Source organism: uncultured Pontibacter sp., assembly GCF_947499215.1.
Lineage (GTDB): Bacteria > Bacteroidota > Bacteroidia > Cytophagales > Hymenobacteraceae > Pontibacter.
In genome coordinates, this window is record NZ_CANMNI010000002.1 from 1,206,979 (window position 1) to 1,264,649 (window position 57,671).

A 57,671-nucleotide genomic window follows, 5' to 3' on the forward strand; every position below is an offset into this window, starting at 1 on the left:
AGACGTTCTTTACCTTCACGTCCTTTACTTATCCGCCAACCATTTACCACTACGATGTGCCGAACAACAAAGTAACGCTGTTCCGCAAGACCGAAGTGGATGTAAACACGGATGCCTACGAAACCAAGCAGGTATTCTATACCTCAAAAGACGGTACCAAAGTGCCGATGTTCATTGTGCACAAGAAAGGCCTTGAACTGAACGGTGACAACCCGACCTACCTGTACGCTTATGGTGGCTTCAACATCTCCCTGACGCCAAGCTTTAGTATTGCGAACATGCTTTGGCTCGAGAATGGTGGCGTATACGCGATGCCGAACTTGCGCGGTGGCGGTGAGTACGGCGAAGACTGGCACAAAGCAGGTATGACGCCGAACAAGCAAAACGTATTCGACGACTTCATCGCAGCAGCCGAGTACCTGATCGATAACAAATATACTTCTAGTGAGAAACTGGCCGTGGGTGGTGGCTCAAACGGAGGTTTGCTGGTAGGCGCCTTTATGACACAACGTCCTGAGCTTGCCAAAGTAGCTATGCCTGCCGTGGGCGTAATGGACATGCTGCGTTTCCACAAGTTCACTATCGGTTGGGCTTGGGTACCAGAATATGGTTCTTCTGACGATGCAGCACAGTTCAAAAACCTGTATGCGTTCTCTCCATTGCATAATATTAAAGAGGGTGTAAAATACCCGGCTACATTGGTGAAAACCGCCGACCACGACGACCGTGTAGTGCCAGCACACTCGTTCAAGTTCATCTCTGAGCTGCAAGACAAAGGCGCACCGGGCAACCCATACCTGATTCGCATCGACGTGCGTGCAGGCCACGGCGCAGGCAAGCCAACTTCATTGGTTATTCAGGAGTGGGCCGATACGTGGGCGTTCTTCTACAAGAACATGGGCGTGAACCCCTATGCGAAACAGCAGCCGTAACAGGTATAGCTGAGAATTGAAATTAGAAAAGCCAGTGCTGCAGGAATGTGGTGCTGGCTTTTTTTATACTTATACCTGAAGTCCCCAAACCTGATTCTTCCGTACCTTGCAACACGAACCATCCGACAAACTATGAAATCAGTAACCGGGCAAAGTACATTTACTATCCGCTCCACCGAAACAGACCAAAATGGCCAAGCGACTTTGCCGGCACTGGTCAGTTACATGCAGGAAGCTGCTTGGGACAATACCGCCACCATGGGCATTTCCATGTATGAGTTGTTGGAGCGAGGTCTTACATGGGTGCTGCAGCGCATGCGCGTAGAGATGTTCCGCTATCCGAAACACCGCGAAAAGATTATGGTCGAGACGTGGGCCTCAGGTCGTGAGCGGGTGTTCCTGCACCGCGACTTTAGGGTGTACAGCGTCGACCGTGAACTCTTGGGACAAGCTACTAGCGTGTGGCTGGTAATGGATGTGGTGAAGCGCCAAATGGTATCGGTGCCTGATTTTATCACGGCTGTAGAGGTGGTGCCGGGCCAGGAGCCGCTGCCTTTTGCAAAGGGGAAACTGCCACAACTGGAGCAGGTCAGTTATGAGCAGCACATGCCTGTACGCTGGCACGACATAGACTTGAACCGCCACGTCACCAACACGCGCTATCTGCAATGGGTGCTCGAAACGCTTCCGACGGATATTCTTGAAAAGCAGCAGCTAACAGAAATAGACATTATCTTTAAGGCCGAAAGTACCCTCGGCGACACGGTAGTAGCCACCGCAGGACCAGCTGAAGCAGCTGACATATTCCTGCACAAGCTCACAAGCGCTGAAACGGGAAAAGAACTGGTGCAGGCCAGAACGAAGTTTGAGTGTTAGAAGGTTCGAAGGTATAAAGTCAGAAAGTAAAGGTCTCCTAAAATTTTAAGCTAAATTGCAGTAGGGCATTGCGCAAATTGCCTTATGGGGCTGGAAGACACTGTGAGGTCAACACGTTCTCTCAGACATTATTAACCCTGAAAATTTTTAAAAATCCTACAAATCCTGATTCAGACAATACACACATGCTAAACATCAGAAAAGGAACTATAGACGATCTACCGCAGGTACATGACTTAATCAAAGAGTTGGCAATATACGAAAAGGCACCCGACGAGGTGACCAATACTTTGGAAGATATGAAGTGGGATGGCTTCGGCGAAAATCCGATCTTTAAGTTCTTCGTGGCCGAGACTGAGCAGGGTATAGTAGGTATAGCGCTGTATTATATTGCCTATTCCACGTGGAAAGGTAAGATGCTTTTCTTAGAGGATCTGATCGTGACCGAGCGCCTGCGCCGCAGCGGCATCGGCAAAATGCTGTTCAATGCCGTAGCCCGCGAAGCCAAAGAGATTGGCGCCAAGCGCATGAAGTGGCAGGTGCTGGACTGGAACGAGCCGGCCATCGCTTTCTACAAAAAAATAGGTGCCGACCTGAGCGGGGAGTGGTTCAACTGCAACCTAACTGAAGAGCAGATCAAGGCTTATACCGCTGATTAAGGTGTAGTTCTTGCTTCGGTCTCACTATGACTTGGCAAAGCGCTTAGTGCGGCAACAAGGGTAATAAAAGAGGCCCGTGCTAAGATATAGCACGGGCCTCTTTTAATTTTGATTGAACTAGCTTACAGTTCACGCTCTGCATCCCTGCTTACAATTTCAAGCAAAGAACGGAAAGCTACAAACTTCTCCGGATAGCGCTCCAGCACTTTGGCCTGCAGGGCGGGCGCATGGTCGCGTTGGTATTCTTCCAAATCCTCTAAGTTGCGGCAGGTGTACTGCACGGCATAGGTCGTGCCGCCATTGTCCTCTTCGTGCAGCAGGCGGGCGATCTGGTTGTTTAGGAAATAGCCAGTGGCCATTACCTCTGGTATGTGCGTGCTCTTCATCCAGTCCAGCCACTCCTCGGCCACACTGTTGTCGATGTTAATGGTTACGTTGTATATAATCATACTCAAAATTACGATTTTAGCAGCTTTTTGTCAGGTATAGGTTTTAATATTTGTAAAAAAGCAGACCGCTATACCTGAAAAGCATCTGCCTGCCAGCCGTTACAATGGCTCCATGTAGTTCAGGTCCTTGCCGTATGTTTCGTCCAGCGTCAGGATGGAGTAGATAGCGATGGCCAGACAAAGCACGGCGAGCAGTATAGCACCCGGTACCAGCCCGACGCCGTCTTTTAGGTAGGTGAAGGCGATGGTGAGCGGTACCACCGCGCCCCGCACGAAGTTAGGAACGGTGGTAGTGACAGTAGCCCGGATGTTGGTGCCAAACTGTTCAGCCGCTATGGTTACAAACACAGCCCAGTAGCCCCCTGCAAAACCCAGTGCTACACACAGGGTATAGAAAGCGGTCAGACTGAACTCCCGGCCCATTAGGTATATGCCAATAAAAATACCGGTGAGCAGCAAAAAGGCCAGCACAATGTGGCGGCGGCTCTGGAAGCGTTGGCTCAGGAAACCACTGGCAAAATCACCGAACACCAAACCGAGGTAGCAGAAGGAAACAGCTCGTGCCGCCGACACCGTGTCTTTTACACCCAGTGCCACCCCAAACTCAGGCGAGAAAGTGATCAGAATTCCCACCACGTACCAGATCGGTACACCAATCAGGATGCATTTCAGGTATTTCCAGAAACGTTTGGCATTGGTGAAGAGCGACAAAAAATTACCCCTAGTCACATTGGTCTGCTTCAAGTTGTTGAACATGCCCGACTCGTATACCCCCACCCGCAGCAAGAGCAGCAGCATACCCAGCCCACCACCTATAAAGTAAGCCGTCCGCCAGCCAAAGTACTCGCCCACTATACCTGCCAGTATGGCCCCGGATATACCTATTGTAGCCACTACCATGGTGCCATAGCCACGCTTCTCTTTAGGCAGCACCTCTGATACCAGCGTTATACCTGCACCCAACTCACCTGCCAACCCCACACCCGCTACAAAGCGCAGTACCGCATACATGGGGATGGTCGTTACAAAACCGTTGAGTATGTTGGCAATGGAATAGAGAAAGATAGAGCCGAACAAAACAGAAAGCCTGCCTTTCTTGTCGCCAAGCACACCCCACGCGATACCGCCCACGAGCATACCTGCCATCTGCATGTTCAGGAGCATTACCCCGTCTTCCAGCAGTGCATTCGGGTCGGTTACGCCCAGCGACTGCAGGCTGGGTATACGCACAATACTGAACAGCACGAGATCGTAGATATCCACAAAATAGCCGAGAGCCGCTACGATGACGGCTGTGTTGAAGAGGTAATGCTTTTGAGGGGATGATTGCAGGGTGGGCATAAGGTTCAGGGTATGACAGCTTTAAATATAGCGTTTTGCCGATAACTATGAAAGACTATGCCTTAGAGGTGCTATCTTTTGATGATTTCTCTTAGATTAGAGTTCAGAATTCAATTAGATAAAACCATGCAGGATATTGGTAAGAAACTTCAATTCAAATCAGGGTGGCAGGTGCTGGTGCTTAACGCACCGACAGGTATAGCCGAGGCTTTGCAAGTCCAAGGTATGGAAGTGCATACGACCCCTGCCATAGGTACAACTTATGATGCCGTGCAGGTATTCGCTACCAACAGTCGAGAATTGAACTACTATGTGCCGATGGCCGTGCCCTCACTTAAGCGCAATGGTTTGTTCTGGGTGGCTTATCCCAAGAAGACCTCTGGTATAAAGTCGGACCTGAACCGCGATCATGGCTGGGAAGCGGTATCGGACTTAGGTTATGCTCCGGTTAGGCAAGTGGCGGTGGATGATATATGGTCATCGCTGCGTTTCAAGCACGAGTCAGAAAGAAGCACGCCGTCCAAATTTGGGGTGGATGCACCGGGTATAGACCGAAAGACCCGCACTGTGGAAATTCCGCAAGACCTGCGTGAGGCACTGGAATCGGTAGGTTTACTGGAAACATTCGAAAAGCTGGCTTTCACCCACCGCAAAGAGCATGTGCTGGCCATACAGGCAGCCAAGCATCCCGACACGCGGTCTAAACGGATTGGCAAGACCATTGAAATGCTGATGGGGCAGCAGGTGCGCCGCTAAACAGGTATAGAGCTCGCTGCAGATGTAGGCTATAAGAGGCGTAGGTATAAAAGCGAAAGACCGCAGCAGGTATAGCCCGCTGCGGTCTTTTTAATTTACTGTAGATATACCTTAGTTATTGAATGATCACATCAAAGTCAACTTCCACATCGGTTTCACCGGCAATAGAAGCGCCTGTTTTGAGGCCTCCCGGCTGGTGCTTCAGCACTACTTGCAGTTTGCCTGTTCCAGCGTTTGCACCAGTTGTGACCGTCGCTTCCAATCCAACAGGACGGTTGTTAGCATCCATGTCAGTGATTTGCACATTCATGTCTGTATCATTAGTCAATGAGTTGTAGTTGTAGATGAACAAATGCTCATTGCCATTCTGTCTAATCTCAGGCGTTCTATCTACAGCAGGTGTTTTGCTCTCATCCGAAAGGGTAATAGTGGCGTTATAGGTTGTATTAGCCTTTAGCGTAAGCGGGGCATCTTGCACATTGTTACCAGTGGTGTTGCGGATAGTCGCTTCTGCATCTTGACCTTTGCCATCATCAACGAGCGATAGTGTAACGGTCGTAATTACTTCGCCCTCATCAATCGGATCCGGATCATCGTCGTCGCAGGAAGTGGTAAATAGCAGGGTTCCCATCAGCAAAAACGCGAGATACGGTCTCAATAGCTTGTTCATACAAATTAATATTTCGTGATAATAATTATAAATTAAAATATAAGTATAGACAATTTTACACAAATGTACGACAGGTCATCCGGATTTGCCCTATGGCTATACGGCTAATATCCGAATTTATACCATTTATCCATACGTAATTGTCCATCTGATCTACTTGAAAAGCACCTATTTACATGATGGTAAGCTTAAGTTGTAAAAAAACGGACACCATGGCTGATGTCCGTTTCTATTGCTATACCTGTTTATTGGAGCGTGATTGAATAGGTTACATCCACATCTGTTTCACCGGTATTGACTGTACTGTTATCTGTTTTCAGGCCACCCGGCTGGTGCTTGAGCACCACGTGAAGCGTGCCTGCTTGCGCAGTTTGCGAGGTTTCGATAGTACTTTCCAGACCGATTGGACGGTTGTTGCTGTCACGGTCGGTTTTCGTTACCGTAACTAGCCCTGCGGGTGAAGGCTCAAAGAAAAGCTCATGCTCGGCGCCTTCCGCTCTGATCTCGGCTGTGAGATCCTCCGCGTCATGTGAGTCGTCCATCAGTGTGATGTTGGTGTTATACACAGTGCCTGCCTGTAGCACTACATTGGCAGGCGTCATCACAGGATCATCGCCACCCCTGCCGTCAACGTCGCGGTAAGTGGCCGTGATAGGCGTGCCGCCATCTTGTGGAGTCATAGTAAGTGTTACTGTCGTAATCAGTTCCCCTTCTTCGTGGCTATGTGGCTCATCTCCATGGTCGTCGCATGAAGTGAATGCCAGAAGAGAGCCAGCGAGTGCAAGTGTCAAGTATGGTCTGAATATTTTGTTCATGATGATTCGTATTTAGATGATTTTTTAAAAACTTAAAATGATTTGATAAAGAAGAGACAGGCTTAGCGGCCACTGAAATTCAGCGGAAGTTTCACGCGGAACAGTAGCATGCTGCCCATGTCGTCAGTAAAGTACCGGAGTCGGTTCAGGTAGTCGCGATAGGCGGTGTTGAGCAGGTTAGTGCCCGTAATGCCCAGCTCCACCGGCTGTTTGCCGATGCGTACCGTCGTGCCGGCCTCCAAGCTAAGCAGGAAGTAGTCTGCCGGCGGGTCCATCGGGTCGAAGTCGCCCTTGGTAGGCACTCTGGTCTGCTCGGCCACATAAGTGCCGCCCAGCGCAAAGTAGGTGTCGGTCAGGTTGCCTATACCTGCCAGCTTGCCTGGCTCGTAGCGGAGCACGTTCCTATACCTGTCGGCGGGCACCCAGATCAGGTGGTCATCCAAATTGCGGTTGATTCCCCGCACAATGGAAGTTCGCGACTCAAGCAACAGCTTGGGTGAAAACCTGTATTCCAAGTCCAGATCCGCCCCGCGCATAATCGCATCGGTCTGCCGGTACTCAAATGTCAGGAAAGCCCCGCTGATGGTGAGGGTCGGTCTGTCGGGCAGCGGCACCAAGTAAATGTAGTTGTTGATGTAATTGTTGTACAGGGTAAGCTTGCCGTTCAGGCGCGGGTTGCCATAGTAAGTCACCGAGCCCTCCAAGTTGTAGGCCTGCTCCGCATTCAGGTTGCGGTCGCCGATCTCGTAGCTGGCCGTGCCATGGTGAATGCCATCGCTGAACAGTTCGTTAGCTCCCGGTGCCCGCCACGCCGAGGTCGCGCTCAGCCCGAAAGTCAGGTGGTAACCCACATCGTACAAAGCCCCCAACGTACCGGACATGTTGTGGAACTGGTACTCCGGACGGATAACGTCATTGTTTCGCTCCCGCTTCGTAATGTTGAGCTTTTTGTAATCGTAGCGAACCCCGCCCTCCAGCTGCAGTTTGTCCTTGCGCCACGTCTCGGTCACAAAGGCGCCAGATGTGAAATTGCGGAAGTACGGAATGAAGTAGCGGCCCCCGTAGGTGTTGTTCTGGTAAATAGTCGTGATACCTGCAGAACCTGTAAAGTTACCCACTGGTGCATGCTCCCATATCGCCTCAGCTATCTGGGTGGTAATGGCCAGCGAAAGCTGCGGGTTATTGCCCGTGAAGCGGTGCGTGTCATACTCCTCCCGCAGGTTACGCTGCAAACCGTACACCAACTCCAGCCTGCCCGCATTGCCCGTGTTCATAAAAGCCTTGGCTTTGAGCAGGTGGTGCGTCACGTCTTGGTAAGGCCGCTCAATGGTGTAGCTGAAGTCCTCGCGGATCTGCAAAGGTCGCTCGCGCTCTATGGCGGCATAAAGGTCCGTAATATTGCCGACGTGGGCGGCTCTCAATATACCCAGCTTCGTGTTAAACTGGCTATAGAATACCTCCGTTCCGTAGTTTTCTTTCTTATACCCAAGTGCTGCCGAGAAATTCATTTCTTGGAAGCCAGTGTTGTGCATGTAGTAATCTGCCGTTCGGGCATTGCCAGCACGCTTGGCCGTACCTTGCAGGCGCCAGCTGAAAGGCGATTGGCTTGTCGGCTTGCCTTCCAACGTCGCCGAAACGCCTCCTTGGTAGTTGTTGGTCGAGCCCAGCAGGTTCAGTTCGCCGGTTACGCCAGCCGAGTCAGGCAGGGCCCTCGGCTCTACGATCACTACACCGCCGATGGCATCAGCGCCGTAGCGCACGCCGGCCGCTCCTTTCACTACTTTCATCTCAGACGCTACAAAAGGATCGATCTCGGGAGCATGTTCCGTACCCCATTGCTGCCCCTCGTGACGCACACCGTTGTTGAGCAGCAGGATGCGGTTACCGTGCAAACCGTGAATCACCGGCTTGGAGATGGTAGGGCCAGTCTGAATAGTAGAAACACCCGACAGGTTTCTGAGCGACTCCGCCAGCGAAAGGCCGCGGGTAGCCTCCAGTTCCCTGCCCGAAAGCGAAGCGCTGGACTGCGCCTCTTCCGTCAAGCGGTTGCCCGTGATTTCTACCACGCTCAGCTGCCGCGCATCGATGTGCAGCGTCAGGTTACGCACTGTGGAAGTCGTCATCCTCACAGAAGGCTGCTCCGGCGTGTACCCGATGTAGGTGATCTTCAGCGTATAGCTTCCACGGCACAAATGGTGGAAGTGGTAGTTTCCGTACTCATCCGATAAGGTGGCACGCTGCAGCTCTTCTATGTAAATAGTCGCGCCGATGAGTGGCTCACGGGTATCGTGATCCAGCACCTTGCCCGAAAGCGTCAGGCCGCAGTCCTGCTCCGGATCGTCGCCGTCCGTGAACATTTGCCCCTGCGCTAAGGCCGGGCCGACCGCTAACAGCAGCAGCCACGCCAGCAGCGTGTTAAAAAAAATGGTTTTGAACACTGTATAGGTATAAGGTATAGTAAGCACCACACACCATGATTGCAAAAAAAGGCAACCGCAGGTATAGGACTCACGCAGGTCAATAAAAAACAATGGTAAACCAGACAGCAGTGCACGAAAGCCAACAAGGGCAATGGGTATGCTAAGCTGATTTAAAGGGATAGGAAATTAAGCCACGGCAGGCGGGCCGCGCAGCGTTAGGCGTGCATTTGAAGAAAATGCCAGATTATCGGTATACCGTGCGGTATGCTCCGGCAAAAAGGAAGGCTCTTGGAAGGTATAGACTTCGGTTGCGCTTTGGTAAGGCGCTCCAAACAGGTCTTCGACCGGACAGTGATTGTGTTTCTTCTCGACATGCGCCTTGTTATGGTCGCCTACTAAGTGGCTATGCTCGGTATGGGCATGGCTATGCAGACTGAGCAGTAACTGGTCCGGCACCATGGCACGCGTGAACAGCAACAGCAGAAAGAGGGCGATATATGTCGTGAAACGGTACACCTATAGTCGGTCAATCAAAACAAAGATAATCGTTTTTTAAACATTGTTGCATTTACAAACAAACAATTCGCCTGTTCTGGTTCGCGCATGTGGCGAACAGATAGGAAGAATCATGCCAAAACAACAAGTTTTATACCTGTGTGATGCTTAACGTGCAAGGTATAGCAGATGTTTTCTGACAACCTGTCACAAATGCGTTGCTTCTGCACCTGTGGAACAGGATTTGAAAGCGCTTGAGCAGGAAAACCACTGTCCTATTCAAGGCACTGATTTCGAAGACATCACTTATTAAAATATAGATTTTAAAAGTATAGCACATGGAAGAAAGAGGTAATATTTCGATTCACACCGAAAACATTTTCCCGATTATCAAGAAGTTCCTTTACTCCGACCACGAGATTTTTCTGCGTGAGCTCGTGAGTAATGCCGTGGACGCCACCCAGAAAATGAAGCGCCTGTCCGCCATCGGTGAGTACAAAGGCGATTTGGGTGAGCTGAAAGTGGTAGTGAAGGTAGACAAAGATGCCCGCACGATCACGATTTCTGACAATGGTATCGGTATGACGGCCGAGGAAATCAAGAAATACATTAACCAGATTGCCTTTTCGGGCGCATCTGAGTTCTTGGAGCATTACAAAGACGCCGGTGAGCAGAACCAAATCATCGGTCAGTTCGGTCTGGGCTTCTACTCGGCCTTCATGGTGGCCGACCGTGTGGAGATCGTTACCAAATCTTACAAAGACGAAACTGAGTCAGCGCACTGGACCTGCGACGGCAGCACAGAGTTTGCAATCGCCCCGGCGCATAAAGAAGACCGTGGCACGAACGTGATTTTGAACGTGGCTTCCGATTCAGAGGAATTCTTGGAGACAGCCCGCATCCGTACCATTCTTGACAAATACTGCAAGTTCCTGCCGGTGCCGGTGGAGTTCGAGGGCGAGGTCATCAACAACCCGAACCCGATCTGGACCAAGCAGCCGTCTGAATTGACCGACGAGGATTACAAGAACTTCTACAAAGAGCTGTACCCATTCTCAGAGGCCCCATTGTTCTGGATTCACCTGAACGTGGACTATCCGTTCAACCTGACAGGTATACTCTACTTCCCGAAACTGAAAAACGACTTCGAGATACAGCGTAACAAGATCCAGCTATATTCCCGTCAGGTGTTCATTACCGACGAAGTGAAGGACGTGGTGCCGGAGTTCCTGATGTTGCTGCACGGCGTGATCGACTCGCCGGACATTCCACTGAATGTGAGCCGCTCTTTCCTACAGGCTGACTCCAGCGTTAAGAAAATCAACACCTACATCACGAAGAAGGTGGCTGACAAGCTGAACGATATCTTCAAGAAAGACCGCACAGCTTTTGAGACCAACTGGGAGGACATCAACGTGTTCGTGAAGTACGGCATGCTGAGCGACGACAAGTTCTATGAGAAAGCCAAAGACTTTGTGCTCTTGCAGAACACCGAAGGCAAGTACTATACCTTGGAGGAGTACAAGGCATTGACCCAAGCCAACCAGACCGACAAGAACGGTCAGCTGGTATTGCTCTATACCACCGATGCCGACAAGCAGCACGCTTTTGTGGAGTCAGCCCATAACCGCACCTACGACGTGCTAAAGCTAGACTCTGTCATTGACAGCCACTTTATCGGTATGCTGGAGCAGAAACTTGAGAAAACGACCTTGAAGCGTGTGGACTCTGAAACGATCGGCAAACTGATCGAAAAAGACGAGGCCAAAGACAGTGTGCTGAACGACACCGAAAAAGAAGACTTGAAGAAGATCTACGAGGCTGCTATCAACAACCAGAACATGATGGTTGAAGTGGCCCCGATGGCTCCGGACGATGCCCCGGTGATCATCACGCTGCCGGAATTCATGCGCCGCATGAAGGACATGAGTAAAGCCGGCGGTGGCGGTATGATGTTCATGGGTAACATGCCAGATACCTACAACGTGACCATCAATGCGAACCACAGCATCAACCAGCGCATACTCAAGGCGAAGGATGACAACAAGGAGCGCATTGCCCGTCAGGCCTTTGATTTGGCATTGTTGTCGCAGAATATGTTGTCCGGCTCAGCCCTGACTGCCTTCGTGAAGCGCAGCGTGGACCTGATCGATAAAGAATAGCATTGCTTTTCATAATTATACTTAAAGCATAAAAGCGGCACCCGGCTGGGTGTCGCTTTTTGCTTTAGGGTAGCCTTACTTGTGAACTAAGCCGCCCGACGAAAAGTTATATTGGCTAAACTCATTGGCGGGTTGGCCGGTATATGAATTTTAAGCATATTTACGTTGCTTAGAAAAGGTTCTGTCCATTCACCATTCAAAGCGCATTGATTCAAACTTATACCATGAAGCACTTTCTTCATCTTGTCTGGCTTGGTTTATTGCTGGTTGTGGGGCTTGCAGGCTGCAAACCGAACGCTTACAACAGCGACTATAACCTGACCCGCGCCGCCCTGAAGCAGAGTGCCAAAGCTGAGGCCATCGCTTTGGCGGATACGGCCAAGCCATCGATGGAGACCGGTGAGGCTGAAGAGGTAGAAGAGAAACATCAGAAAAAACGCAAGAGAAAAGCTGACAAGCGCTATTTCATGGGCGATAGAGTGTCGCGTGGCTTTGTGAAGTCCGGTGGCCGCGGTGACCGTGAAGTGGTAGAAACCTTTAGCTACTTGGTAGAGCACAAAGAACCGGATCCTTACGCTCCTGAGAAGTTCTATTACGACATCAAAAAGCGTAAGCTCTACAAAACCCGAAATGAGGTAGACCCCGATCAACATAAGGTGCTACATGGCGCTTATAAAAAGGAATTGGGAGGCGAAGTAGTAGAAGAAGGCTATTTCTTTGTCGGCACGAAGCACCTGCGCTGGGAACGCTACAACCGCAACGGCATTCTGTTATCCAAAGAGCATTTCGAAAAAGGCTTCCTGCGCGATGCCGTGGTGACCTACTATGAAGGCACCAAGAAAATAAAAGAAGTTATACCTTACGCCTATGGTGAGGTACAGGGCACGTACTACCGCTTCTACGAGAACGGGCAACTGGAATGGACCGGTCAGTATCAGAAAGGCCGCAAAGTAGGCGTCTGGGTCAAGCATTTCGATTTCAGAGCCCGTCGCCAGTACGAGTACCAGTATCCTAAAACGCCTTACGAGCCCGCCATGGAGCCATACCTTGTGAAGCAGTACGACCGACACGGCACCCTGATTTTCGAAAAGGACAAGCTGGACAAACGGGCCTCGGCACGTTAATGAAAAGCGTCTTCGATGTGAAACAGCTCCGGCGGGTTCGTCATGGTGATCGCGATAATATCAAACCGGATGTCCTCCTGCCAGCCTGCTTTTTGAATGTAAGAATCAGCCGCGTTAAGGATCATGCGCTGTTTTCGACGGTTGACAAACTCCTCCGGGTAGCCAAAATGGTCATTGGTTCGGGTTTTCACTTCCACAAACACCAGTAAATCGTCTTTGCGGGCAATGATATCGATCTCAGCCTTTCCCATGCGGAGGTTACGCTGCAGAATGCGATAGCCTTTTTCGCGCAGGTGGTCGGTGGCGAGGTCCTCGCCGTTGAATCCGGTAGAAAGATGTGGGGCTTGTGGTGTCGTCATAAACTGGCTTTCCTTGCCTTAAACTAAAAAGCATCTATCGGGGTTTTCTCTTGAAGGTATAGCCAATAGGTATAGCGCCCTGTTTGCGTATGCCCCCTAACAGCAGTATCTTTGAGGAAATTTGGTGAAAGCGAGTTGTTTAACTCCGCTATACCTTGATGATGAACCAGCTTAGCATTGGTTAAACACATGTTTCAGGACAGCTGCAGGTATAAAGTCTTACGCCTGACGGCTTGATGCTTGTGTCAATTTCAAAAGAAACAACGTGGTACAGAACAAAACGATAAAGTTTGAGCACTTGGGTCTGATCGACTACAAAGAGGCGTGGGACTATCAGGATAAGCTTTTTACGGGTATTCTGGATATGAAGGCCAGCAACCGCAATGCAGAACCTGAAGCACAGCAGACGACCCCGAACTACCTGTTATTTTGCTCACACCCGCACGTGTATACCTTGGGCAAGAGCGGACATGAGTCCAATTTACTCATCAACGAAGCAGGGCTGAAGGCAAAAGGTGCCACGTTCTACAAGATCAACCGCGGTGGCGATATCACTTATCACGGCCCCGGTCAGATTGTGGGTTACCCTATTCTGGACTTGGACCACTTTTTCACGGACATACACAAGTACTTGCGCTTTCTGGAGGAGGCCATTATTCTGACCCTGAAAGACTACGGCCTAGAGGCCGGGCGCATAGCGGGCTTGACCGGTGTCTGGCTGGACCACGTGGAACAGAAGAACCCGCGCAAGATCTGTGCGATGGGCGTGAAGTGCAGCCGCTGGGTGACCATGCACGGCTTCGCCTTCAACATCAACACCGACTTAGACTATTTTAACAACATCGTGCCATGCGGCATCACCGATAAACAGGTGACCTCATTGGCCAAAGAACTGGGCCGCGAATTGCCGATAGCGGAGGTGGAAGAAAAACTGCTGCGCCACCTATCGGAGCTTTTCGAGGCGACTATCACAAAAGAGTAAATGAAAAAAGATATTGATTTCACCCCGGTAGAAGGTGTGGCCGTTGCGATTGCCGCCACAGGCGATATTCCGGAAGAGCGTACTTGGAACGTATACCTCATCAACTACAATAGCGTGGCGCTCGACAATGTGTTTGTTACATCCAAAGGCTATGGTATCATCAAAGATGAAGAGGTAAAGACATCGGTGCTGCGTCACATGTTTGAGCGTGTGGAGCCCAAGAGCTTTGTACAGGTAGAGGTGATCGATCCGTCGGTATTCAAGCTGAACAACGAATATTGGGTAAGCTATTACATTGACGGCAAGATCTATGACAAGCGCTTTGTCTTCGTGCCTGATTCCATCACCGAGGATCACCTCATCGACATTAGCATGCTCCAAATGCAGGGTGTGCTGCATTCTTAAGGTATACATCCTGCTTACGATCCTCTGAACGTGTTTTATATAAATCGCACAAGGTATAGCTTAGGACTGCTCCTGCTGTTTTTAGTGTTGGCGTGGCCCCTACGGGCGCAGGTGCTGCCACTCGAGCAGAAAAACACCCTAACCGGTGACTGGCAGGTATACGATGCCGGCTCAGGGGATCTTGTGCCCTATGCCGCCAATCTGCATACGGGGTATGCCGCCGTGCACCAGTGGGTCGCCATTGCCCCTACCAAGCCTTTTGTGATCGAGTTCACGGCAAAGAAAGACCTGTGTATCTTTCTCAACAATCAGTTGGTGTTTACCGCCGACTCCACCTCGTCCTACACCTTTGACCTTTCCTTATGGGGCAAAGAAGTGAAACCGGTTAACGGGCGGCACTTGCTCTCTGTGTGGCATCCGTCGCAGCAGCCGAATGTGGGCACCTTTCGGAACCGCGTGCAAACTGAGCTTAATAGTAACCCAGAAATGCAGGGGAGCTTCTCCGTTCGTTTGCGGGAGTACGTCAATCAGAACGCCTTTATCATCTTTATGCTTTTGATCGGCCTGCTCTACGGTGGGCTTAAAACGACATTCCCCTCCGATTTCCATGCTGTTTTTGGGCTGCAGTCTTTCTGGCGCACGAAGACGCTGGAAGAGGGGATTTTGACCAAGCCCCTTAGTACTTGGTCGAGTATGCTGTTCATTCTGGTCTTCTCGCTTTCGTTGGCCCTGCTCATTGCCGCCATCCACACCAATGTGCAGCACATCCGCATTTTCAACCGCCTGTTCCCCGTTTCGGAGTCAGCAATCACGACTAAGATTCTGTTCTATACTTTCGTGATTTTCTCGGTTATCCTGATAAAATACCTTTTCTTGAAAGTAATGGGTTACATTTTCGGGTTGGAGCAGATCGTTCAGCTTCAATTCGGTGAGTTTCTGCGTTCTCTGCTGTTTCTGGGCTTGTTTCTGCCAGTTATCATGTTGCTTTATCTGGCCCTAAACCAAGCGGCCCCTGACACATTGCTCACCATTTCGAGCATGGCGGTGCTTTTAGTGCTGGTAATCACCATTGTTCGGGTGTTCGTGACAGTAAATAAGAAGACTTCTGTGATAAATTTGCATTTATTTTCTTACCTTTGCGCCACAGAAGTGATTCCGCTTGCCGTAATGCTAAAATTCATCGTGTTTAACTTTTAAAAACACAAATTTGCGTGACGAGCGGATGTGGCAGGTTACAATATTATAACAGACTACCGTACTCTATGGCTGAAAGTAAAGAAAAGGCTTGGGCAAACCCTGAAAGACACAGTGTTCCGATTAAGAGCATACTTGTAACACAACCGCAGCCTACTACCGATAACTCACCCTACCTCTCTATAGCCGAGAAGTACGGCATCAAGGTAGACTTCAGAGCGTTTATTGAGGTGGAGCCTGTTTCTTATAAAGAGTTCCGCAAAGACAAAGTGGATATACTTGCCCACACGGCTGTTATCTTCACCAGTCGCAACGCAGTAGATCACTTTTTCAGAATTTGCCAAGAGAGTAAGATCGAAATGCCTGCTGATATGAAGTACTTCTGTATTTCTGACCAGACGGCTTACTACCTGCAGAAATACATCACGCTGCGCAAGCGCAAATTGTTTGTAGGCGAAAAAACGGCAAAGGATCTTTTTGAGGTGATCAAGAAGCACAAGAACGAGAAGTTTCTGTATCCTTGCTCTAACATCCGCAAAGATGATATTCCAGGGTTTCTGCAAGCCAACAAGATAAAGCACACCGAGGCTGTTATCTATAAAACGGTGGCTGCCGACCTATCAGATTTGGACGATGTGACCTATGACTGTATCGCTTTCTTCAGTCCGTCAGGAATTACTTCGTTGTTTATCAACTTCCCTGACTTTAAGCAGAACAACACACGCATTGCGGCATTCGGCCCAACCACGGCCAAAGCAGTGCGCGATGCCGGTCTGGAGTTGGATATAGAGGCACCTATGCCGAATGCGCCGTCTATGACGGGTGCTATTGAGGTGTACATCCAGAACCAGAAAAAATAATATCGCCTTAAAAAGGCAGAGTAGGAAACACAAAAACGCAAAGGCAAGTAGAATCAACCAACTACTTGCTTTTGCGTTTTACTGTTTAATATATATATTTGGTTCAATTCTGGCTTTAAACCGTCCAGTGCTTTCTTGCTTTTTGCAGTAGCCTATGAAAAAGATTATACCTGCCGTATTGTTGCTGTTTGTCTGTCACCTCACCACGTGGGCGCAGCAACAGCCTCAGTTTACCCACTATGGTTTCAATGGCATGTATATCAGTCCGGCCTACGCCGGCATAACCAACCGGCCGGAGGTGCAGTCGATCTACCGCTACCAGTGGCTTAACTACGATGCCACATTCGACGATGGCGGCTCGCCACGCACGCTACTCTTAACAGCCCACACTCCGGTAAGGCTCCTGAAAGGTGGCTTAGGTATAACCCTCGTGCAGGACCAGATCGCTAACACGCGCATTCAGCAGGCGGCCCTTTCATACTCGTTTCATCTTAACATCGGCGAGGGCAAGCTAGGCGTGGGCGTTCAAGGCAATATTAACAATATCAGAAAGGGAAGTTACCGCGCCATAGACGAGGGTGACCCGAGCGTGCCGTTCAATAGTGCCGATACGAAATACGACATGGGTGCCGGGCTCTGGTATGAGTCGGAGCAGTTTTATGCGGGAGCCGGAGTGACCAACCTGCTGCGCTCCAGCTATGAGTTTATAGACGCCGGTAACACAGGAAACGGACGTGTGGTGGGCGAAAACCACATCTATGTAACGGGCGGCTACCACTTGCCGCTTACCAACCAACTGGTGGTCACCCCGACCGCCCTCTTGAAGCACGACAAAGAAACTTTTTCGTTTGATGCGGGCGCCCGTGTCACTTTTGACGAAAAATATTGGGGCGGATTGAATTATCGTCACCAAGAAGCTGTTAGTGCGCTTGTGGGTATAGCGATGTTGCAGGACAACGCGCTGCGGGTAGGATATGCATTAGACCTCACTACATTTAACAGAGAAGCGAAAGCCCCAACATCACATGAAGTGATGGTTTCCTATAGATTACCTGAACCAGTTGTTAGGTTTAGGCCGCCAGTGCGAACCCCTCGCTACAACTTCACTAAATAAATTTTTTTAGTATTGTATTTATCGCTGAAAAGCTGTATTCTTGAAAAAATACACTTAAAATAATGTCGATATGGTATAATAATCTTGATATTGTACCGTTCAAAAATTATTAATAAGGCACTTATTTAATTGTTTTTGTTTTATTTCTAAATCTCAATATATTTGCTACACCAGAAATAGTGGGCATAAATCATTGCTAAAAAATTTACTTTTTCCAAAGTCATCATGAACAAACTATTAAAGCTGTCTTCCTTCGCTTTGGCGGTGGTACTGCTTGCGAGTTGTGGGTTGAGAAGAGGTCCTCAGGGCGACCTCGTAGGCGCACAGGATCGACCAGACTACAATCCACAAGCTGTACCTTACGGCATGGTAGCCTGCCCGGGCGGTACTTTCCACATGGGTCAGGCTGATCAGGACATTGCGGCAACTATGGCCAACCTGAACAAGCAGGTAACAATAGGCGGCTTCTACATGGATGAAACCGAGATCACAAACAACGAATACCGTCAGTTCATCGAAGTGATGGTTAATGACTCGATCGATGTGCTTGGAGAGGACTTTGTAATGACAAGTCTATACCCTGACACCACGGTGTGGGTGCGCGACTTTACCTACCACATGGGTGACCCACTCATGGAGTACTACTTCTCTCACCCGGCGTTTGACGAGTATCCGGTTGTGGGAGTTAACTGGTTTGCAGCCAAGTACTTCTCTGACTGGAGAACCAAGCATAAAAACCAAGCAAATGCCGATAACGGTATGGCGCCAATGCCAAAATTCCGTCTGCCATCTGAGGCGGAGTGGGAATATGCGGCAAGAGGCGGTCGCGATGTGTCTACCTACCCTTGGGGCGGCCCTTACCTGCGTAACGCAAAAGGCTGTCTGCTGGCTAACTTTAAGCCGGGCCGTGGCGACTACTACAGCGACGGATTTACTTACACTGCTCCTGTAGCCCAGTTCTTCCCGAACGACTATGGCCTGTACGATATGGCCGGTAACGTGGCTGAGTGGTGCGAAGATGCTTACGCTGACGCTACTGTTCCAATTACTTGGGACTTGAACCCTGTATACTATGATGATAATGAGCCTCGCAAAGTTGTAAGAGGCGGCTCTTGGAAAGATATTGCATATTTCCTTGAGACTGGTACCCGTAACTTCGAATATCAGGACTCAGCCCGATCTTATGTCGGCTTCCGTAATGCCATGATCTATCTTGGCCGTTCTTCAGGAAGAGAATTCAGATAATTAGAAGCATCCCCATTTAAAAAATCTATAAATAATACCCAATCGTTCACAATTAATTTTTGAAAACAAAATGAGCAAAGCTAGAGGTCGCAGTTTCTTGTACGACGTGTTGATGCCCAAAGTGTATGGTCTTGGTGCCGCAGTCGTAATTATTGGTGCATTGTTTAAAATTCAGCACTGGCCAGGTGCCGATATAATGCTGATCGTTGGTCTCGGTACAGAAGCCGTGATCTTTGCGCTAAGTGCATTCCAGCCACAACCGCATGATCCAGATTGGGCAAAAGTATATCCTCAGCTTGCTGATGACTATGCCGGAGACGCTCTTATTCCTGCAACAGCTTCAAATAACACGTCAGTTACTAAAGAGCTTGACAAAATGATGCGTGATGCTGATATCACGCCTGATACCATCAACACACTTGGTCTTGGTCTGAACAGACTGAGCGAGACTGCTGCGCAGATGGCTGATTTGAGCCAAGCTACTGCTGCAACAAATGAGTACGGCCTGCGCGTGCAAGCTGCCGGTGACCAGCTTGGTCGCATCACGGAAGCCTATGCTACAACAGCAGATGCACTTTCTAAAATGGCAGGTGCTACAACAGATGCACAGGAGTACCACAACCAAGTGCAGAGCATGACAAGAAACTTAGGTGCTTTGAACGCTGTTTATGAAATGGAGCTTCAGGATGCCAACAACCACCTGAAAGCAATGAACAAGTTCTACGGCAACTTGAGCATGGCCATGGAAAACCTGACTGATGCCAGCAAAGACACAGAGCAGTTCAAGCAGGAAGTTTCTAAGTTGACGCATAACCTACACTCACTGAACACAGTGTATGGTAACATGCTGACAGCCATGAAAGGTTAATTCCGACGCATTCCTAAATCAACAAGAAAACAACAGTAATTTAAGTATAAAATGGCTGGAGGAAAAGAGACACCACGGCAGAAGATGATCGGTATGATGTACTTAGTACTGACCGCACTTCTCGCCCTGCAAGTGAACTCTGCTATCCTGTTAAAGTTCCAGTTTATCGATGAAAGTCTTAAGGACGTAAACGATAAGACAATAACAGATAACAGCGGAGTTGTAACTAATATTAAATCAAAGGTCAGCGAAGGCGGTAACCGAGACAAAGACAAAGTTGTACTCGAGAGCGCTAATGCTGTAAGACAACAGACCTCTGAACTGGTCAACTTTATTCGTAGTACCCGTGACATGCTCGTACAAAAAGCTGGCGGTATGAATGAAGATGGAACAGGATACGCAAATCCAAGTGCAGAGGATTTAGTTGCCATCAACATGATTGGACCTGCAAGCGCTAAAAATGGCGCTGCTTATGACTTAGAGCAACGGTTGAACAACTATGCGAAGTTCATGAAGCAGTACAACCCGAACATGCCGGAAGTACTGGCTCGTGATGGAAAGACTGACCCAATGGCATCTAAGGACCGTAGCCAGCGCAACAAAGACTTTGCGCAGCTGAACTTCGAAGCGACTCCACTGGTAGCTGCACTGGCTACGCTTTCTCAGAAAGAAGCGGAAGTTTTGAAGTACGAAGCTGATGCCCTGCAGAACCTTGCGCAGAGAGTTGGTGCTGACATCATCAAGTTTGAGAAAATCTTCGCGATGGCACGTGCTGAGTCTAAGACGGTAGCTGCCGGTACAAAGTATAGAGCAGAAATGTTCATTGCAGCTTCTTCAGATGCCATAACACCAACTATGACTTATAATGGTAAGCCTCTAAATGTAGTAGATGGTAAAGGTATAGTAGAATTTACAGCTGCTGCCTCTAACTATGATGCAGACGGTAACTCAAAGCAGACTTGGAAAGGTCAGGTTATCATCGATAAAAATGGTGAAAAAGAGGTTCTGCCTGTTGAAGAAACCTACATTGTCGCGAAGCCAGTTATTCAGGTACAGTCAGCTTCCGTTCAAGCACTTTATTTCCAGTGCGCTAACGAACTGAACGTACAAGTACCAGCTCTTGGTGCGGTTTACGACCCTAGTTTCTCTGCAGCAGGTGGTTCTGCCATCAAAGGTGCTAAGAAAGGACAGGTTACAATTATCCCGAACTCTACCGAGGTGAAACTCAACGTGAGCAGCGGTGGCAATGCAATTGGTACTGAGACTTTCAAAGTACGTCCGATTCCTCGTCCATCTCTTGCTACACTGGTAAATGGCAAGCCTGTTGATCAGAAGCGTGGTATCCCAGCTCAGTCTATCAGAGCGGTAGAGATACAAGCGATTCCTGAAGAAGGTTTCAAACAATTTTTGCCTAACGAAGCGCGTTACAGAGTAACAAAGTGGAGAGCATTCTTGGTAAGAGGTTCGCAGCCAGTAGATCAGGCAGAATTCTCAAGCCCTAAAGGTGACTTAAGCAGATTCGCGGCCAAAGCTGGAAAAGGTGACAGAGTAACAATCGAGGTAATGGAAGTAAAGCGTCTTAATTACCAAGGAAACCCAGTGTCGGCAAATGCTGCAGGCGACGGTATCTTCACAATACCACTTAACTAACAAGATTAGAAGCTTACAAGGAGTATGAAACTAATAAAAGCAATAGGTGTAGCAGCGGGTATATTGTTCTCTTTCGGGGCAGTGGCTCAGCAAGTGTCTACCACGCAGTCAAGCAATCCATCAGCCAGACCTATTCCAGAGTCAGACGTTCTGTTCAAGAAAACAGTATGGCGTAAAATTGATTTGCGCGAAAAGCAAAACAGACCACTGTTTTCTGAAAACAGAGAAATCACCAAAATTTTGATCGAAGCTGTCAAAAGCGGCGAGTTGGTGGCTTACAAAACAGACTCAGTAAATGTGCCATTAAGCAGAGAAGAATTCCTTGAAAACATGACCGCCAAAGATATGGGCGGTGGGTTGACAGAAGAGGAAATCGCGGCTGGTTTTGGTCAGGAAGAGGAAGAAGAGGATGCTTGGGGTGCTGCCCTAGGTGCAGAAGCTACCCAAGATGCTGCTCCTGTAAGCAACGAATACTTTGCAAAGCAGCTATACCTGCTAGAGTTGAAAGAGAACGTAGTTTTCGATAAGAAGCGCTCTCGTATGTACCATGACATCCAGACAATCAGCATTAAAGTACCATCAACGCTTAATCCACTGGGTTTTGAGCAGACGGTAGGAAGCTTTAAAATGAGTGATTTGGTGAAGGTTTTCAGAAACAATCCTGAAACTGCCATCTGGTACAACGCTCAGAACGATGCACAGCACAAAAACTTGGCTGATGCGTTCGATCTGTGGCTGTTCAGCTCTTACATCACAAAGATCTCTAACCCGGGCGACAGAGCATTGGGCGATATTTACGGTGGTGGCAAGAAAGGCCTTTTGGCTGCGCAAGATGCACTGGAAGCACTCATCGAATATGAGTATAGCTTGTGGAGCTACTAATTGTAAGACAATCATAGAAAAGGGAGATCTGAAAAGATCTCCCTTTTTTTATTCCAATAGGTTATGAATACCAACGAAGAATCAGTTTAGTTAAAGTTAGAAGAATGGCAAAATCAGCATAGAGCAATCCTTGGATGAAACTAACGCAAAAAGTAATGTAGCAGGAAAGTGGCTAAGCTTAAGGGAGAAATTTTTAGAGCAACAAAAAGTAACAAATAGATAGCCGAACTAAGCAAGACCTTCTGAACCATGAAAATGGTCGTAAAGTATCTGCGCTTTACGCTGGCCTACTTCAGCGGTAAGTTCCACCAAAGTCAGTTCTTTTAACTTCTTTACTGATCTGAATTTCTGCAGCAGCGCATCAGCTGTAGTAGGGCCTATACCTTTTACTTCTGTCAGTTCAGTTTTCAAAGTGCCCGCATCGCGGCGGGAACGGTGGAAAGTGATGGCAAAACGGTGCGCTTCGTTGCGCAGACGCTGTATCAACATTAGCGACTCTGACTTCTTGTCGATATATAGCGGTAGTTTGTCTCCCGGATAAAAAATCTCTTCCAGACGCTTGGCTATACCTACGATCGCAATCTTTCCCCAAAGGTCAAGATCTTTGAGCGCCTTGACTGCAAAACTCAATTGCCCCTTACCCCCATCAATAATGATCAATTGCGGCAACGGCTGATTCTCTTCTATAAGCCTTTTATAGCGACGTGTTACCACCTCATACATGGACTCAAAGTCATTGGGGCCAACAACGGACTTGATATGAAAATGTCGGTAATCCTTTTTGCTAGGTTTGCCATTTTTGAAACAAACCATCGAGGCAACCGGATTATCACCCTGAAAGTTGGAATTGTCAAAGCATTCGATCTGACGAGGCAACTCGGTAAGGCGCAGATCCTTCTTCATGGTTTCCAATACTCGGATCTCTCGCTGCTCACTAAGACCCTTGTTCTGCTCTTGCCTGCCCTCGCGCTCTTTGCGCAGGTATAGGGCATTCTTGAGCGAAAGATTCAACAGCTTGCGCTTATCCCCTATCTGTGGCTGGGTCACGGTAATGTTATCAAGCGGAAGCGAGAGTTCGATGTTGGTGATGATCTCACGGGAAGTACTTTCAAACTCATGGCGCAGTTGTACGATCACAGAAGCCAGCAAGTCCTCATCCGACTCATCCAGCTTTTTGTGCAGTTCCAGAGACTGCGTCTGGATGATAGAGCCATTCATTACTTTTAAGTAGTTCACAAATGCACACTTCTCATTGGATGAAATGGTAAAGACATCAATGTTTGATAGCGTGTTGCTGACAACAGTGGACTTGGCCTGATAGTCTTCGAGCATATCCAGCTTCTGTTTATACTGATGTGCTACTTCAAACTGATACTCGGCAGCAGCCGTGGCCATTCGTTCTTTAAAATAAGTCTTAGCTATGGATAAGTTTCCCGAAAGGATACTCTTGATCTGGGCAATGTATTGGTTGTAAGTAGTCTCATCTACTAAATCCTCACAAGGACCTTTGCAATTACCAATGTGATATTCCAGACATACCTTAAACTTACCAGCGGCTATATTCTCAGGGGATAAGTTATAGGTACAGGTGCGCAGGGGGTATAGCGTCCGGATCAGGTCCAACACGATGTGCATGGTAGTACCGCTCGGGTAAGGGCCGAAGTAGCGGGAGCCGTCGTTTATCTTGTTGCGCGTGCTGATCACCCTTGGGAAGCGCTCATTCACGATACAAATGTAAGGATAGGTCTTCCCATCCTTCAGCAGGATGTTATACTTAGGCTGGTATTGTTTGATCAGGTTGTTTTCCAGCAGAAAGGCATCGGCTTCGGTATCCACAATAGTGAACTCGATGTCCTTGATCTTGGAGATCAGTTTAAGCGTCTTTTTGTTATGCTGGGCAGAGCGATTGAAATAGGAGCTAACACGCTTCCTTATGTCAATCGCCTTGCCTACATAGATGATGCCTTCATCATCAAAAAACTTATAAATGCCCGGTTTATGTGGTAAATGGGAAATCTTCTCCCGCAACTTCTCGTTTGCAGCCATGCTTAATTTTCATTAGAAAGCATCTAAGTCGATCGGGGCAGGTACTTGGTAGAACTCATCCTGCTGCAGGGAGTCTACCGACATGCCGTTGTTGTACTTAGAACAATCTAATTCTACCGATAAAGGCGTAGAAGGTTTAGGGAATGGGTCCTTGGATACTTCCAGCGTCTTGTCAGCATAAACTTTCTGCATGAAGTTTCCATAGATCGGCATGGCCAGTTTGTTACCCTGCCCCAGAGCAATGGTACGGAAGTGGATAGAACGGTCGTCACCGCCAACCCAAGCACCGGCTACCAAATCAGGGGTTATACCCATGAACCAAGCATCAGAGTAGTTCTGGGTTGTACCTGTCTTGCCGCCTATTTCATTCTTGAGGCCATTGCGGTGGCGCAGACCGTAGTAGGCGGTTCCTCCCGGCTCAGCGGCGGCTTTCAGCATGTGCACCATCATATAGGCAGTCTCTTCGCTCAAGGCATCAACTGTCTTCGGCACAAACTCTTGCAACACGTTGCCATGCTTGTCTTCAATGCGCGTAATGAAATTCGGCTCGGTCCAAGTACCGTTGTTTACAAAAGTACCATAGGCGCCTACCATGTCGTAAAGCGTTACGTCATTCACACCCAAGGCAAGCGAAGGGTTCGCCTCAAGCGGTGTGGTTATACCCATACGCTTGGCCGTTCTCACCAGCGTTTCAGCTCCTAGTTTGTTCACCAAGAAGGCAGAGATCGAGTTAACAGACTCCGCCAAGGCTTTGCGCAGCGTGAATTTCTCGCCAGAGAACTTGTTGTCAGCATTGTTAGGGCACCACATGGTGCCATCGCCCAAAGGTATACAGGTCTGCGTGTCGATTACTTCGTAGCAAGGGTAGTAGCCATTTTCGATAGCGGCCGTGTACAGGAATGGCTTAAACGTAGAGCCCGGCTGACGAGCGCCCTGTTTCACATGGTCATACTTGAAGTGCTTGTAATTGATGCCACCTACCCAAGCCTTGATGTGGCCTGTTTGAGGCTCCATCGCCAAGAAGCCTGTTTGCAGGTAGTGTTTATAATGCTTCAATGAGTCGAGTGGGCTCATCTCTACTTCCTTCTCACCATCATAAGTAAAGATGGTCATCGGGATCTTTTTGTTCAGGTAATAGTTAATGGAGTCCTGATTGCCTTGAAATTGCCTGTTAAGATTGCGATAGCGGTCAGTGCGCCTAATGGCAGTTTGCAGGTAGTTCGGGATTTCCTTGCCCTGACGGTCGATCCACGGGTTACGGCCTTTCCAGTGCGAGAAGAACTCTTTCTGGCGGTCTTTCATATGCTCTTCCACGGCCTCCTCCGCATAGCGCTGCATGCGTGAGTCGATGGTAGTATAGATCTTCAGACCATCGGCATACAGGTCATAGCCATTCTCGCGGCACCACTTCAGCAAATACTTGCTGGCTTCGGTGCGGAAGTATGGGGCAAGTCCGATGTTCTGGTTCTCGACGCGGTAATTCAACTTAATGTCAGTTTCTTTCAGGCCATCGTACTCAGCCTGCGTCATGAAGCCGTATTTCACCATCTGCGAAAGCACCACGTTGCGACGGCGCTTCGAATTCTCCGGGTTGAAGCGTGGGCTGTAGAAGTTCGGGTTCTTGAACAGACCCACCAGTACAGCTGATTCCTGTACTTCCAGATCGTTGGCATCCTTGCCAAAGAAAGTCTTGGCAGCAGACTGCAGACCGAAGGCATTGCTGCCAAACTCAAACACATTGAGGTACATGGTCATGATTTCCTGCTTGGTATAGGACTGCTCCAGCTTCACGGCCATGATCCACTCTTTGGTCTTGTGTATCAGCGTGCGGAAACCCGGCTTATCATTGAGATAACCACCATTTAACTCTTCGCCACGGGTACGGAACAGGTTTTTAGCCAGCTGCTGTGTAATAGTACTACCCCCACCTTTGGAGCTACCGATCATAAGAGAGCCAGCCACACGTGCCATGGCCTCAGGGTCTATACCAGAGTGCTCCTCAAAGCGGATATCCTCTGTTGCCATGAGGGCATGCACAAAGTTTTCTGGCAGATCCGTGAAGTCTATTGGCGTGCGGTTTTCGCGGAAATACTTGCCCAGTTCCTTGTTGTCGGCTGAGTAGAGCACAGAGGATAGGGCGCTCTTTGGATTTTCGAGTGAGCGCATGTTCGGCAGCTCCCCGAACAGGTTCAGGAAGTTAACGCTAACGGCGTATATGTATAGGATGAACACAGCTAGGCCGCTCAGGAAGAGGAGCCAGAGTGTGGAAATGATCTTCGGGAATACCGTTTTTGGTTTTGGGCGCGTGGTTGTTGCCATGTTAATTATTCGTTCTGAAGTAATTCAGATATTCTTCTACATCCTTCTTCTGAAGCAACTTCTGCCAGTTGTCGGATGATATTGCAAAGGTAAGGAATTCTACGCCTCGGATTCTGCCAATTGGAGATTGTGGCGCTTTTTGTTTTATGTTATAAGCCTGTGCCTCTTTCATATTCGGGAATGCCCGCAGCAGCAGAATTCCCCTGTTGCCATCGAATGGCTGCTCTTCTAAAGTAAGTGACTGGTTGCGGAAGTAGGTGTTGTTATACTTCTCGAATTTTGCAACGATGTCCTTAAAAGCAGCATTCTCATTCGGGTAGATCATAACAAAGTAATAAGCCGAGTCGGGTGCATTGGTATAGGCCATTGGATCGGTGGCTGGGCTCGGTAACTCAGGGTCTACAGCTGGGGCTGCCTGCGCTGTGGTATCCGGAGCCAAGGTCGTGCCAGAACTGATAGCCGATGTGGTGTCTGGGGTAGTGCCAACTGTTGGCTCAGGCACGGTATTGGCCGCAGGGCGTTGTGGGTTTCGCCCATTTAGAGCGGCATTGCGTTCTCTTGCTCTTGCCAGCGCAATGTTACTATTCACGCGCTGTTCTGGTGAGCGCTCGTCCACCAGCTGGGCGGTAGGGGGCGCCGGAACATCCTCGCGGAGCTGTTGCTTGCTTTCGAGCTCCTTATAACTGGCCAACAGCTGGTCGGCACGAGGTGTAAGTGGGCTCGAGGGGTACTGTTGCTTGAATTGCAGTAACTGTTCGCGGAGTAGCTGCGGTTTTTCGGAGCGAGCCGTGATCATCACACGCAAAAAGGCCACTTTATCAGGTATGTCGTTGAGCGGGTACATCCTGTTCAGGTCTGTTAATAGAGCGGTTGCCTGCTGGTATTCCCCTTGACCATATTGTGCAAAAGCCGAGTCATACAGCGCGTGCGCTTTGATGTTGTCGAGGGCGTTCTGGCTCATGTAGTTCGGGTCATCCACCAATTTGGCGTAGATGGTATTCGGGTACTGCTGCTTTATCTTATTATAGTAGGCGGTTTTCTGCTCACTGCCCGCACGGCTGTAGATCAGGTATAGGCTATAATGCGCCTCGGCCGCATACTCAGAGTGCGGGAAGCGCTGCAGGAACTGCTCGTAGGTGGCGGTGGCTTCTTCCTGAGAGTTTAGTTTCTGTGCATAGATGTTGCCCAAGCGGAACATCGCATCTTCCACCATCTTCTCGGATTGCTGTATGGCCAGTGTAGTGGTAGGAATGTTCTGCAAGTAAGTATCCACCTGTGTTTGTAGGCGAGCGCTGCGGCTTTCTTCAGTTTCACCAGCTTCTTCGGTTGGCTGTTCTGCAACTACGGTTTCTTCCTGTCCCCCGCCTGTTTCGCCTCGGCTCAGGAGGCGCCAGTTGTCCTGCAGCGGACGGTCACCCCAGCGGCGCTGGAACTCAGAGCGGGCTGTCGCCATTGCGGCGGGGTTGTCAAAATAGAAAACACCCGTGTTGCCTCCGTTTCCGCCTATAGTAGTGGTGTTGTTTCGTCCGCCCACGCTAACGGCTGCCTGTTGTTCTTGTGAGCGTCGGGCGCTGCGCTGTTTTTCCTGCTCTAGTTGACGAGCCTGCTCCTGCTGACGCATCTCCTCTTCCACTTGCACAAGGTTCTGCACAAAGGCCAAACGCTCTCCCTCGCTCATACGCGCCAGTTGCTGCAGGCTGTCCTGTGTCTGTATCGTATTGAACTGTTTGGCGAAGTCAGTGAGAATGTTGCGGCGCTCGAGCACCTGCTCATACTCCATGGCCTGCTGCGGGTATACCTGCACGGCACTGTCGTAATAGGCCTGCGCCAGATCGTACTTGTTCAGGTTCTCGAAATAGACCTCACCGGCCAACAGGTAGGTATAGGCTTTCTGGTTTGGAAGTGAGCCCGGCGTTTTGAGGGAAGCTTCAATGTTCTGCAGCGCTTTGTCGAAATGCTGCTGGCGGCGCTCGAACACGGCCATCTCGTAATAGATCTTGTCGCGGTACTCCGTGTTCTTCTCGTCGCGGAGCATTTTCTGATAATAGCCCGCTATGCGGTTCAGGTCCTGTGCGTCATCCAGTTCTGATACCTGACCAAGGTATAGCCTGCTGAAAAAACCAAGATCGTAAGGTGGATTGCGTTTCAGGATGCGGCTATACTGTTGATAGGCTTCTTTGCTTTGTCCGCGGTCCTGATACAGGCGTGCCAGCGAGAAACGCACACGCGATTGATTGTCTTTCTCAGTAAAGTTGGGCAGCGACAGTTCCAAGTTCTCCATAACGGCAGCGGTATCGCCCTGCATCAGGTGGTACTGGGCGCGGGCAAGGTATAGCTCGCGGGCATTGTCGCGGTTCAGGCGCTCCTTGCGCAGAAACTCTGACACCTGCCAAGCATTGTCCGTCTCGCCGAGTTTCATAAAAGAGCGCATCAGCCACACCAGCGCCTCATGTTTCACGTGGCGGTCTTTGCCGGTGGAGTTCACATAGCGGAAGGTCTGTGCCGCCTCCGGGAAGTTAAGCTCATAGAAGCGCACCTTGCCGATGAGCAAATAACTATCATCAATCCACTTGCTGTTGGCGTGGTACTGTATCGGGAAGGAGGCCTTTTTGATCACATCCTCCAGATCTGCGGCGTGTGCCTTATAGGTAGTGGAGTCGATGGGCGGAAATATGGGCAGCGGCCGGTTGAAGTCATACACGGTCTGGTCCTGTACGCTCTTCTCGATGGCGTCGAGTTTCTCTTTGGCTAGGAAATAGCCGTTATAGCGGGCCGTCGTGTTATGATAAGCCTTGCTGAGCGGATTGTTACGTTCAGCGGAACAGCCTGCCAATACGAGACAGACCAACACGAGGAGTATATAAAGCGAGTTTTTGCTCAAAATATCGATAATGTGCAGCGTGAGTTCGGCAACCCTATCACTTATTTATAACGCCGCGCCTATACCTGAAAGTATTCGGGCTATACAAGGATGAGAGGTTCTAAGCCATTTACAAAAATACAATAATATGCCAATTATGTAAGGGCCTGTGAAGAAAGCCTGAAGCTCGCTATTGAACTATAGAAAACCGGAAATGGTTTCAGGCGGAAAATGCCATTAGTGAGGCCATAAAATTTGGCTAAATGAGAGGGTGTTGCAGGTAAGCCCATGAAAAAAGCGTAATTTTGCAAATCCTTGAAAAACAAAACGGAGCATGTCACAGCCAGATGAACAAAAGCAAAAGCGCGAGGATTCTTTTAAGGGCTATCTGAAGTACTCAGGTCTGGCCTTCCAGATGATCGGGGCGATGGTGCTGGCCGCTTGGGCCGGGTCGAAGCTGGACGAGAGCATGGGTAATAGGAATCCGTGGATGACGATCGTGCTGCTGGTAGTGGCCGTGGTGGCGTCGATGGTGTTGGTAATCGTATCTTTAAATAAAAAGCAGTAATAAGTGAAGTTTTTCAGAAACCTCCTCATTTTTACGGGTATTGTGAGCATCGGCATCGGCTTGCTCTCCCATTTTACCGGCACAGCGCTGGTGCATTCCCTTGTCTGGTATATCCTGATTTTTTTTGTACTGGTCACAGCGCTTGCGTATTACGTGTCGCGGCTGGGTGTAAGCTATGACCCGGATAACTTCCAGTTGTACTACTTCGGCTCAATGGGCTTCCGGATGATTCTGAGCATAGCCGTAATCTTTATTTACGTGTTCATGTACTCTGAGAACGAGCTACAGTTCGTTTTCAACTTCTTTGCATTATATTTTCTATTTACCGGGTTTGAAATCTACAGCTTAATAACTAACTTCGCACCGCAATTGAAAAAGCAAAACTAGAAATAGCTTTTGCAGATTTTAACTTTGCTTCTAAATCTCTCTTAATGAAGAAGTTATTTATTTTACTGTTTTCCTTCCTGACGATCACTGCTTATGCAGAGGCTCCGGTTGAAGGCGGCGAGTTCAAGCCAGGCGATATGATTACCCATCACATCGCGGATGATTACAACTGGCATTTTGCCGATGGTGTAACGCTTTACCTTCCTGTTATCCTGATTGATAACGGTCAGCCACAGGTGTTTTCATCGAGTAACTTCTATGACGAGAACCACGAACTGGTGCCTTACAATGGCTACATGGTGAGCCATGGTCATATCTACCGCGCTGATGCCAATGGCCAGCCGGCGGCAGACCAGTCTTCTCTGATTGATATCTCTATTACTAAAAACGTGGCTTCTCTTTTCCTTAGTGTTGCCTTGTTGTTTGCAGTGTTCTTCACGATCGCCGGAAGCTACAAGACAAACCAAGGCAAGGCCCCAAGAGGCATCCAGTCTTTCTTTGAGCCAATCATCATCTTCATTCGTGATGAAATCGCTAAAGCGAACATCGGTCCGAAGTACGAGCGCTACATGCCATACCTGCTGACGGTGTTCTTCTTTATCTGGTTCAACAACCTGCTCGGTTTGATGCCGGGTGGTGCTAACTTGACAGGTAATATCGCGGTAACGCTGGTGCTGGCTACCCTGACGCTCTTGATTACCGTGTTTAGCGGCAACAAGGGCTACTGGAAGCACATCTTCGCTACACCAGGCGTGCCGGTATGGCTGGCTCCGATCATGATCCCGGTTGAATTGATCGGTATCATCACCAAGCCATTCTCCCTGATGGTTCGTCTTTTCGCCAACATCACGGCGGGTCACATTATCATCTTGTCTTTGTTTAGCTTGATCTTTATTTTCCAGAGCATTGCAGTAGGTCCTTTGAGCGTGGCGTTCGCTACTTTCATGAACTTCCTCGAATTGTTCGTGGCATTACTTCAAGCTTATATCTTCACGCTACTGTCAGCGATGTACTTCGGTGGCGCGGTGGAAGAGCACGATCACGTGGGCGATCATGGTCACGGAGACGGTACGCATCATTAATCTGTTTTCTTTTTTTTAACTATATATAACTATAATTATGTTAGCAATTTTGCTTCAAGCAGTAGCCGCTACAACTGACTTCGGTTTGGCTATCATGGGTGCCGGTATCGGCGCTGGTCTGGTTGCCCTTGGCGCTGGTTTGGGTATCGGTAGAATCGGTGGCTCTGCCATGGAATCTATCGCGCGTCAGCCAGAAGCTGGTGGTAAGATCCAGACTGCTATGATTATCGCGGCTGCCCTTATCGAAGGTGTTGCACTTTTCGGTGTGGTAGTTTGCTTGCTAATCTCTTTCAAAGGCTAATAACCTTTGTATTGGTCTCTCGTCCGGACGCATGGTCCGGACGGAGAGATCAAACCTTAGTTAAATAGTTAAGAGCAATGCCGGAGAAAAACCGGTGAACTGATTAGAACCTAATTATTCAAATTCATACACAATGGAATTAGTAACCCCAGGTATAGGTTTAATTTTCTGGCAGACGGTGACCTTCGTCATCGTGCTGTTCCTGCTTTCTAAGTTCGCTTGGAAGCCTATCATGACTGCACTGCATGAGCGTGAGGCTTCTATTGAGAATGCATTGAGCGCTGCTGAGAAAGCAAAGCTTGAGATGCAGGGCCTGAAGGCTGAGAACGAAAAACTACTGGCTGAAGCCCGTATGGAGCGTGACAAGATTTTGAAGGAAGCTTCAGACGCTGGAAACGCCCTGATCGAGACTGCTAAGCAAAAGGCAAACGAAGAAGGCGGCCGCATGATCGCACAGGCGCGTGAGTCTATCGAGAATGAGAAGCGTGCCGCTATCACGGAAGTGAAGAATATGGCTGCTGCTCTTTCTGTGGATATCGCTGAGCGTATCCTGCGCAAAGAACTTAGCAATCCGCAGGCACAGCAGGAGCTAGCCAAGGACTATATCAACGAAGTAACGCTTAACTAATCGTATCACATAGTCGGACCATTTAGTGGTGCGACCATAATAAAGCAATATGTCAGAAATAAGAGTTGCTTCCAGATACGCAAAGTCACTGATTGAACTGGCACAGGAGAGAGGTGTTTTGGAGCAGGTGAAGGCGGACATGGATTTGTTTGCAAAAACGCTGGACCAGAACAGGGACCTAAGACTCCTGTTTCGCAATCCAGTTGTGAAGTCAGACAAGAAACTGGCCGTAATCAACGCACTGTTCAAAGGCAAGGTAAACGACCTTACCTTGGCTTTCTTTGGCATTGTGGCCCGTAAAGGCCGTGAGTCGGTACTGGAGTTTATCGCACCGGAGTTCGTGAAACAGTACAACGTGTACGAAGGCATTACAACTGCCAGCGTAACCACGGCAGTGCCATTGACAGAAGAACTACGCAATGAGCTTGGTCAGCGACTGGTAACCCAGACTGGTCAGCGTGTGGAGTTAGAAGAGAAAATTGACCCGTCACTTATCGGAGGTTTCGTACTCCGCGTTGGCGATCAGCAAATAGACAGCTCTGTGAAGTATAACCTGAACAAGCTGAGAAATAAATTTAAAGACAACCCCTATATCAATAAATTATAATCATGGCAGAAGTAAGACCTGACGAAGTATCAGCCATACTAAGAGAGCAGCTATCTGGCTTCCGTTCTGAGGCAGAACTGGAAGAAGTTGGTACAGTACTGCAAGTGGGTGACGGTGTCGCTCGTATCTATGGCCTTTCCAAAGCACAGTCTGGTGAGCTATTAGAGTTTGAGAACGGACTTCAGGCGCTTGTTCTGAACTTGGAAGAAGACAATGTAGGTGCCGTAATGCTTGGCGACTACAGCGAAATCAAAGAGGGTGCTACTGTAAGAAGAACCAACCGTATCGCCTCTGTGAAAGTTGGTGACGGCATCATTGGCCGTGTGGTAAACACACTGGGCCAACCGATCGACGGTAAAGGTCCTGTAGCTGGCGACCTGTACGAAATGCCATTGGAGCGTAAAGCACCAGGTGTGGTATTCCGTCAGCCGGTAAACGAGCCAATGCAGACTGGTATCAAGGCGATTGACTCCATGATTCCAATCGGCCGTGGCCAGCGTGAGTTGATCATCGGTGACCGTCAGACAGGTAAGTCTGCCGTTGCGATTGACACAATCCTGAACCAGCGTGAGTTCTTTGAAAAAGGACAGCCTGTGTTCTGTATATATGTAGCCGTAGGTCAGAAAGCTTCAACTGTAGCACAGGTTGTGAAGTCCTTGACTGAAGGTGGTGCGATGGATTACACAGTAGTAGTTGCGGCTTCTGCTTCTGATCCAGCTCCAATGCAGTTCTTTGCTCCATTTACTGGTGCGGCTATTGGTGAGTTCTTCCGTGATACCGGCCGTCCTGCACTGGTTGTTTATGACGACCTTTCCAAGCAGGCCGTAGCTTACCGCGAAGTTTCTCTACTTCTTCGTCGTCCTCCAGGGCGTGAAGCTTATCCTGGTGACGTATTCTACCTGCACTCCCGTCTATTGGAGCGTGCCGCTAAGGTAAACGCATCTGATGAGATCGCTCGCAACATGAACGACTTACCAGAGTCAATCCGTCACTTGGTAAAAGGTGGTGGTTCTTTGACAGCTCTTCCGATCATCGAGACGCAGGCTGGTGACGTTTCCGCTTATATCCCAACGAACGTGATTTCGATCACGGATGGTCAGATCTTCTTGGAGACCAACCTATTCAACTCAGGTATCCGTCCTGCGATTAACGTAGGTATCTCTGTATCGCGTGTGGGTGGTAACGCTCAGATCAAGGCGATGAAGAAAGTATCCGGTACGCTGAAGCTTGACCAAGCGCAGTTCCGTGAACTGGAAGCGTTTGCGAAATTCGGTTCTGACCTTGATGCTGCGACTAAGCTGACAATTGAGCGTGGCCGTCGTAACCTTGAGATCCTGAAGCAGCCACAGTTCTCCCCAGTGTCAGTTTCTGAGCAGGTAGCCATTATCTACTGTGCTACAAACGGTCTGTTGGACAACGTGCCTGTATCTGAAGTTAGAACTTTCGAGAAAGACTTCCTGCGCACCATGCGTGCTCAGCACCAAGACACATTGAACGCGCTGTTGGCCGGTAAACTGGACGACGAGACGACAGGTGTTATCAAGCAGGTAGCCAGAGAGCTTTCTGCCCGTTACAAAAAGTAATATTTAGTTATGAGTTAGAGACTGCCGGCAAGAGGCGGTCTCTAACTTTATGCTCATAACATATAAAATATGGCAAGTTTAAAAGAGGTTAGAAGCCGCATCACATCCGTATCGTCGACTCAGCAGATCACCAAAGCCATGAAAATGGTGGCGGCTGCCAAGCTAAGACGCGCTCAGGACAACATTCTGAGAATGCGTCCTTATGCACAGCGACTGGGTGGCATCCTGACTAACCTGTCTTCCCTGTCCGAGGGTTCGGTGTCTAATATCTACTCTGAGAAGCGCGATGCAAACAGAGTGTTGGTAATCGTGGTGACATCTGACCGTGGTCTGGCTGGTGCTTTTAACTCTAACATTATTAAAGCAGCCAACTACTTGGCGCAGAATAAGTACCGCAGCCAACTGGAAGCTGGTAACCTGACTTTCCTGACGATTGGCCGCAAAGGCTTTGAAGCACTGAGCAAGCGTGGTTATAAAGTGATAGGTGACTACACCGGAACTTTCTCCAGTTTGTCATTCGACACTGTGCGCGTAGCCGCTGAGCGTGCTATGAACGGTTTTGTGGCAGGTGAATTTGACCAAGTAGACCTCATTTATAATGAGTTCAAAAACGTGGCCACTCAGATTGTGCGTACGGAGCAGTTCCTGCCAATCGAAGAGAAGCCAGTGGAAGAAACAGCCAACGCCACCATTCCGGACTATGCCTTTGAACCATCGAAAGAGCAGATCATAGAGGAACTTATACCGAAATCGTTGAAGATTCAGGTATACAAAGCCGTGCTGGAGTCTAACGCTTCGGAGCACGGTGCCCGAATGACCGCTATGGACAAAGCGACAGAAAACGCTGGCGAACTTCTGAAAGAGCTAAAGCTGACATACAACAGGACGCGTCAGGCGGCCATCACCAAAGAGATTCTAGAGATCGTGGGTGGTGCAGAGGCGCTTGCTTCAGAATAAGAAGAAAGTCAACCAATATAAAAGCAACGCCCATCAACTCCGGTGGGCGTTCTTTTTTTGGGGATATAATACACTTGTGTTATATTTTTGTTAAAACATCGATAGGAGTTTGCTACAGAGTGAAAAGACTGTAGTTCAACGCTATCTTTGAGGAAACCAACTACATACACATGAAGAAAGTACGATCCGGGTTAAAGGCACTTGTGGCAGTGGTGCTAGTAGTAAGTATGCAAGCCTGCGCTTCTACAACAAGCAACGCATCTGCTGACAAGACAGTAACTTCGGTACACGGTGTGGAGTCTCGCCCGAAACTGGTGGTGGGCATTGTGGTGGATCAAATGCGCTACGACTTTCTGTACCGCTACTGGGACAAGTATAGTGAAGGTGGTTTCAAGCGCTTGGTTCGCCAAGGCTATAATTTCAAAAATACACAGTATAGCTATGTGCCAACCTACACTGGTCCGGGCCATGCTTCTATCTATACCGGAAGCGTTCCGGCTCTAAATGGCATTATAGGAAACTCTTGGTATGACCGTAATACCGGTGCATCGATTTACTGTGTAGAGGACAAGTCTGTCAAGACTGTGGGGAGTACTTCAGACGCAGGATTAATGTCTCCCAAAAATCTGCTGACCACTACTATTACGGATGAGCTTCGCCTGTCGAACAACATGCAGTCGAAGGTGGTGGGGATTGCGCTGAAAGATAGAGGCGCCGTATTACCAGCTGGCCACACGGCTAACGGAGCCTATTGGTTCGACTCACCATCCGGCAATTGGATCACCAGCACGTTCTATGCCAACGAACTGCCTGCATGGGTGCAGGAGTTTAACAACCAAAAACATCCGGACAAGCTTTTAAGTGAAGTGTGGAACACTTTGCTGCCTATAGAACAGTACACTGAAAGCACAGCGGATGACGTGGAATGGGAACGCCCCCTGTCGGGTGAGGATCGCCCTGTATTCCCGCATAACATACCAGCCATACGCAAAAAAGATTATGAGCTGATCCGCTCTATACCTGCAGGAAACACGTTGACCACAGATTTTGCATTGGCGGCGTTGCAGGGGGAGAACATGGGCAAAGGAAACCACACCGATTTTCTGGCGCTTAGCTACTCCACCCCAGACTACACAGGCCATTCATTCGGCCCTAATTCCATCGAAGTGCAGGACATATACCTGCGTCTTGACCGGGAAATTGAAGAGCTGATTAATGTGCTGGAAAAAGAGATTGGGAAGGACAACCTGCTAATCTTCCTAACAGCTGACCATGGCGCGGCTCATGTGCCGGCCTACATGGAATCCCACAACATTCCGGCAGGTATAGCCACATCAAGCATCATGCGTGACTCCTTGGAGCAGCACCTGAACAAAATGTTTGGCAAGGGCCGCTGGGTAGAGCGCTATACCAACCAACAGGTATACCTAGACCGTAAGACGATAGAGGGTAAGAAGCTTAACAGAATTGAAGTACAGGAAGCCGCAGCCAACTACGTCATGCGATTTGATGGCATTGCAAGAGCGATTTCTGCCGATGCTATACAGCGTGCAGGATGGGCGAGTGGCCTGATGTCGCGTTTGGAGAGCGGCTATAACGCGCAGCGCTCCGGCGACGTGATCGTGGTACTGCAGCCGGGCTGGTTTGAAGGCTACGGCAGTGGTCCGCAAAAAGGCACGACACACGGATCCTACAGCAACTACGACACGCATGTGCCGCTGGTGTGGTATGGCTGGAAGGTGAAACCCGGTGAAAGCTCCATAGAAGCGGCCGTGGCTGACATAGCGCCTACCATCGCTTCGTGGCTTTACATACAGGAACCTAACGGAAGCGTCGGGAAGCCTTTGCAAGAATTTATGAAATAACATTATATGCTGGAGCAATGGGCTCGGCAACGTTTTTAGAATAAGATTATAATGATGGAGAATTTAGAAAGAAATAACCCATGGCATAGCGTAAGCTATGGTGAAGAGGCCCCGGCAGTCGTTACTGCCATTATTGAGATTCCGAAGGGTTCGAAAGCCAAGTACGAACTGGACAAAGAAAGCGGTATGCTGAAATTGGACCGCGTGCTTTTCTCGTCGGTGAACTACCCTGCCAACTACGGATTTATACCTAAGACATACTGCGACGACAAAGACCCGCTTGATATTCTGGTGATCTGCTCGCTTGATGTGGTTCCTATGTGTTTGATCGACGCGAAGGTGATCGGTGTGATGCGCATGATCGACAACAACGAGGAAGACGACAAGATCATCGCCGTGGCTAACAACGACATGTCGGTACGCCACATCAACGATATCTCTGAGTTGCCGCCGCACACGCTATTGGAAATGCGCCGTTTCTTTGAAGACTACAAAAAACTGGAGCACAAAGAGGTAATCGTAGAGCAGTTCCTCGGTCGTGAGCCAGCTTACGAGATTATCGAAGAGAGCATTAGACTTTACAATGCCACTTTCGGCGAAACCGAACCAAAGACAATCTAAGCCTTTACCTTTCCTGATAAGCCTGACGTAGCGTTACACCTGCATCAGGCTTTTTTCATTTAAGGATACGCTATACCTTTGAACGCTGCGCCCTATTTGCGTAATGCATAAGAGTGAGAGATAGAAACCATACCGTGACGGAAAACAACAGCAGTGCTGCGCTGGCTTGGATCAAAGCCGGGGTGGAGGCGTTGCTGTACAGCAGCGTGTTCATTTCGCTCTGCGCTTTTGGCCTCACAGTGGAAACCTATCTGCTCACCGGACTGGAGGTGTCTTTGCCGATGGCGGGCTTTGTGTTTCTGGCCACGCTCTTTACCTACAACATAAGCAGCCTACAGCGAACATGGCATGGCTGGAGCGCTGCACGGCATCACCAATCTTGGGTCATACGACACCAACAGCAACTGGCTATACTGGCCTTGCTGAGTCTATCCGGTGCCATTGCCCTGTTTTTCATCTACAGACTGCGGATTAACCTGTGGTTTGTGCTGGTACTGGCTTTCGTGTCAGTGGGGTATACGGTGCCGCTGCTTTACAAGCGCATCAGGCCTTTCAGAAGCGTGCCCTTGCTAAAAGTGTTTCTGATCGCTTTGGTGTGGTCTGCTGTAACCGTACTCTTTCCGCTGATAGATGCCGGAGTGACAACAGATAACGCTGTGCTGGTGCTCTGGCTGCGGCGCTTCCTGTTCATACTGGCGCTGGCGCTCCTGTTTGATATCCGAGACTATACCTACGACCGAAGTACCCGCACACTCACTTTTCCGGGGCTGATCGGGGAAGGCTATACCCGTTTGCTTTCACTAGCGCTGCTGTTGCTATACCTGTTGCTCATAATTGGTACAGAAGAAGGGAGGGTGATGGTTAGTCTGCTAGCTGGAACGCTGGTGGCGGGATTAATTGTGTGGAATGCTTCGGAAGAGAAGCCCAGAATATACTATGCCCTGTTAGCTGACGGCGCTATGCTGGTACACTTCGCCTTCGTTTATTTAGCCATCTCCTGAGAGCGGCTCAGGCACTGGAAAGCCTGCGGAAGCTGTTCGATCACATCAGAAGCGATTAACGAAATCTCCCCAACAGCAGCCTTGGCCAGATCGCCCGCCAAGCCGTGCACGTACACACCCAGTATACAGGCATCCTTCAAGCTGTACTGCTGCGCGACCAAAGCCGTGATAATGCCGGTCAGTACATCGCCTGTGCCTCCGGTAGCCATTCCCGCATTGCCGGTCGTGTTAAAAAAGATATCGCCGTCTGGTGTGGCAATAGCCGAGTGGCTCCCTTTTAGGACTATATAGCAGTGGTATACCCGACAAAACTCCCGCATCTCCTCCAGACGCTCGTACTCATTCTTGCTTTCGCAGACAAGCCGCTCAAATTCCTTTGGGTGAGGTGTGAAGATTACCTTGTCCTTGGGGAGTTGGGCTTTGAGTTTGTCGCTGCTGGCAATCAGGTTGATGGCATCGGCATCGATCACCAGTGGTTTATCGGAAGTCGCAAGAAGCTGGCCAAGCAGGGTTTTGGTCATGCGCTCCGTGCCTATACCCGGTCCTATACCGATGGCGTTGTGTTTGTCTATTTGCTCGGGGAGTTTAGATACATGCTTGCGGTGTTGGTCCGGTAGTAACATCGCTTCGGGCACGGCGGTCTGTAGCACATCATAACCGATGCTAGGTACTTGCACTGAAAGTAGGCCAACCCCGCTGCGCAAGCAGGCCCGCGCAGCCAGTACAGCGGCGCCTATTTTACCATAGCCGCCACAGATTAGCAGGGCATGCCCAAAGGTGCCTTTGTGCGAGAATTTGCTACGCGGCTTCAACAAACGCTGCACTTCCTGCTGTGTGGTATAATGGAAACTGGTATTGGCCTCCTCAATGTAGCCCGGACTTAACCCAATCGACACCACATGCCAATCACCCACATACCGCTCGTGCTGCGGAAGGAAGAAAGCCAGCTTGGGCAATTCAAAACTGACCGTGTGTGTAGCCTGCACCATAGCGCCTTCGCCGGGTGTCTGCTTGTCGGTGTAGAGACCGGAGGGTATATCAATCGCCGTGATAGAGGCCCTGCTATCGTTAAGGTGGTTAATAACATCGGCAAACAGGCCCGTGACTGGTCGGGTAAGGCCTGTACCAAACAAGGCATCGATCACACAGACTTCGGCAGGTATAGCGGGCAGGTCATCTTTGCTGTTGATGGTATGCGGTGGCACTTCGTGCGGCAATCTGTCGCGGTTGATCTGAAAGTCCCCGGAGGTCTTGCTCCCTTCGTTCACAAGGTATACCTGCACATCGTAGAGGCGCTGGTGCAGGAGCCGGGCAACCACCAGTCCGTCGCCACCGTTGTTGCCGGGGCCGCAGAAGATGTAGATAGGGCGCTCTGGTGTAAATTTGTTTTCAAACCACCCGGTAAAAGCCCTTCCTGCCCGCTCCATTAGTTCCACAGAGGCAATGCCTTCCTCACGGATGGTTTGTGCATCGGCTTCTCGGGTCTGGTCTGCAGAAAGGATCTTCATATCTGTTTTCTATACTATGGATGTGTAAGATGGTTGTGTTGGTAGCTGCAGTTGCCGCACCTTTCCTGTTGCCTAAGGAGAGGATTGGAGGATTACCCAGCAGGGCTAGATAGTTCGTTTCGAACCTCAGAAAGCGATCGTCGCTGTCAGCTTCAATTTCAAATTGTCCTTCGCCGTTGGCAGCGCATAAGGGCCGTAGCGGTAAAAGGCGCCAACGCCTACACCGGAGAAAGCGGAACTGATGACGTTGTTGAGCATGAGACCGGACTCAAAGAAACCTTTGCGCATGTTAGGGTACTCTAGCGGGAGCAGATCAGGTATAGGCTGCCGCAGATCGCCGATACCGATATTCTGCACGAGCACAAGGTCCGGTTTGAAGAACTTGGTGCGAAGCAGGCGCTTGCCCAAGTCCTGACTCAGGAAAAGGGCGGCGTAGCGGTCAGAGAAAAACTCATAGGGGCGCATCGTTTCAAAACCCTCACCGGCATACACGTTGTAAGTGGAGCTGTAACTGCCGTAGCCATTGTACAGACTCACGAATGGAGCATCGCCCTGCAACAGACCGCCTGCCAGTGTAACAGTGGTTTCGCCTAAGCTGCGCTGCCGGAACGTACCTTCAGCCCTTAAATCCAGCTTGTTATAGGTATAGCCGTCGCTGTTGAGGGCGTCTATACCTTGGGTGTACTGCAGCCACAACACTGGGTATGGCGTGGACATGGGCATCGTACGGTTAAAGAGCTGCATGTACTGCTCGCCGTAAGCAAAGCGCATGCCCACAGTCGCTTCTGTGATGTTGAACTCAGGTAGGCGCACATCCGAATCCGGAGCGAATAACGGAAGCGTCGGGCGGCGCTGCTCCTGTCGCAATCCGGCTTGCAACTGCACAAAGCGCAGCATACGGCCAGACAAGGCAACACTGCGCTGGGTGCTGTAATCGAGATGGTTCAGGATGGCCGGACGCAGATCTCTGAGTAGAGATCGCTCCCGGAAAGGCAGTCGTCTTCCGCCGGGCTCGTCCACATCCTCAGCAAATGCCGCCGAAAGCGTGAATTCAGAAGGTTTGTGCAACACAATAGTGGCATCGGCGCCGTACTTGTATTCTTTGTCCCGCAGGCCGTAGCCCCAGTAGCCGCCTACTGTGAACCGCTCCGAGAGTAGGTTATTTGTATGCGCCCCTATACCTAAGCGCATTCCCTCGAAGCGGCTTACCTTAAACAGGCGGTTTAGGTCGAGACTGATGGGGCCCACTGGGATCTGCTTGGCCATCAGGTACTCCATGGTCCGGATGGTGCGGTCGAGTTTCTGCTCTCGGCCCACGCTGTCGAGCCGCTGATAGGTAACCTGCTCCTTGCTTGACAGCGAATCGGGGCGGTACTGCTGCCAGAGTTGCTCGGGCTGTCGCCACGCGTCGGGCCGCTGCTCCAACGCGATAATGCCAAAGTCGCTTCGCCGCAGCGGAGGGCTGAGATTCACATTGGTGATGTAGGTGCGGATGTGGCCGTAAGGCTGGTGGCCCCGCATGTAGATCTGCTGCACGGTTATCTCCACATCCAACTCGGAGGGGAACCACTGGCGGTTGTCCACTTTCACGAACTGCTGCTGCAACTTCAGTCCCCGCTTGTCGTCGGCATAGGACTCTGCCACCACATTCTGTACGGCCCAGCCGTCGCTGTTGATGTAGAGAAGTCCTTTCAGCCCGTCGAAGTTTTTGCCTTGCTGTGGCGCATAGGAGATGATGAAAACTGTGTCCTGTCCCACCACTGCCGCCTCTTGCAGCACAAAGTCATACCGCCGGATGCTGCCGTTGCTCAACGGACTCAGGTAGCGCTTGCCAAAGAACACCGGCATGTCGTCATATACTGAGAACTCCCGCGCCTCTGCGGCCACTACCCCAAAGCTCGGCTGTTGCAGCCCCGACACACGGGTGGCCAGTATGGTCTCTTTCGAGAAGTTCGGACTCAGGTGCGCATAGTCGGTGATGCTCTCCATCAAAAAGAGGTGCTGCTTGGCTAGCAGGTCGCGCATGCGCAGGGTGGAGGAGTCCTCTGGCGAAAGGTTGAGTGTGTCGCTCAGGTCCAAGTCCTCGGGAGGATTGGCAGTGAGGATAAACTTGTTGTAAGTGCGGTAGGTGTAGGCCGGAATGTTTTCCGGTCGATTGCGGTCGCGATTCTGGTTGGCCAGCTGAATGATGCGGTGCGCCGGGTTCACGCCGGAGCGGATGACGACTTCCTTTAACTGGGCCGCGGCAGGGTATAGTGCCATGTCAATTTGAGAAAGGGAGTCAGGTATAGCCGTCTGCGCAGTATAGCCTACATAGCTGAAACGCAGACTCGTAATAGGCCGGCTGTGCCTGATCTGGTACTGCCCCTCTAGGTTGGAGGTGGTGCCTGTTTCGCCTTCGTTTACCACAATGCTCACAAAGGGCAGCCTTTCGCGGGTGTTGGCGTCGCGTACGGTGCCTTGCACAGCGTATACCTGCGCCGTGGCCATGGCGGAGTGCAAACAAAGGTAAAGCAGTAATAACAGGTGGCGTACAGGCATGCAGTAAAGATATAAAAAGAATTGGCGCCTACCCACAGCTGGAGAGGCGCCAAGTTATACCTTGTCTCAAGCAGTCAAGGTCTAAAAGGTCAGGGACATGGCCATACCCATTTGTCCGTTTGGCAGTACAACAGGATACATGGCTGTGTTCAAGCCGCCGCCTTTCGTTAGTTTGGCTTGCACCCAATAGACAGTATTCACGGATATGATACCTACTCCCGCGCCGGCCAACACATCAGAGAGCCAATGCGCATCGTTCAGCACACGCAAAACACCGGTACCGCCTGCTATGCCGTAACTCACTACACTTACCCAAGGGCTCTTGTGCCGGAACTCCTTATCCATAAAAGTAGCGATCGTGAACGCGTAGGCCGTATGGCCGGAAGGGAAGGCATAGGGCTTGCCGTTGGGCCTGTCTCTGTCTGTCAGTTTCTTAGTGGGCCAAACAATAGCCGATGCCAGTGCTCCGGAGGAGAGAAGCAGCACCGTCTGGCGGCCCAACTCGTGCCTGTTCTGCGATGATATGATATTAAAACCATAGAGGCCCACCAATGGAGCAAGCATAGCAAAGTCATCGGCATTGGTTGCAAACTTAGGGAAGACCCTGTGCCGGTAGTTAAAAATATCATCGCTGTTCAGGATACCGTGTCCCCCCATCGTATAAACGCCGGCACCAATAAGCACAGCGGCAGGTATAACGGCCCGCATCAGGTAGCGTTTGTTGTCACCCTCCAGTCGCTGAGACTCCGTAAAAGGCTTTTTCTGACCGGGGAGCACCGTGTCGGCAGGAGGAACAAAAAAGCGAGGATCTACGGAAATAGCCTTCAGTGTGTCCGGAAGAGGCTTTTTGGGAGGATGTACTTGAGCCACTGCCATAGCAGGGCCAAACAGGATGCTGATCCAAAGGAGATGTATGGTGAATAGCTGGTTTAATCTCATATACATACTACGTTCAGTTCATCGGGCTTTCGATGCGCGACAATAAGCACATTAATTAATTTTTAACGTTTCCTATTGCTATGAGTTTTGGGGGAAGTGATGATGTGTTGCAGGGCCCATACGCCGGGAAGCTGGTAAAAGCGTTTTACCTATCTATTTCACCCAATACAATGTCGATAGAGCCCACTATGGCGATAAGGTCGGCGACCATGCAGCCACGGCTGATTTCGGGCAGTACAGACAGATTTACGAAGCTTGGAGCGCGGCCGTGGCAGCGAAAAGGCACGTCGCTGCGGTCGGTGGTCCGGAAGAAAAAGCCCAGTTCGCCGCGTGGTGTTTCGCCCCGGAAATACAGCTCCTGCGTGCCGGTCATGCGCATCTTCTTGGGACAGGCCACCTGCGGGTCGAAATCAGGGGTACGCTGGTGCTCACCGGTTAGCTTGTCGAGGCATTGGCTGATGATTTTGATAGACTCGCGGCATTCGAGCGCCCGCACATAGTTGCGGTCCCAGCAGTCGCCGGTGCTGCCCATAATGCCTTCGCCGATCGGCACTTCAAACTCCAGCTCCGGGTATATGCTGTACCCATCGACGCGGCGCAGGTCATGGCGCAGGCCGGAGCCACGAAGCATCGGGCCGGAGCAGCCGTAGTTAATGGCCACATCCAGCGGCAGAATGCCCACGTTAGCCGTGCGGTCTATGAAGATTTTGTTGGTGAGCAGGATGGTGTCGAGCTCGTCGAGCTTGGGCCTTAGGTAGTTGATGAACTCGCTGCAACGCGTTTCGAAACCAATAGGCAGATCGTAGTACAGACCGCCCACCCATATGTAGTTGTAGAGCATACGGGCTCCACTTGTCCACTCCAGCAAGCGCTGAATATGCTCCCGGTCGCGCAGCAGCCACAGGAATGGCGTGAAAGCCCCGATGTCGATGGCATAAGTGCCGATGGCCAGAAAGTGCGAAGCCAGTCGGTTAAGCTCCGCCACGAGCACCCGGATATACTCTACCCGCTTCGGAATCTGATCGGTTATACCCAGCAGCTTCTCCACGCCCATGCACCACACATGCTCCGAGTTCATGGCGGCAAGGTAGTCCATGCGGTCCACGTAGGGGATGGTCTGGTTGTAGGCCATGCTCTCGGCGTGCTTTTCGAAGCAGCGGTGTAGGTAGCCGATATGAGGGGCCACTTCTGTCACAATCTCCCCGTCGGTTACCACTTCGAGGCGCAGAACACCGTGCGTGCTCGGATGCTGCGGCCCCATGTTCACGATCATCTCGCCCGCGCGCAGGTTGTCCAAGCTGAACTTGTTCGGCTCCGATTGCAGCAGGTAATCTTTGTGCGTGGTAGACAAGGACGGTTAGTTAAGAGTTTAAGTTAGGAGTTAAGCAAAGTTCGGAAAAATGGGGGAATTATGGAGGGTTTGTTTTAGGAGGATAATTTTAGACAACATATATAATTTTGACAATATATAGTATATTCGTTAGTCCAGTTACAGTTATCTGTCAAAAATGACAAATACCGTATGTCTATTCCCTTTATACACAAGTTAGCTGGCACTTTAAATAAAATATTTTGGGACAGATAAGCATAAAAGAGGTTGCTACCATAAGGAAGCCAAAAGAAGGTGAAGGTGCCGTTGGTAACCTTTTACATGTTTTGAGCTTACTTTTCTATCCTGTTATTTTATTGGGCGGGCTCATTTTAATGGCGTTTGCAGCCTGTCTGTCATTCTTCCAAAGCATGTCTAGAACTAAGGAAGAAAAAGAACGACTGAAAACCCAATTGAACGACGGAGCCGCAGTGCTGCAATGGACGTACTGGACGCAAATCAGCGACATAAAACTATCCCAGAAACTAATTGGAGAGATTCACTTCGGGCCAGCATATTTTGCAGTAAAAAGCGAGCCTACGATTTCTGAACTTGATAACAAGATATTCGGCGACTGGTTTTTTCATTACGAAAATGGATTGTTTATCCAGCAATGGAATTCAACCAAATCAGCAGATACAAATCTTTTACATATTGACACTAAGGATTTGCAGGTAAGCCTTGTAAAGGCAAGTATTCCTTCTGTTAATTGGAATATGCTAAAAACAGAAGAAAATGCGCTGCAATTGGAATGTGATACAGGTAAGGAGATATTAAAATTCGTGATTGAAACAAAAAAAGCGCTAGCTAACATTGTATAAAAATCATGCTTCGGCCGACGGCCTCGCCCGTTTTTTATACTAACCGTTACCAGCAATATCAATCACGAATGAAAAACCTTCTACTCGCAATTTGCTTACTGTTTTACTCATGTAGCCAACAGGCAGGTGAGAGAACTCATACCGTTGAGTATACAGGTGACTTTAAGGAGTACAAAGGAGTTGACACCTTAAGTACATATTTAGTTGATAGGTATATCATTGACCTAGATTATGATGGTAAGGCTGATACAATTGTATTGGAGAATCTAGAAGACCTAAAAGGAGACCCACAGCTGTTCACTATCATAAAAGTAAAGCTCGCCAGCAACAAGGAATATGTATACAAGAATGTGCAGGGGGCTTTGATTGACAAAAAGACAAAGCTAAAACTTCCAAACAGGCTACAGTCGGATAAACTCTACATACCTGAAACCAGTGGACAAAATAGCCTTGTGTTTGTATGGGACTACCAATATCCTGACTGCACCGCTCGACTTGCCATTTACCAACTCAACAAGAGCGGCACCAGTGAAAAGGTAAACCAAGACTTCTATGCTCTTGAAATAGCTGAGATGGAAAAAAGTAAAAGTGTTGTTGTCATTGGCAAGCCTGATTGCGAAGAAGAGACAGCAACAGATTCTATCCATGTCAGCTTATAGGTTCTAGGAAACAAAAAAGTAAAAACTACAGCTGGTAACAAGGTGCAGCATTTATACTCAGCTTTGCCTCGCACATCGTCTACACCAGACCGTTAATAAAAAACAAGAGCATGAAAACCAAACTTCTATTTTTAATTTCTCAAATAACGCTACTTAGCTGCCAGTCACCTGTTGCGGATACAGAGAAACAGGAAAATCGTTTTTCTGAAGTGAGTATAGATTCTACGCAGGTGGAGGAGTCGGTTACCGACTTGCAATCATCTGCAGAAGAGGAGAACAGCGAATATCTGGACTGGCAAAGTGTCCGCATTAACGGTAAACTTCCCCTAATAGCCTCTGTGAAGCAGATAGAAGCATTAATGGGTAAGGCTGACAGTGTTGTAACAATAGACTGGGATAACACTTGCTCTTCACGCTACAGAAGTAGTGATTCTAAAGATGCTTATTATGGTGGTTATGAATTTGAGCAGTTCGGAGACTCCCTAGATTTCCAAGGCGTCGACTTTCGTAAAGGTGAGGATGTGTTCCTGCAGGTTAATAACCTGAAGTTAAGCGGCGCTACTACATAAGAAGCGTTAAGAAAACACTTCCCGGAGGCAGTTGATGACGTAGGCAAGCTGGATGTGCATGAAGTAGGCATCGTTGATGCAATTGCGGTGGCTCCTTCCAAAGCCCTATCAGACGGACACTGGCTGTTGATGTTCCAGCAAGGGAAGCTAATTATCGTGCATTATTGGTTTCCGTGCTAAAGTATGCTTTTATAAATTACACCTCAACTTTGTATTAAAACACTGCATAACCGGCAACCAATGAAAACACTTAACCTCATCATCTTCTTATTGCTTACTACACAAGCATTCGCCCAAAATAAGCCGATGAAATACTATGGTGAAAACGGCAGAGAAGTATCGGAACAAGTCTTTTTTGAAAGCAGAAACTACAGCCAAAATTTAGACTTGTACTTTGAGGACGATTCTACCCACTATGGCCTACTAGTTACTAGGCAAAATTCAGGCAAACTGGACCAGCAGGTATTTGAGGAATTAAAAGCACACCTGACCCAAATAAGTGGTAAGCAGGTTGACGCGACTAAAAACATAGTAGTAAATTACCTTACCGCGTTTCCGGAAAAGATACAGCCGACAACGCCAAAGTCTGCCTGGAATATGTTCGATAAAGACTATCTGAGAAAGCTTCACAAAATAGCTGCTATTGAGCAGTTTTGGCTTAACTCGCCTGAAGCAGAGAATCTTGCTTATTACCACAAGAACAGTATAAACTGGATTGAGGACAAGGGTAGCCACTTCCAAAAAGTATTTTTCCCTTACGAAGTTGGTGTTGGAAATTTTGTCCTTTTAAAGCCCGACGGACAGTTCTATTATTATTTAGGCGAACATGGGAAACAGGAAGTGTGGGAAAAGGCACAAAAGTATTTCAAGTGAGTTCTATTGTTAACGTAGTCTACTTGCCCCTAATGCGAGCTTGCGAATTGTGCTTCTGCCCAGTCCCAATCAGTGCCTAGAACCAAGCTATAAGCTCAAGTTCACTGAAGATGCCATGCTATACCTGAAACGAACCAATTCAAATAATCCTGACTTTGTGGCTCTTGTAAGATTACTCGATGCTGACCTTAGAGCAGCCCTACCGAAAACTCAGCTAAATAGCCTTTTATATCAGATTAAGCCCAAATTTTAAAAGAACCTTGATAAGGCCCACTTAGAGAGAGCTATAATCGATATTGATAGAGATGGGAAAATCACGAACATAGTTTTTCTGGAAAAGCTTTTGAAATATGAACCGGAGAAAAAGTATGATGCAAGATTCCTTAAGTATATGCCAACTGATTCTCCAACCAGACTTCAAAAAGAAATTGTGAAGATACTGAAGTAAGGAAAGCCATGGATACCAGCAAGGTTCAGTGGAAGAACTGTTAATTCACGGGTCTACGCTAGCATAACCTTTAATACAGGTGAAAGACTTATAGTTTCTGATTTATATTGAATGCTCTAACCACACCTATAATATAGCTACGCCACCTCATAACCCAGACCGTTAAAACCAAAAATGGCCTGCTGTACAATTATAGCAGGCTGTTTTTATAGGTAAAAATATAATAACTAAAATACTATATTTGCAGGGTTTTTTGCGGAGTCTAAGCAGAGCTATAGCCTTGCAAACAACCTTTTAACTACTCGTCTAGCAAGTAAAAAAACTATGAAACTTTACCGTGGTATAGCTTTTACGACAGCTTTCCTGTTCGTTCTATTAAACTCTCTCCTTGCGCAGCCCCATCTTAAAGGTCATGTAGAAATTGAGATGAAGACTGGCCTGATCAACTGCAGCTTTAGCCTAAGCAATGTGCCCGCTCTGGAAAAGTATAGCATCCTGCTGAACAAAGGCATGAATGTGAAATATTTTAAAGACAAAGCTGGCAAACTGATGGACTATGCGGGGCACCATGGTGGAAAAACTAATGGCGAGGCTATTGCTTATGCCCTTACAGATGCAGCTAACGATACTATGGCGTTACCTTCGGCTTTTAGTGTAGAGTATAAAGGCGCTTTTCCTGTATATGCCGACAACGACCTGAATGTTTTTGACTACAAAGGCATCATCGCTTTTAACGGCCAAACCGTGCGGGCTACTGAGCAAACCAAATGGTATCCGGTTATTTATGACGCCGCCAACGACAGATTGCTGCACGACTACACTTACGACCTGACTGTTAGTATAAAAGACGGGTCCTCGATTTTTATAAACGGCAGCGCTCCACAGAAAAAGCAGAAAGCACGTTTTACCTCAACCAAAGCTTACCCCTTGCTGCTTTTTGCCGGCAACTATAACTTTCTGCGCAACGGCGGCGACTACATACTGAATGCTGACATCAGCCAGAAAACAGCAGAGAAAATCTTTAACAACATCGAATCGATAAAAGACGTGCTGGCCGCCAACCTGCAACTTGCGTTTACTGACAACATCTACTTGATAAGTCACAAGCCAGTGAACATGCGGCCTAAGGGTAGCAGTTGGGGATTTAACACCTACCCTAGCTTCGCTTTTACCGGGCTTAACTTTGAAGACCTGATCACAAAAGAAGATAAATTTCCGGATCATATCTATAAGTACTATGGCCATGAGTTCGGTCACAACTACTTTGGCAACAATGTGTTGTCTGGTAAGCTAAGTTGGTTTTGGTTGGAGTCTTTTGCCGAGTACCTATCCTATAACGTAGCCGAAGATATAGTTGGGCAGGACTACCTGAAGCAAACTTTAATTAAACAGGCCAAGCAGTTAGAAGGCAAATCGTTCACCCCCTTAAGTGAGGTAAAACAGCGCGAAGACATTGACAATACCTACCGCTATGTGTTGGCGCCTTTGATGTTAAAATGCTTCGAGGATGCATTTGGACGCGAGAAAATGAACGGGGTAATAAAATCGTTGCTGCATGCCGCCAAAACCGAAACCTTAACGCTGGAACACTGGAAGCAGGCTGCACTGCAACAAGGCATACCTGAAAAAGACTTCCGTGCTTTTGAGAAAGAGTTTGTGGAGAGCAAAGACTTCAAGCAAAATATCGTAGACGCGATCGTAAAGAAACACAGTTAAAAGGATAGTAGGTATATGCGCCGGAATTGCTCCATGACAACTTAGCTAGCCCCTGTTATATGATAGAGCTGAAAAGAACAGACTCTGATGATCCCGATTTCGTGGCGCTTGTGAAGCTGCTAGATGCTGACCTCGCTATCAGGGATGGGGAAGAGCATGCCTTTTATGCGCAGTATAACAAAATCGCCAGCATAAAACATGTGGTGCTGGCCTATGAAAACGGAAAGCCTTTGGGCTGTGGCGCTATAAAAGAGTTTGAACCGGGCACCATGGAAGTGAAGCGCATGTATGTTTCACCGGAAGGCAGGAATAAAGGCATAGCAAGCCAGCTGTTATTAGAGTTGGAAAACTGGGCGCGGGAGCTTACCTATACCCGATGTATTTTAGAAACCGGCCTGAAACAGCCCGAAGCCATTGGCCTTTACAAAAAGAACGGTTACCGACAAATTCCGAACTATGGACAGTATGCCGGTGTAGAGAACAGTGTGTGCTTTGAGAAGGTGATAAATCTCTGATGAGCTGTATCAATTGAAAATAAACTTACCTCAATCTTTATGACAAAAAATCTACTATGTTTGCTGGTGTTTATGCTGGCAACAATTCGGGTCGCGCAGGCACAGGCGGGTTACCCTGACTGGGACAAGAACTACCCTGCTATTGACTTTCAGCGAGTGCTTCAGTTTGAGCAGCGATATGCAGATAGCGTGGTGGCTGTGGATGGTGATATTGCCTACTATTTTAGAATGGACAAGTATCGTTTCTCAGCAACCTATTTGGGTCAAAAAAGGGCAATAGACCCAAAGGTGATGCAGTCGATGAAAAGAGTATTTAAGATGGTTTCCGGGGATCCTGCCCTGTTGGAAAGCTTGATGGAAAACGAATACCTATTTCAAGTAGGAGAAACGCAGATTTGGGTCCCGGTACAGAGGCAGCTGGAAAAGCCACTGGCCAAGGAAGTAAAGAAAGGGAAGAGCGCCCTTATCTACTGTCTGTTTCTGAACGAACGGTCTAGCGGAGGTCTATACAACTCGCTTCTCATTTCGGAGTTTTTAAAGGAATAGTGGTTCTTGCTATAGCAGACCGCCTAAACAATTTAAACTAAGCTTTACCTTAAGCCTCCGGTTTCGCCCGCTTATCTGTGAAAGGTTCCTCTGGATCAATCAGGCGAACAGGTTCACCCCTAAAGCCGCTGTACTCGTTGTGGTTATCGTAAGGCACCTTGATGCCGTGGTAGTAGTCCTGCAGTTTGTAGTCTTTGCGTAGCGGGTGACCCTCCCAATCGGCGGAGCAGAGAATGCGGCGCATGTCCGGATGGTCTTTGAAGAGAATGCCCACTAAGTCGAAGATCTCCCGCTCCTGCCAGTCGGCGGTGCGCCAGATGTGGCTCACAGTAGGCACGGAAGGTATCGGCTCGCCGGCGTTGGTGTTGCGCGGCACCACAACCTTGAGCATAAGAGAGTGGTCGTAAGGGATAGAGTACAGGTTATACACCACTTCCACAGTGCCAGTCTCAGGCCCATTGTCTATACCTGTCACGCTGGAGAGAAAATCGAAATAGGTCAGCTCATTGTCGTGTAGCTCGAGGCATACCTCCGCCAGCCGCTCTGTATCAAGCACGAGGTATGGCTGCAGGTTATCGGTATGTTCCGATACGATCACCTCCGCTCCAAACTGCACTGCTATAAAGTCTCTTATCTCCTCGAAAAGCATAGCTTTTTAATTAGTAATGATTTATGACGAATGATTAATTAAAAAGTCAATGAGTGATGATTGGTGGCTTTAAGCAGTTGGGTTTTGCTGACTTTTTAGCTCAATTTCATCGTTTCCCTCTACCAAAGGATTCATTTCTAATTCCCCATTTGTCACTTTTGATTCATCATTATTCATTAATGATTCCTCATTATTCATTCTTCTCGCCATAATCTGCTGCACGGCTCTTGGGGCACGGATGGTTTCCTGACGGATAATCTCCTGCAGTTTCAAGAAGCCTCCGATAAGGGCCTCCGGTCTAGGCGGACAGCCGGGCACGTACACATCCACCGGTATGATGCGGTCTACTCCCTTTACCACGTGGTAGCCATGCTCCCAGTAGGGGCCGCCACAGTTGGAGCAGCTTCCCATCGAAATCACATAGCGCGGTTCCGGCATCTGCTCGTAAAGGCGGCGTACGCGGTCCGCCATCTTAAAGGTAACCGTACCGGCCACGATCATCACATCCGACTGCCTAGGAGAAGCACGGGGTATAATGCCGAAGCGGTCGAGATCATAGCCGGAGGCATATGCCCCCATCATCTCGATGGCGCAGCAAGCCAGACCAAAACCCATCGGGAACAGCGAGGTCAGTCGCGCCCAATTCAGCAGGTCATCCAGTTTGGTAATCACCACACCGCCTTCACCCGTTTTGTCCTGTGGAATGTTCAATGGTTAATGAGTAATGGTTAATGAATAGTGAGTAATGCTGATTACTCACATTCTAATGTTAACTGATCACTGTTAAAGCTGTTTTCTGTTAACTGCTCTTCGTTCGTTCACGCGCTGGTATACATCCATCGGTATACGGGAGCGGCTTTGCGGCACGATCGGTTTTGGCTTTATCCAGTCGAGGTGGCCTTTGGCCCAAGCATAGGCTAAGCCCAGTGCCAGTACGCCAATGAAGATGAACATCTCGATAAGCGAGAACCAGCCCCATACCCCATCTGTCGCCTCGATCAGGTCGCGGCGGCCGAAAACCGTTGCCCACGGAAACAGAAAAGCCAGCTCGACATCAAAAATGATGAAGATAAGCGCCACCACGTAGAAACGTGGGTTGAACTGCACCCATGAGTTGCCGATTGGCTCCTCGCCCGACTCGTAAGTCGTCAGCTTTTCCGCATTGGGCCTGCTCGGGCGAATCAGCTTAGCGGTTAGCAGGCCGATCACCACGAATATAGCTCCCCCGATCAGAAAGAGCAGGATGGTCCCGAAATCAGAAAGGTAGGTCTCCTTCATAGCGCCGCAGCTGTTTTACACAAATTTACGATAAAATTTTCACCCCACCCCGAGCCTCTCCTTTTTTCGAGGGTTCCTACCCCCAAAACAAAGGAGGGAGCTGATTTGGGAACGATTAACCCGCCCCTGCCCCCTCCAAGGAGTGGAGCTTTCGAGCAGCATCAACATTACGCAAATAACACTTGAAATCAGTTCTAAGGCTGAAAACCTTTCGCTACACATACCTGTACCACATAAAGCACAATAGCCTTTAACGAAACACACCTATGCTTACCGGACGCGTCAATGCACCAGATATAAACACGCCCTATGGCTGGCTCAATTCAGAGCGGGCTTTGTCCATAAAAGAGCTCCGAGGCAAGATCGTGCTGCTCGACTTCTGGACGCTAGGCTGTATTAACTGCCAACACATTGTGCCGGACCTGAAGCGGCTCGAAGAGGAGTATGCCGATGTGCTGGTTGTGATTGGGGTGCACTCTGCCAAGTTCGATGCTGAGAAGCAGAGCGAAACCATCCGGCAGGCCATGCAGAAGTTCGGTATAGAGCATCCTGTTGTTAACGACGCAGACCTTGTCATCTGGAACCAGTATGGGGTGCGCGCTTGGCCTACCACCGTGCTCATAGACCCAAATGGCAAAGTAGTGGGGCAGCATGCCGGCGAAGGCGTGTATGATACGGTAAGGCCCTATGTTCAACGCATGAAAGAGGAGTTTAAAGACGAACTCAACTACCAGCCGATTCCATTTCATGTGGAACAACTGGAGAAGGGTGCGCTATACTTTCCTTCCAAACTCATCAATGACAGCGAAGGTAATCTATACCTGTCGGACAGTGGGCATAACCGTATCCTCAAGCTAAACCAAGAGGGGCAGGTGCTGGAGGTGATCGGCAGCGGGGAAAGGGGCTTCCAGAACGGGGGCTATGCAGACTCGGAGTTTAACGAGCCGCACGGACTGGCTTTGCATGGTGATACACTTTATGTGGCCGATGCCAAGAACAACGCCATCCGCAAAGTAGATCTGCAGCATCGGATGGTCAGCACAGCGGCGGGCACCGGTGAGTTGGAGTACTACTTTCACGATGACAAAACCGGAGAGGCGGTGAATCCGAACAGTCCTTGGGACTTGCTCATACATGGTGGTAGCATGTTTATAGCCAGTGCCGGAAATCACCAGATTCTGCGCATGGACTTGGAGTCGGGTAAGGTATACCGCTTTGCCGGCAGCGGACGCGAGGCACTGACCGACGGACCTCTGGATGATGCCGCATTTAACCAGCCCAGCGGACTTGCCATCAGGGGCGACGTGCTCTACGTGGCCGACGCGGAGGCCAGCGCCATCCGTACTGTTAACCTCAAAACTGGTATGGTGCTCACCCCACTCGGCCGTGGCTTATTCGATTTTGGGGATGTGGACGGGCACGTGGACGACGCCCTGCTACAGCACTGTGTTGGCCTCGAGATCATTGATAAAGACGTGTACATTGCCGATACCTACAACAATAAGGTGAAAGTGCTTGATATGGAGCGGCACCGGGTACGCACGCTTGCTGATGGGTTGCATGAACCAAACGACGTGCTTTTTATAAACGGCCAGCTTTGGGTGACGAGCACTAACAGTCATCAGCTTTTTAAAGTAAACCTGCACTCAGGGGAAAAGGAAGAAGTGAAAGTGAGGGAAGTTTAGGAGCCTGAGAGTTTAGGATTTTGAGAGTTAGGAAGTTGGAATGTAGCGACGTTACACGGTAACCGCAGTCCGTTCAAATCGGGCACAGATAATCGCTATACCTTGACAGGTACCTCGATGAGGTGGTTTCGGACCTTTTGGAAGAAGCGCAGCGTCACTTGGAAGATCGGACTCATGATAAAGGTATAGAAAAAGGTGGCAATGAAGATCGGTCCGCCAAGCACGTAGCCTATACCGAGGATAACACATTCCACCATAATGCGGGTGCGGCTAACCGACAGCTTGATCCGTTCCGAAAGGGCCAGCATGAAACCATCGCGTGGGCCGGCGCCCACACCTCCCGCTATGTACAGCCCGCCCGCTATACCTGCTATAATCACCGCCACGGCCAAGTTTATGTAATCGAGTGGCGTGTTGGTGGCTGATGGCAGAACGTCTAGCCACAGGAACATATCCATAAATGGACCAACGAGCAGAGCGTTCAGGAAAGTGCCGACGTTGATATACTTGCGGTTGATAAACCACGACACCCCCACAAAAAACAGACCGACAAGAGCGCTCCAAGTACCGATGGTAAAGCCCATGTGCTGAAACAAAGCGACATTAAGCACCTCCCAAGGGTGCAGACCAAGGTACTTCACCTTCACAGCGATGGCATTGGCAAAGCCAAACAGCAACAATCCGAGAAAGAAAAAACTATAGCTAACTACTTTTTCACGCATAATCCGACTGCCCTTTTTAATAGGGGCTGGGTTAGAACAAATTCGGGCGCAAGAAAGTTAAAATTGGTTGATAATCATTTGGGTTAAAGTTAAAACTTAGGCATAGTGTTTGTAATACAGCGGTTGATACTTGTCTACATACATTAAGTCAGTCTAAGTTGGGAGTACAGATTTACCCTAATCAGAAAGATTGTAAAGTCGATTTTACCGCATTGCCCAAAAAAAACTTATATTCAGCCATAAATTAATAACTAAGATGATGAAAAAAGGACTACTACAGCTAAGTTTTGTAGCAACGTTTTATTTTATGTTGAGCTTTACTGCCTCTGCCCAAGTGGAAATGATCCAAGACTTTATGGGACGGCCCATTGAGATAAAACAATATGTTGATGTGAAAGGCTCGCCATATTTAACTGATGATTGGCAGGCGGGCTCGGTGAAACTCGATAATGGTAAGATATTCGAAGGCCTCCAGTTAAAATATGACCAAATAGAAGAAGAATTGATGTTCCTCAACAAGGCGGAGGAGGCGCAACTTTTCGTAGATCCTATAGCAGAATTTACAATTATTGGAAGAACGTTCCGCAGAGGTTATACTCCAGCAGATGGTGCCACACCAAAGACTTTTTATCAAGTATTGGCTGATGGGGAGACGCAGCTGTTAAAGCGCACTAGCAAAAAAATATATGAAGAAGTGCCCTATGGCACTGCAACGAAAATAAAGAATATCATAGAAAATGAGACTTATTATCTAGCCGATGCGGAAGGTAAGCTAACGAAAATCCGAAAAGATAAGAAAGCGATCACCAATGCCTTGAGTAACAAAAAGTCAGAGCTAGAAGACTATGTTAAGGCCAACCGCCTTGACCTCCGACAGGAAGGCGATATGGCAAAACTGGTGACCTACTACAACTCGCTGTAGCGATTCATAAACCTAGCACATTCTTAAGCAGCTGCCTGATTAACGGGTAGCTGCTTTTTTACTTGTAGGGCCTGCTGCAAATGCCGTTCTTGGTGCAGCACCACAAACTCCAGCGTTTCCCCGATCCGCAGTTTCAGCAGTTTAAAAAATTCGACAGGTATAGCCTTTTTGTTAAGGTTGGTGCCCTTGGCTTTGTCCAGCAATTGCAGCAGCTCGGTCTGGTGGTCGAGGAACTCCTCCATCGTCTGGCGACCCAACTGGCTGTTGTTGGGGTTCATGTGTTTTACAGTCTTACTCTTTTTGCCGTTGTCCGGGCGCACAATGCCCAGCGACTTTTTGCCGAGCCAGCTGTAGCTGATCGTTTGCAGGTAATTGCCGTCGGAGTTGTTGGCAATAGCTTTGGCTAATATCGGGTTGTAATAGCGGCTATACCTGTTTAGGTGCTCCAAACACTCTAGTATGCTCCAGCTGTCAGATGAAGGTTTGTAGTTGAGTTGGGGCAGGACCAGAGGCACAAACGAAGCGATAACCGTGTGCTTTTGGTTATGGGTAAGCTGGGAGAGATGTTCTAAAGTGTTCATAGCGTTCATAGCGTTCATAGTTTTATTTTGTACGCAACAAAGGTATAGCACGGCTCAGCCCCAATCCTTGACCAGCATCAAGATTTACAGAAAATGACTGTCTATTTAATGCGGCTCAGTGTTTCGGGTGACATGCGCAGGTAAGAGGCGATATACTTTTTGGGGATGTGCTGGAACAGGTGCGGACTCCGCTGCATGACACGCTGCAGGCGCTGTTCCGGCTCAGGCAGCAGCAGGTCTACTTCCC

Annotated in this window: 55 protein-coding genes (2 of these 55 only partly in view); 35 read left to right on the plus strand and 20 right to left on the minus strand. The window is 49.1% G+C overall.

Going from position 1 to position 57,671, the window contains the following annotated elements; all coding sequences use genetic code 11:
* The 3 genes from Q1A04_RS13395 to Q1A04_RS13405 all read left to right on the plus strand — a co-directional run.
* Positions 1–932, plus strand: partial view of a prolyl oligopeptidase family serine peptidase gene (locus Q1A04_RS13395; protein WP_299706708.1) — the 3' portion only. The gene continues 1,267 nt to the left of window position 1, outside the view; 932 of the gene's 2,199 nt are visible here — the last part of the coding sequence; its start codon lies off the left edge, out of view; it ends in the stop codon at positions 930–932.
* 132 nt (positions 933–1,064) lie between these two features.
* Positions 1,065–1,808, plus strand: a complete 744-nt coding sequence (locus Q1A04_RS13400; protein WP_299706711.1) for an acyl-ACP thioesterase domain-containing protein — start codon at positions 1,065–1,067, stop codon at positions 1,806–1,808.
* Between the two features lie 185 nt (positions 1,809–1,993).
* Complete coding sequence (locus Q1A04_RS13405) at positions 1,994–2,467, plus strand: GNAT family N-acetyltransferase (protein WP_299706714.1); 474 nt, start codon at positions 1,994–1,996, stop codon at positions 2,465–2,467.
* A 122-nt stretch (positions 2,468–2,589) separates the two neighbouring features.
* Here the strand turns inward: Q1A04_RS13405 and Q1A04_RS13410 are convergent, their stop codons facing one another.
* On the minus strand, positions 2,590–2,916 hold the full coding sequence (locus Q1A04_RS13410; RefSeq protein WP_299706717.1) for a DUF4286 family protein: 327 nt from the start codon (positions 2,914–2,916) through the stop codon (positions 2,590–2,592).
* 99 nt (positions 2,917–3,015) lie between these two features.
* Entirely contained in the window at positions 3,016–4,257 is a 1,242-nt protein-coding gene (locus Q1A04_RS13415; RefSeq protein ID WP_299706720.1) for an MFS transporter, read from the minus strand.
* Positions 4,258–4,383: 126 nt separating this feature from the next.
* On the opposite strand from Q1A04_RS13415, the gene Q1A04_RS13420 reads away from it, so the two are divergent.
* Complete coding sequence (locus Q1A04_RS13420; RefSeq protein ID WP_299706722.1) at positions 4,384–5,013, plus strand: YdeI/OmpD-associated family protein; 630 nt, start codon at positions 4,384–4,386, stop codon at positions 5,011–5,013.
* A 115-nt stretch (positions 5,014–5,128) separates the two neighbouring features.
* On the opposite strand, the gene Q1A04_RS13425 is transcribed toward Q1A04_RS13420, so the two are convergent.
* The 4 genes from Q1A04_RS13425 to Q1A04_RS13440 all read right to left on the minus strand — a co-directional run bounded on the left by Q1A04_RS13425 (position 5,129) and on the right by Q1A04_RS13440 (position 9,434).
* Positions 5,129–5,644, minus strand: a complete 516-nt coding sequence (locus tag Q1A04_RS13425; RefSeq protein WP_299706725.1) for a hypothetical protein — start codon at positions 5,642–5,644, stop codon at positions 5,129–5,131.
* Positions 5,645–5,928: 284 nt separating this feature from the next.
* Positions 5,929–6,498, minus strand: coding sequence for a hypothetical protein (locus Q1A04_RS13430; protein ID WP_299706728.1), 570 nt, complete (start codon positions 6,496–6,498; stop codon positions 5,929–5,931).
* 62 nt (positions 6,499–6,560) lie between these two features.
* On the minus strand, positions 6,561–9,029 hold the full coding sequence (locus Q1A04_RS13435; RefSeq protein ID WP_299706731.1) for a TonB-dependent receptor: 2,469 nt from the start codon (positions 9,027–9,029) through the stop codon (positions 6,561–6,563).
* Between the two features lie 75 nt (positions 9,030–9,104).
* Positions 9,105–9,434 (minus strand): hypothetical protein, encoded by a 330-nt coding sequence (locus Q1A04_RS13440; RefSeq protein WP_299706734.1) that lies wholly within the window; start codon positions 9,432–9,434, stop codon positions 9,105–9,107.
* A 317-nt stretch (positions 9,435–9,751) separates the two neighbouring features.
* Between Q1A04_RS13440 and htpG the strand changes: the two genes are divergently transcribed.
* Both htpG and Q1A04_RS13450 read left to right on the plus strand, forming a co-directional pair.
* On the plus strand, positions 9,752–11,575 hold the full coding sequence (htpG, locus tag Q1A04_RS13445) for a molecular chaperone HtpG (protein WP_299706737.1): 1,824 nt from the start codon (positions 9,752–9,754) through the stop codon (positions 11,573–11,575).
* A gap of 224 nt (positions 11,576–11,799) precedes the next feature.
* Positions 11,800–12,699: a hypothetical protein gene (locus tag Q1A04_RS13450; RefSeq protein ID WP_299706739.1), complete on the plus strand. Its 900-nt coding sequence runs from the start codon at positions 11,800–11,802 to the stop codon at positions 12,697–12,699.
* On the opposite strand, the gene Q1A04_RS13455 is transcribed toward Q1A04_RS13450, so the two are convergent.
* The gene (locus tag Q1A04_RS13455) at positions 12,696–13,058 is read right to left on the minus strand and encodes a YraN family protein (RefSeq protein WP_299706741.1); all 363 of its coding nucleotides are present in this window, start codon (positions 13,056–13,058) and stop codon (positions 12,696–12,698) included. The two genes, Q1A04_RS13450 and Q1A04_RS13455, sit on opposite strands and share 4 nt — an antisense overlap.
* Before the next feature lie 265 nt (positions 13,059–13,323).
* Between Q1A04_RS13455 and lipB the strand changes: the two genes are divergently transcribed.
* From lipB to gldN, 9 genes are all read left to right on the plus strand, one after another.
* The gene (gene lipB, locus Q1A04_RS13460; RefSeq protein ID WP_299706743.1) at positions 13,324–14,040 is read left to right on the plus strand and encodes a lipoyl(octanoyl) transferase LipB; all 717 of its coding nucleotides are present in this window, start codon (positions 13,324–13,326) and stop codon (positions 14,038–14,040) included.
* Positions 14,041–14,445 (plus strand): hypothetical protein, encoded by a 405-nt coding sequence (locus Q1A04_RS13465; RefSeq protein ID WP_299706745.1) that lies wholly within the window; start codon positions 14,041–14,043, stop codon positions 14,443–14,445.
* A gap of 30 nt (positions 14,446–14,475) precedes the next feature.
* A complete protein-coding gene (locus Q1A04_RS13470) occupies positions 14,476–15,642 on the plus strand; it encodes a DUF4271 domain-containing protein (RefSeq protein ID WP_299706748.1) in 1,167 nt (388 codons plus the stop codon).
* 65 nt (positions 15,643–15,707) lie between these two features.
* The gene (locus Q1A04_RS13475; protein ID WP_299706752.1) at positions 15,708–16,499 is read left to right on the plus strand and encodes a uroporphyrinogen-III synthase; all 792 of its coding nucleotides are present in this window, start codon (positions 15,708–15,710) and stop codon (positions 16,497–16,499) included.
* Between the two features lie 154 nt (positions 16,500–16,653).
* Positions 16,654–17,613: a type IX secretion system membrane protein PorP/SprF gene (locus Q1A04_RS13480; RefSeq protein WP_299706755.1), complete on the plus strand. Its 960-nt coding sequence runs from the start codon at positions 16,654–16,656 to the stop codon at positions 17,611–17,613.
* A 225-nt stretch (positions 17,614–17,838) separates the two neighbouring features.
* A complete protein-coding gene (locus Q1A04_RS13485; protein WP_299706758.1) occupies positions 17,839–18,858 on the plus strand; it encodes an SUMF1/EgtB/PvdO family nonheme iron enzyme in 1,020 nt (339 codons plus the stop codon).
* A 70-nt stretch (positions 18,859–18,928) separates the two neighbouring features.
* Positions 18,929–19,726 carry a gliding motility protein GldL gene (gene gldL / locus Q1A04_RS13490; protein WP_299706761.1) on the plus strand — a complete coding sequence of 266 codons (798 nt, stop codon included), beginning with the start codon at positions 18,929–18,931 and terminating at the stop codon, positions 19,724–19,726.
* A gap of 51 nt (positions 19,727–19,777) precedes the next feature.
* Entirely contained in the window at positions 19,778–21,376 is a 1,599-nt protein-coding gene (gene gldM, locus Q1A04_RS13495; protein ID WP_299706764.1) for a gliding motility protein GldM, read from the plus strand.
* A gap of 24 nt (positions 21,377–21,400) precedes the next feature.
* Positions 21,401–22,258 (plus strand): gliding motility protein GldN, encoded by an 858-nt coding sequence (gene gldN, locus Q1A04_RS13500; RefSeq protein WP_299706767.1) that lies wholly within the window; start codon positions 21,401–21,403, stop codon positions 22,256–22,258.
* A 228-nt stretch (positions 22,259–22,486) separates the two neighbouring features.
* Here the strand turns inward: gldN and uvrC are convergent, their stop codons facing one another.
* The 3 genes from uvrC to Q1A04_RS13515 are packed head-to-tail and all read right to left on the minus strand — an operon-like array spanning position 22,487 to position 29,504.
* Positions 22,487–24,304 (minus strand): excinuclease ABC subunit UvrC, encoded by a 1,818-nt coding sequence (uvrC, locus tag Q1A04_RS13505; RefSeq protein ID WP_299706770.1) that lies wholly within the window; start codon positions 24,302–24,304, stop codon positions 22,487–22,489.
* 12 nt (positions 24,305–24,316) lie between these two features.
* Positions 24,317–26,623 carry a transglycosylase domain-containing protein gene (locus Q1A04_RS13510; protein WP_299706773.1) on the minus strand — a complete coding sequence of 769 codons (2,307 nt, stop codon included), beginning with the start codon at positions 26,621–26,623 and terminating at the stop codon, positions 24,317–24,319.
* A 1-nt stretch (position 26,624) separates the two neighbouring features.
* Positions 26,625–29,504: a tetratricopeptide repeat protein gene (locus Q1A04_RS13515; protein WP_299706776.1), complete on the minus strand. Its 2,880-nt coding sequence runs from the start codon at positions 29,502–29,504 to the stop codon at positions 26,625–26,627.
* Between the two features lie 313 nt (positions 29,505–29,817).
* Between Q1A04_RS13515 and Q1A04_RS13520 the strand changes: the two genes are divergently transcribed.
* From Q1A04_RS13520 to Q1A04_RS13570, 11 genes are all read left to right on the plus strand, one after another.
* Positions 29,818–30,051, plus strand: a complete 234-nt coding sequence (locus Q1A04_RS13520; protein WP_299706779.1) for an AtpZ/AtpI family protein — start codon at positions 29,818–29,820, stop codon at positions 30,049–30,051.
* Between the two features lie 3 nt (positions 30,052–30,054).
* Entirely contained in the window at positions 30,055–30,438 is a 384-nt protein-coding gene (locus Q1A04_RS13525; RefSeq protein ID WP_299706782.1) for a hypothetical protein, read from the plus strand.
* 44 nt (positions 30,439–30,482) lie between these two features.
* On the plus strand, positions 30,483–31,520 hold the full coding sequence (atpB, locus tag Q1A04_RS13530; protein WP_299706785.1) for a F0F1 ATP synthase subunit A: 1,038 nt from the start codon (positions 30,483–30,485) through the stop codon (positions 31,518–31,520).
* Between the two features lie 37 nt (positions 31,521–31,557).
* A complete protein-coding gene (gene atpE / locus Q1A04_RS13535) occupies positions 31,558–31,821 on the plus strand; it encodes an ATP synthase F0 subunit C (protein ID WP_007653345.1) in 264 nt (87 codons plus the stop codon).
* 133 nt (positions 31,822–31,954) lie between these two features.
* A complete protein-coding gene (locus Q1A04_RS13540) occupies positions 31,955–32,449 on the plus strand; it encodes a F0F1 ATP synthase subunit B (protein ID WP_299706792.1) in 495 nt (164 codons plus the stop codon).
* A gap of 49 nt (positions 32,450–32,498) precedes the next feature.
* Entirely contained in the window at positions 32,499–33,056 is a 558-nt protein-coding gene (gene atpH, locus Q1A04_RS13545) for an ATP synthase F1 subunit delta (RefSeq protein ID WP_299706795.1), read from the plus strand.
* Positions 33,057–33,058: 2 nt separating this feature from the next.
* Positions 33,059–34,639: a F0F1 ATP synthase subunit alpha gene (atpA, locus tag Q1A04_RS13550; protein ID WP_299706797.1), complete on the plus strand. Its 1,581-nt coding sequence runs from the start codon at positions 33,059–33,061 to the stop codon at positions 34,637–34,639.
* 69 nt (positions 34,640–34,708) lie between these two features.
* Positions 34,709–35,596 (plus strand): ATP synthase F1 subunit gamma, encoded by an 888-nt coding sequence (gene atpG / locus Q1A04_RS13555; RefSeq protein ID WP_299706800.1) that lies wholly within the window; start codon positions 34,709–34,711, stop codon positions 35,594–35,596.
* A gap of 170 nt (positions 35,597–35,766) precedes the next feature.
* The gene (pafA, locus tag Q1A04_RS13560; RefSeq protein ID WP_299706803.1) at positions 35,767–37,461 is read left to right on the plus strand and encodes an alkaline phosphatase PafA; all 1,695 of its coding nucleotides are present in this window, start codon (positions 35,767–35,769) and stop codon (positions 37,459–37,461) included.
* 51 nt (positions 37,462–37,512) lie between these two features.
* Positions 37,513–38,082 (plus strand): inorganic diphosphatase, encoded by a 570-nt coding sequence (locus Q1A04_RS13565; protein WP_299706806.1) that lies wholly within the window; start codon positions 37,513–37,515, stop codon positions 38,080–38,082.
* A gap of 113 nt (positions 38,083–38,195) precedes the next feature.
* Positions 38,196–39,083, plus strand: a complete 888-nt coding sequence (locus Q1A04_RS13570; protein WP_299706809.1) for a hypothetical protein — start codon at positions 38,196–38,198, stop codon at positions 39,081–39,083.
* On the opposite strand, the gene Q1A04_RS13575 is transcribed toward Q1A04_RS13570, so the two are convergent.
* The 4 genes from Q1A04_RS13575 to Q1A04_RS13590 all read right to left on the minus strand — a co-directional run bounded on the left by Q1A04_RS13575 (position 39,065) and on the right by Q1A04_RS13590 (position 45,422).
* Positions 39,065–40,591, minus strand: a complete 1,527-nt coding sequence (locus tag Q1A04_RS13575; protein ID WP_299706812.1) for an NAD(P)H-hydrate dehydratase — start codon at positions 40,589–40,591, stop codon at positions 39,065–39,067. The genes Q1A04_RS13570 and Q1A04_RS13575 overlap by 19 nt on opposite strands.
* 126 nt (positions 40,592–40,717) lie before the next feature.
* Positions 40,718–43,132 (minus strand): DUF5686 and carboxypeptidase-like regulatory domain-containing protein, encoded by a 2,415-nt coding sequence (locus tag Q1A04_RS13580; RefSeq protein WP_299706814.1) that lies wholly within the window; start codon positions 43,130–43,132, stop codon positions 40,718–40,720.
* A gap of 81 nt (positions 43,133–43,213) precedes the next feature.
* Complete coding sequence (locus Q1A04_RS13585) at positions 43,214–44,077, minus strand: phosphatase PAP2 family protein (RefSeq protein WP_299706817.1); 864 nt, start codon at positions 44,075–44,077, stop codon at positions 43,214–43,216.
* Between the two features lie 139 nt (positions 44,078–44,216).
* Complete coding sequence (locus tag Q1A04_RS13590; protein ID WP_299706820.1) at positions 44,217–45,422, minus strand: NADH-quinone oxidoreductase subunit D; 1,206 nt, start codon at positions 45,420–45,422, stop codon at positions 44,217–44,219.
* A 221-nt stretch (positions 45,423–45,643) separates the two neighbouring features.
* On the opposite strand from Q1A04_RS13590, the gene Q1A04_RS13595 reads away from it, so the two are divergent.
* The 7 genes from Q1A04_RS13595 to Q1A04_RS13625 all read left to right on the plus strand — a co-directional run bounded on the left by Q1A04_RS13595 (position 45,644) and on the right by Q1A04_RS13625 (position 51,587).
* Entirely contained in the window at positions 45,644–46,261 is a 618-nt protein-coding gene (locus Q1A04_RS13595) for a hypothetical protein (protein ID WP_299706823.1), read from the plus strand.
* Between the two features lie 68 nt (positions 46,262–46,329).
* Complete coding sequence (locus tag Q1A04_RS13600; RefSeq protein ID WP_299706826.1) at positions 46,330–46,920, plus strand: hypothetical protein; 591 nt, start codon at positions 46,330–46,332, stop codon at positions 46,918–46,920.
* A 110-nt stretch (positions 46,921–47,030) separates the two neighbouring features.
* Positions 47,031–47,489, plus strand: a complete 459-nt coding sequence (locus tag Q1A04_RS13605) for a hypothetical protein (protein WP_299706829.1) — start codon at positions 47,031–47,033, stop codon at positions 47,487–47,489.
* Positions 47,490–47,729: 240 nt separating this feature from the next.
* Entirely contained in the window at positions 47,730–48,362 is a 633-nt protein-coding gene (locus tag Q1A04_RS13610) for a hypothetical protein (RefSeq protein WP_299706832.1), read from the plus strand.
* 772 nt (positions 48,363–49,134) lie between these two features.
* The gene (locus tag Q1A04_RS13615; protein ID WP_299706834.1) at positions 49,135–50,526 is read left to right on the plus strand and encodes a M1 family aminopeptidase; all 1,392 of its coding nucleotides are present in this window, start codon (positions 49,135–49,137) and stop codon (positions 50,524–50,526) included.
* Positions 50,527–50,585: 59 nt separating this feature from the next.
* Positions 50,586–51,041 (plus strand): GNAT family N-acetyltransferase, encoded by a 456-nt coding sequence (locus Q1A04_RS13620; RefSeq protein ID WP_299706837.1) that lies wholly within the window; start codon positions 50,586–50,588, stop codon positions 51,039–51,041.
* A gap of 39 nt (positions 51,042–51,080) precedes the next feature.
* The gene (locus Q1A04_RS13625) at positions 51,081–51,587 is read left to right on the plus strand and encodes a hypothetical protein (protein ID WP_299706840.1); all 507 of its coding nucleotides are present in this window, start codon (positions 51,081–51,083) and stop codon (positions 51,585–51,587) included.
* A gap of 49 nt (positions 51,588–51,636) precedes the next feature.
* Here the strand turns inward: Q1A04_RS13625 and Q1A04_RS13630 are convergent, their stop codons facing one another.
* The 3 genes from Q1A04_RS13630 to Q1A04_RS13640 form a co-directional block, all read right to left on the minus strand.
* Positions 51,637–52,236 (minus strand): NADH-quinone oxidoreductase subunit C, encoded by a 600-nt coding sequence (locus tag Q1A04_RS13630; RefSeq protein ID WP_299706844.1) that lies wholly within the window; start codon positions 52,234–52,236, stop codon positions 51,637–51,639.
* A gap of 69 nt (positions 52,237–52,305) precedes the next feature.
* Complete coding sequence (gene nuoB, locus Q1A04_RS13635; RefSeq protein WP_299706846.1) at positions 52,306–52,947, minus strand: NADH-quinone oxidoreductase subunit NuoB; 642 nt, start codon at positions 52,945–52,947, stop codon at positions 52,306–52,308.
* Between the two features lie 72 nt (positions 52,948–53,019).
* Complete coding sequence (locus Q1A04_RS13640; RefSeq protein ID WP_299706849.1) at positions 53,020–53,514, minus strand: NADH-quinone oxidoreductase subunit A; 495 nt, start codon at positions 53,512–53,514, stop codon at positions 53,020–53,022.
* Between the two features lie 266 nt (positions 53,515–53,780).
* Between Q1A04_RS13640 and Q1A04_RS13645 the strand changes: the two genes are divergently transcribed.
* Entirely contained in the window at positions 53,781–55,199 is a 1,419-nt protein-coding gene (locus Q1A04_RS13645) for a thioredoxin-like domain-containing protein (protein WP_299706854.1), read from the plus strand.
* Positions 55,200–55,294: 95 nt separating this feature from the next.
* Here Q1A04_RS13645 and Q1A04_RS13650 read toward each other — a convergent pair whose 3' ends face one another.
* Positions 55,295–55,921, minus strand: coding sequence for a hypothetical protein (locus tag Q1A04_RS13650; RefSeq protein WP_299706857.1), 627 nt, complete (start codon positions 55,919–55,921; stop codon positions 55,295–55,297).
* Between the two features lie 256 nt (positions 55,922–56,177).
* On the opposite strand from Q1A04_RS13650, the gene Q1A04_RS13655 reads away from it, so the two are divergent.
* Complete coding sequence (locus tag Q1A04_RS13655) at positions 56,178–56,843, plus strand: hypothetical protein (RefSeq protein WP_299706860.1); 666 nt, start codon at positions 56,178–56,180, stop codon at positions 56,841–56,843.
* A 23-nt stretch (positions 56,844–56,866) separates the two neighbouring features.
* Here Q1A04_RS13655 and Q1A04_RS13660 read toward each other — a convergent pair whose 3' ends face one another.
* Both Q1A04_RS13660 and Q1A04_RS13665 read right to left on the minus strand, forming a co-directional pair.
* The gene (locus Q1A04_RS13660; protein ID WP_299706863.1) at positions 56,867–57,442 is read right to left on the minus strand and encodes a DinB family protein; all 576 of its coding nucleotides are present in this window, start codon (positions 57,440–57,442) and stop codon (positions 56,867–56,869) included.
* Between the two features lie 83 nt (positions 57,443–57,525).
* Positions 57,526–57,671: the final stretch of a Crp/Fnr family transcriptional regulator gene (locus tag Q1A04_RS13665; protein ID WP_299706866.1), read on the minus strand. Its footprint extends 406 nt past the window's final position; the window shows 146 of its 552 coding nt (coding positions 407–552); its start codon lies off the right edge, out of view; its stop codon occupies positions 57,526–57,528.

Excerpts from the sequence above, each read along its gene's own strand:
- Q1A04_RS13400 (WP_299706711.1), top strand. The coding sequence starts at position 1,065 with ATGAAATCAGTAACCGGGCAAAGTACATTTACTATCCGCTCCACCGAA.
- Q1A04_RS13405 (WP_299706714.1), top strand. The coding sequence starts at position 1,994 with ATGCTAAACATCAGAAAAGGAACTATAGACGATCTACCGCAGGTACAT.
- Q1A04_RS13410 (WP_299706717.1), bottom strand. The coding sequence starts at position 2,916 with ATGATTATATACAACGTAACCATTAACATCGACAACAGTGTGGCCGAG.
- Q1A04_RS13415 (WP_299706720.1), bottom strand. The coding sequence starts at position 4,257 with ATGCCCACCCTGCAATCATCCCCTCAAAAGCATTACCTCTTCAACACA.
- Q1A04_RS13420 (WP_299706722.1), top strand. The coding sequence starts at position 4,384 with ATGCAGGATATTGGTAAGAAACTTCAATTCAAATCAGGGTGGCAGGTG.
- Q1A04_RS13425 (WP_299706725.1), bottom strand. The coding sequence starts at position 5,644 with ATGGGAACCCTGCTATTTACCACTTCCTGCGACGACGATGATCCGGAT.
- Q1A04_RS13430 (WP_299706728.1), bottom strand. The coding sequence starts at position 6,498 with ATGAACAAAATATTCAGACCATACTTGACACTTGCACTCGCTGGCTCT.
- htpG (WP_299706737.1), top strand. The coding sequence starts at position 9,752 with ATGGAAGAAAGAGGTAATATTTCGATTCACACCGAAAACATTTTCCCG.
- Q1A04_RS13450 (WP_299706739.1), top strand. The coding sequence starts at position 11,800 with ATGAAGCACTTTCTTCATCTTGTCTGGCTTGGTTTATTGCTGGTTGTG.
- Q1A04_RS13455 (WP_299706741.1), bottom strand. The coding sequence starts at position 13,058 with ATGACGACACCACAAGCCCCACATCTTTCTACCGGATTCAACGGCGAG.
- Q1A04_RS13465 (WP_299706745.1), top strand. The coding sequence starts at position 14,041 with ATGAAAAAAGATATTGATTTCACCCCGGTAGAAGGTGTGGCCGTTGCG.
- Q1A04_RS13475 (WP_299706752.1), top strand. The coding sequence starts at position 15,708 with ATGGCTGAAAGTAAAGAAAAGGCTTGGGCAAACCCTGAAAGACACAGT.
- Q1A04_RS13480 (WP_299706755.1), top strand. The coding sequence starts at position 16,654 with ATGAAAAAGATTATACCTGCCGTATTGTTGCTGTTTGTCTGTCACCTC.
- Q1A04_RS13485 (WP_299706758.1), top strand. The coding sequence starts at position 17,839 with ATGAACAAACTATTAAAGCTGTCTTCCTTCGCTTTGGCGGTGGTACTG.
- gldL (WP_299706761.1), top strand. The coding sequence starts at position 18,929 with ATGAGCAAAGCTAGAGGTCGCAGTTTCTTGTACGACGTGTTGATGCCC.
- gldM (WP_299706764.1), top strand. The coding sequence starts at position 19,778 with ATGGCTGGAGGAAAAGAGACACCACGGCAGAAGATGATCGGTATGATG.
- gldN (WP_299706767.1), top strand. The coding sequence starts at position 21,401 with ATGAAACTAATAAAAGCAATAGGTGTAGCAGCGGGTATATTGTTCTCT.
- uvrC (WP_299706770.1), bottom strand. The coding sequence starts at position 24,304 with ATGGCTGCAAACGAGAAGTTGCGGGAGAAGATTTCCCATTTACCACAT.
- Q1A04_RS13510 (WP_299706773.1), bottom strand. The coding sequence starts at position 26,623 with ATGGCAACAACCACGCGCCCAAAACCAAAAACGGTATTCCCGAAGATC.
- Q1A04_RS13520 (WP_299706779.1), top strand. The coding sequence starts at position 29,818 with ATGTCACAGCCAGATGAACAAAAGCAAAAGCGCGAGGATTCTTTTAAG.
- atpB (WP_299706785.1), top strand. The coding sequence starts at position 30,483 with ATGAAGAAGTTATTTATTTTACTGTTTTCCTTCCTGACGATCACTGCT.
- atpE (WP_007653345.1), top strand. The coding sequence starts at position 31,558 with ATGTTAGCAATTTTGCTTCAAGCAGTAGCCGCTACAACTGACTTCGGT.
- Q1A04_RS13540 (WP_299706792.1), top strand. The coding sequence starts at position 31,955 with ATGGAATTAGTAACCCCAGGTATAGGTTTAATTTTCTGGCAGACGGTG.
- atpH (WP_299706795.1), top strand. The coding sequence starts at position 32,499 with ATGTCAGAAATAAGAGTTGCTTCCAGATACGCAAAGTCACTGATTGAA.
- atpA (WP_299706797.1), top strand. The coding sequence starts at position 33,059 with ATGGCAGAAGTAAGACCTGACGAAGTATCAGCCATACTAAGAGAGCAG.
- atpG (WP_299706800.1), top strand. The coding sequence starts at position 34,709 with ATGGCAAGTTTAAAAGAGGTTAGAAGCCGCATCACATCCGTATCGTCG.
- pafA (WP_299706803.1), top strand. The coding sequence starts at position 35,767 with ATGAAGAAAGTACGATCCGGGTTAAAGGCACTTGTGGCAGTGGTGCTA.
- Q1A04_RS13565 (WP_299706806.1), top strand. The coding sequence starts at position 37,513 with ATGATGGAGAATTTAGAAAGAAATAACCCATGGCATAGCGTAAGCTAT.
- Q1A04_RS13575 (WP_299706812.1), bottom strand. The coding sequence starts at position 40,591 with ATGAAGATCCTTTCTGCAGACCAGACCCGAGAAGCCGATGCACAAACC.
- Q1A04_RS13580 (WP_299706814.1), bottom strand. The coding sequence starts at position 43,132 with ATGCCTGTACGCCACCTGTTATTACTGCTTTACCTTTGTTTGCACTCC.
- Q1A04_RS13585 (WP_299706817.1), bottom strand. The coding sequence starts at position 44,077 with ATGTATATGAGATTAAACCAGCTATTCACCATACATCTCCTTTGGATC.
- Q1A04_RS13600 (WP_299706826.1), top strand. The coding sequence starts at position 46,330 with ATGAAAAACCTTCTACTCGCAATTTGCTTACTGTTTTACTCATGTAGC.
- Q1A04_RS13605 (WP_299706829.1), top strand. The coding sequence starts at position 47,031 with ATGAAAACCAAACTTCTATTTTTAATTTCTCAAATAACGCTACTTAGC.
- Q1A04_RS13610 (WP_299706832.1), top strand. The coding sequence starts at position 47,730 with ATGAAAACACTTAACCTCATCATCTTCTTATTGCTTACTACACAAGCA.
- Q1A04_RS13615 (WP_299706834.1), top strand. The coding sequence starts at position 49,135 with ATGAAACTTTACCGTGGTATAGCTTTTACGACAGCTTTCCTGTTCGTT.
- Q1A04_RS13620 (WP_299706837.1), top strand. The coding sequence starts at position 50,586 with ATGATAGAGCTGAAAAGAACAGACTCTGATGATCCCGATTTCGTGGCG.
- Q1A04_RS13625 (WP_299706840.1), top strand. The coding sequence starts at position 51,081 with ATGACAAAAAATCTACTATGTTTGCTGGTGTTTATGCTGGCAACAATT.
- Q1A04_RS13630 (WP_299706844.1), bottom strand. The coding sequence starts at position 52,236 with ATGCTTTTCGAGGAGATAAGAGACTTTATAGCAGTGCAGTTTGGAGCG.
- Q1A04_RS13640 (WP_299706849.1), bottom strand. The coding sequence starts at position 53,514 with ATGAAGGAGACCTACCTTTCTGATTTCGGGACCATCCTGCTCTTTCTG.
- Q1A04_RS13645 (WP_299706854.1), top strand. The coding sequence starts at position 53,781 with ATGCTTACCGGACGCGTCAATGCACCAGATATAAACACGCCCTATGGC.
- Q1A04_RS13650 (WP_299706857.1), bottom strand. The coding sequence starts at position 55,921 with ATGCGTGAAAAAGTAGTTAGCTATAGTTTTTTCTTTCTCGGATTGTTG.
- Q1A04_RS13655 (WP_299706860.1), top strand. The coding sequence starts at position 56,178 with ATGATGAAAAAAGGACTACTACAGCTAAGTTTTGTAGCAACGTTTTAT.
- Q1A04_RS13660 (WP_299706863.1), bottom strand. The coding sequence starts at position 57,442 with ATGAACGCTATGAACGCTATGAACACTTTAGAACATCTCTCCCAGCTT.